The sequence below is a fragment of the Salipiger sp. ABF4_146 genome (genome assembly GCF_056161345.1).
Genome location: NZ_JBSWYX010000003.1, coordinates 165,358 through 223,028, shown reverse-complemented (window position 1 = coordinate 223,028; position 57,671 = coordinate 165,358). Strand labels below are relative to the sequence as shown.

The 57,671-nt window shown below is 67.5% G+C and carries 39 protein-coding genes, 1 tRNA gene and 1 pseudogene (2 of these 41 only partly in view); 20 read left to right on the top strand and 21 right to left on the bottom strand.

Annotated elements, in window-relative coordinates:
• Together ACXAJT_RS06365 and tsaD are read right to left on the bottom strand one after the other, a co-directional pair.
• Positions 1-916, bottom strand: partial view of an NAD(P)H-dependent glycerol-3-phosphate dehydrogenase gene (locus ACXAJT_RS06365; protein WP_475233933.1) — the 5' portion only. It extends 44 nt beyond the left edge of the window; only the first 916 of its 960 coding nucleotides appear in the window; the start codon lies at positions 914-916; its stop codon lies beyond the left edge, outside the window.
• Positions 913-1,992, bottom strand: coding sequence for a tRNA (adenosine(37)-N6)-threonylcarbamoyltransferase complex transferase subunit TsaD (gene tsaD / locus ACXAJT_RS06360; RefSeq protein ID WP_475233931.1), 1,080 nt, complete (start codon positions 1,990-1,992; stop codon positions 913-915). Before tsaD ends, ACXAJT_RS06365 begins: the two co-directional genes overlap by 4 nt.
• An 87-nt stretch (positions 1,993-2,079) precedes the next feature.
• On the opposite strand from tsaD, the gene ACXAJT_RS06355 reads away from it, so the two are divergent.
• The 6 genes from ACXAJT_RS06355 to ACXAJT_RS06330 all read left to right on the top strand — a co-directional run bounded on the left by ACXAJT_RS06355 (position 2,080) and on the right by ACXAJT_RS06330 (position 7,636).
• Entirely contained in the window at positions 2,080-2,880 is an 801-nt protein-coding gene (locus ACXAJT_RS06355) for a uroporphyrinogen-III synthase (RefSeq protein WP_475233929.1), read from the top strand.
• A 13-nt stretch (positions 2,881-2,893) separates the two neighbouring features.
• Entirely contained in the window at positions 2,894-4,471 is a 1,578-nt protein-coding gene (locus ACXAJT_RS06350) for a hypothetical protein (RefSeq protein ID WP_475233928.1), read from the top strand.
• Positions 4,472-4,489: 18 nt separating this feature from the next.
• Entirely contained in the window at positions 4,490-6,055 is a 1,566-nt protein-coding gene (locus ACXAJT_RS06345; protein ID WP_475233926.1) for a heme biosynthesis HemY N-terminal domain-containing protein, read from the top strand.
• Positions 6,056-6,100: 45 nt separating this feature from the next.
• Positions 6,101-6,176, top strand: a tRNA-Thr gene (locus tag ACXAJT_RS06340).
• 372 nt (positions 6,177-6,548) lie between these two features.
• Positions 6,549-6,923, top strand: a complete 375-nt coding sequence (locus ACXAJT_RS06335) for a CidA/LrgA family protein (protein WP_475233924.1) — start codon at positions 6,549-6,551, stop codon at positions 6,921-6,923.
• Positions 6,920-7,636: an LrgB family protein gene (locus ACXAJT_RS06330; RefSeq protein ID WP_475233921.1), complete on the top strand. Its 717-nt coding sequence runs from the start codon at positions 6,920-6,922 to the stop codon at positions 7,634-7,636. The genes ACXAJT_RS06335 and ACXAJT_RS06330 overlap by 4 nt, the downstream gene beginning before the upstream one ends.
• A gap of 45 nt (positions 7,637-7,681) precedes the next feature.
• On the opposite strand, the gene kdsA is transcribed toward ACXAJT_RS06330, so the two are convergent.
• The 3 genes from kdsA to ACXAJT_RS06315 are packed head-to-tail and all read right to left on the bottom strand — an operon-like array spanning position 7,682 to position 10,238.
• Positions 7,682-8,503, bottom strand: a complete 822-nt coding sequence (gene kdsA, locus ACXAJT_RS06325; protein WP_475233919.1) for a 3-deoxy-8-phosphooctulonate synthase — start codon at positions 8,501-8,503, stop codon at positions 7,682-7,684.
• The gene (locus ACXAJT_RS06320; protein WP_475233917.1) at positions 8,500-9,288 is read right to left on the bottom strand and encodes a 3-deoxy-manno-octulosonate cytidylyltransferase; all 789 of its coding nucleotides are present in this window, start codon (positions 9,286-9,288) and stop codon (positions 8,500-8,502) included. The genes kdsA and ACXAJT_RS06320 overlap by 4 nt, the downstream gene beginning before the upstream one ends.
• Positions 9,285-10,238 (bottom strand): KpsF/GutQ family sugar-phosphate isomerase, encoded by a 954-nt coding sequence (locus tag ACXAJT_RS06315; protein WP_475233915.1) that lies wholly within the window; start codon positions 10,236-10,238, stop codon positions 9,285-9,287. Before ACXAJT_RS06315 ends, ACXAJT_RS06320 begins: the two co-directional genes overlap by 4 nt.
• Positions 10,239-10,768: 530 nt before the next feature.
• Between ACXAJT_RS06315 and ACXAJT_RS06310 the strand changes: the two are divergent.
• Positions 10,769-11,637: pseudogene (locus ACXAJT_RS06310) on the top strand (Hint domain-containing protein).
• 33 nt (positions 11,638-11,670) lie between these two features.
• Here ACXAJT_RS06310 and ACXAJT_RS06305 read toward each other — a convergent pair.
• From ACXAJT_RS06305 to ACXAJT_RS06295, 3 genes are all read right to left on the bottom strand, one after another.
• Positions 11,671-12,657 carry a hypothetical protein gene (locus ACXAJT_RS06305; protein ID WP_475233913.1) on the bottom strand — a complete coding sequence of 329 codons (987 nt, stop codon included), beginning with the start codon at positions 12,655-12,657 and terminating at the stop codon, positions 11,671-11,673.
• 132 nt (positions 12,658-12,789) lie between these two features.
• Positions 12,790-13,650, bottom strand: coding sequence for a dTDP-4-dehydrorhamnose reductase (gene rfbD, locus ACXAJT_RS06300; RefSeq protein WP_475233911.1), 861 nt, complete (start codon positions 13,648-13,650; stop codon positions 12,790-12,792).
• 22 nt (positions 13,651-13,672) lie between these two features.
• On the bottom strand, positions 13,673-14,659 hold the full coding sequence (locus ACXAJT_RS06295) for a 2-hydroxyacid dehydrogenase (protein ID WP_475233909.1): 987 nt from the start codon (positions 14,657-14,659) through the stop codon (positions 13,673-13,675).
• A 106-nt stretch (positions 14,660-14,765) separates the two neighbouring features.
• Between ACXAJT_RS06295 and ACXAJT_RS06290 the strand changes: the two genes are divergently transcribed.
• Positions 14,766-15,266, top strand: a complete 501-nt coding sequence (locus tag ACXAJT_RS06290; RefSeq protein ID WP_475233908.1) for an SH3 domain-containing protein — start codon at positions 14,766-14,768, stop codon at positions 15,264-15,266.
• Positions 15,267-15,574: 308 nt separating this feature from the next.
• Here the strand turns inward: ACXAJT_RS06290 and ACXAJT_RS06285 are convergent, their stop codons facing one another.
• A complete protein-coding gene (locus ACXAJT_RS06285) occupies positions 15,575-17,140 on the bottom strand; it encodes a 2-isopropylmalate synthase (RefSeq protein ID WP_475233905.1) in 1,566 nt (521 codons plus the stop codon).
• Positions 17,141-17,475: 335 nt separating this feature from the next.
• Here ACXAJT_RS06285 and ACXAJT_RS06280 point away from each other — a divergent pair, with 335 nt between their 5' ends.
• Positions 17,476-20,457, top strand: a complete 2,982-nt coding sequence (locus ACXAJT_RS06280; RefSeq protein ID WP_475233903.1) for a calcium-binding protein — start codon at positions 17,476-17,478, stop codon at positions 20,455-20,457.
• Between the two features lie 19 nt (positions 20,458-20,476).
• On the opposite strand, the gene epsE is transcribed toward ACXAJT_RS06280, so the two are convergent.
• Positions 20,477-21,691, bottom strand: a complete 1,215-nt coding sequence (gene epsE / locus ACXAJT_RS06275) for an exopolysaccharide biosynthesis GT4 family glycosyltransferase EpsE (RefSeq protein ID WP_475233901.1) — start codon at positions 21,689-21,691, stop codon at positions 20,477-20,479.
• Between the two features lie 146 nt (positions 21,692-21,837).
• Between epsE and ACXAJT_RS06270 the strand changes: the two genes are divergently transcribed.
• From ACXAJT_RS06270 to ACXAJT_RS06240, 7 genes are all read left to right on the top strand, one after another.
• The gene (locus ACXAJT_RS06270) at positions 21,838-22,701 is read left to right on the top strand and encodes a glycosyltransferase (protein WP_475233900.1); all 864 of its coding nucleotides are present in this window, start codon (positions 21,838-21,840) and stop codon (positions 22,699-22,701) included.
• Positions 22,698-24,065: an oligosaccharide flippase family protein gene (locus ACXAJT_RS06265; RefSeq protein WP_475233898.1), complete on the top strand. Its 1,368-nt coding sequence runs from the start codon at positions 22,698-22,700 to the stop codon at positions 24,063-24,065. Before ACXAJT_RS06270 ends, ACXAJT_RS06265 begins: the two co-directional genes overlap by 4 nt.
• A gap of 259 nt (positions 24,066-24,324) precedes the next feature.
• A complete protein-coding gene (locus ACXAJT_RS06260) occupies positions 24,325-30,777 on the top strand; it encodes a type I polyketide synthase (RefSeq protein WP_475233896.1) in 6,453 nt (2,150 codons plus the stop codon).
• A gap of 4 nt (positions 30,778-30,781) precedes the next feature.
• A complete protein-coding gene (locus ACXAJT_RS06255) occupies positions 30,782-31,807 on the top strand; it encodes a glycosyltransferase family 2 protein (RefSeq protein ID WP_475233894.1) in 1,026 nt (341 codons plus the stop codon).
• Positions 31,804-36,525, top strand: a complete 4,722-nt coding sequence (locus ACXAJT_RS06250) for a MupA/Atu3671 family FMN-dependent luciferase-like monooxygenase (protein WP_475233893.1) — start codon at positions 31,804-31,806, stop codon at positions 36,523-36,525. Before ACXAJT_RS06255 ends, ACXAJT_RS06250 begins: the two co-directional genes overlap by 4 nt.
• Before the next feature lie 70 nt (positions 36,526-36,595).
• Entirely contained in the window at positions 36,596-37,183 is a 588-nt protein-coding gene (locus ACXAJT_RS06245; RefSeq protein WP_475233891.1) for a 4'-phosphopantetheinyl transferase family protein, read from the top strand.
• Positions 37,184-37,403: 220 nt separating this feature from the next.
• Positions 37,404-38,714: a GumC family protein gene (locus tag ACXAJT_RS06240; protein ID WP_475233889.1), complete on the top strand. Its 1,311-nt coding sequence runs from the start codon at positions 37,404-37,406 to the stop codon at positions 38,712-38,714.
• A gap of 78 nt (positions 38,715-38,792) precedes the next feature.
• On the opposite strand, the gene ACXAJT_RS06235 is transcribed toward ACXAJT_RS06240, so the two are convergent.
• The 6 genes from ACXAJT_RS06235 to ACXAJT_RS06210 form a co-directional block, all read right to left on the bottom strand.
• Positions 38,793-39,926, bottom strand: coding sequence for a nucleotide-binding protein (locus ACXAJT_RS06235; protein WP_475233888.1), 1,134 nt, complete (start codon positions 39,924-39,926; stop codon positions 38,793-38,795).
• Between the two features lie 257 nt (positions 39,927-40,183).
• Positions 40,184-42,307, bottom strand: coding sequence for an NAD-dependent epimerase/dehydratase family protein (locus ACXAJT_RS06230; protein ID WP_475233886.1), 2,124 nt, complete (start codon positions 42,305-42,307; stop codon positions 40,184-40,186).
• An 11-nt stretch (positions 42,308-42,318) separates the two neighbouring features.
• On the bottom strand, positions 42,319-43,278 hold the full coding sequence (locus ACXAJT_RS06225; RefSeq protein ID WP_475233884.1) for a glycosyltransferase family 2 protein: 960 nt from the start codon (positions 43,276-43,278) through the stop codon (positions 42,319-42,321).
• A complete protein-coding gene (locus ACXAJT_RS06220; protein ID WP_475233882.1) occupies positions 43,275-44,483 on the bottom strand; it encodes a glycosyltransferase in 1,209 nt (402 codons plus the stop codon). Before ACXAJT_RS06220 ends, ACXAJT_RS06225 begins: the two co-directional genes overlap by 4 nt.
• A complete protein-coding gene (locus ACXAJT_RS06215; RefSeq protein WP_475233880.1) occupies positions 44,480-45,460 on the bottom strand; it encodes an NAD-dependent epimerase/dehydratase family protein in 981 nt (326 codons plus the stop codon). The genes ACXAJT_RS06220 and ACXAJT_RS06215 overlap by 4 nt, the downstream gene beginning before the upstream one ends.
• A gap of 1 nt (position 45,461) precedes the next feature.
• Positions 45,462-46,589 (bottom strand): Gfo/Idh/MocA family protein, encoded by a 1,128-nt coding sequence (locus tag ACXAJT_RS06210; protein ID WP_475233879.1) that lies wholly within the window; start codon positions 46,587-46,589, stop codon positions 45,462-45,464.
• A gap of 313 nt (positions 46,590-46,902) precedes the next feature.
• On the opposite strand from ACXAJT_RS06210, the gene ACXAJT_RS06205 reads away from it, so the two are divergent.
• Positions 46,903-47,667: a WecB/TagA/CpsF family glycosyltransferase gene (locus ACXAJT_RS06205; RefSeq protein ID WP_475233877.1), complete on the top strand. Its 765-nt coding sequence runs from the start codon at positions 46,903-46,905 to the stop codon at positions 47,665-47,667.
• Here ACXAJT_RS06205 and ACXAJT_RS06200 read toward each other — a convergent pair.
• From ACXAJT_RS06200 to ACXAJT_RS06190, 3 genes are read right to left on the bottom strand one after another with little or no spacing between them, the layout of a single operon-like run.
• On the bottom strand, positions 47,664-48,437 hold the full coding sequence (locus ACXAJT_RS06200; RefSeq protein WP_475233875.1) for an SDR family oxidoreductase: 774 nt from the start codon (positions 48,435-48,437) through the stop codon (positions 47,664-47,666). The genes ACXAJT_RS06205 and ACXAJT_RS06200 overlap by 4 nt on opposite strands.
• Positions 48,434-50,002 (bottom strand): GMC oxidoreductase, encoded by a 1,569-nt coding sequence (locus ACXAJT_RS06195; RefSeq protein ID WP_475233873.1) that lies wholly within the window; start codon positions 50,000-50,002, stop codon positions 48,434-48,436. Before ACXAJT_RS06195 ends, ACXAJT_RS06200 begins: the two co-directional genes overlap by 4 nt.
• On the bottom strand, positions 49,999-52,083 hold the full coding sequence (locus tag ACXAJT_RS06190; RefSeq protein WP_475233870.1) for an acyltransferase family protein: 2,085 nt from the start codon (positions 52,081-52,083) through the stop codon (positions 49,999-50,001). The genes ACXAJT_RS06195 and ACXAJT_RS06190 overlap by 4 nt, the downstream gene beginning before the upstream one ends.
• Positions 52,084-52,288: 205 nt before the next feature.
• Here ACXAJT_RS06190 and ACXAJT_RS06185 point away from each other — a divergent pair, with 205 nt between their 5' ends.
• The gene (locus ACXAJT_RS06185) at positions 52,289-52,876 is read left to right on the top strand and encodes a serine O-acetyltransferase (RefSeq protein WP_475233868.1); all 588 of its coding nucleotides are present in this window, start codon (positions 52,289-52,291) and stop codon (positions 52,874-52,876) included.
• Here the strand turns inward: ACXAJT_RS06185 and ACXAJT_RS06180 are convergent.
• A complete protein-coding gene (locus tag ACXAJT_RS06180) occupies positions 52,788-54,083 on the bottom strand; it encodes a glycosyltransferase family 4 protein (protein ID WP_475233867.1) in 1,296 nt (431 codons plus the stop codon). The genes ACXAJT_RS06185 and ACXAJT_RS06180 overlap by 89 nt on opposite strands.
• A gap of 22 nt (positions 54,084-54,105) precedes the next feature.
• Positions 54,106-55,500, bottom strand: a complete 1,395-nt coding sequence (locus ACXAJT_RS06175) for a hypothetical protein (RefSeq protein ID WP_475233865.1) — start codon at positions 55,498-55,500, stop codon at positions 54,106-54,108.
• A gap of 305 nt (positions 55,501-55,805) precedes the next feature.
• Here ACXAJT_RS06175 and ACXAJT_RS06170 point away from each other — a divergent pair, with 305 nt between their 5' ends.
• Together ACXAJT_RS06170 and ACXAJT_RS06165 are read left to right on the top strand one after the other, a co-directional pair.
• On the top strand, positions 55,806-57,026 hold the full coding sequence (locus ACXAJT_RS06170) for a glycosyltransferase family 4 protein (RefSeq protein ID WP_475233863.1): 1,221 nt from the start codon (positions 55,806-55,808) through the stop codon (positions 57,024-57,026).
• Between the two features lie 132 nt (positions 57,027-57,158).
• On the top strand, positions 57,159-57,671 hold the beginning of the coding sequence (locus ACXAJT_RS06165; protein WP_475233862.1) for a molybdopterin-dependent oxidoreductase. The gene runs 2,274 nt beyond the window's last position; 513 of the gene's 2,787 nt are visible here — the first part of the coding sequence; the start codon lies at positions 57,159-57,161; its stop codon lies beyond the right edge, outside the window.

Genomic DNA, 57,671 nt, shown 5'->3' with positions numbered 1-57,671 from the left:
CGGCAATGGTAACGCGGCCTTCAGTCAGACCCGCGACAACCGCAGAGACCGGCATGGCGATCCCTTCGCGCGCGGCCAGGGCGGTGACCGCCCGTGCCGTGGCGGCACCTTCGACGGTGACAGAAGGGTCGAACCCTTCGGTGCGACCCAGCGACTGGCCGTAGCGATAGTTGCGCGACAGGTCCGAGGTGCAGGTCAGCGCCAGATCTCCAAGGCCAGAAAGCCCCGCAATCGTCTCTGGTTTCGCCCCAAGATGCACCGCGAGCCGAGTCATCTCGGCGAAGCCGCGGGTCATCAGCGCGGCGCGGGCGCTGTCGCCGAAGCCGGCGCCGATGCAGGCGCCGCAGGCGATGGCCATGACGTTCTTCAGCGCGCCGCCGATCTCGGCGCCGGTGACATCGGTGCTGCGATAGAGCCGCAGCGTCTTGGTCGACAGCACGTGCTGCAGCACCAGACCCGCCTCGGCATCCGCGCAGGCCAGCGTCAGCGCGGTGGGCAGGCCGCGCGCGATATCGGCGGCAAAGCTCGGGCCGGTGAGAATGGCGGGCAGGGCACCGGGCTTGGCATGGGCGATGACGTCGCTGGGGCCGGTGGTGGTGGCCAGATCAATACCTTTGCAGCAGGCGACCAGCTTTTGGCCCTCAAGAGGGCTGTCAATCGACCCCAACACGGCGGAAAGCGTCTGCATCGGCACCGACAGCAGCAGCGTTTCGGCTGCGGCCGCGCGCGGCAGGTCGGCGGTGATCTCGATGTTGTCCGGCAGGGTGACGCCGGGCAGGCGCGGGGTCTGCCGGGTGCGGGCCATCTCGGCCATGGTCTCGGCGTTGCGCCCCCAGAGCATCACTTGCCGCCCGTCGCTGGCCAGCGCCACGGCCAGCGCAGTGCCGAAGGCGCCGGCCCCCAGAACGCCGATCATGCTTTGGCGCCTTTCTTGCCGGAGCCCAGAAGCGGGGCCGCGGCCTTGTCGAGCGGCCAGCGCGGGCGTGCCGCAAGGCTCATGTCCGATCGCTCGCCCGCCGACAGCAGTTCGCCGCCCGCATAGGCGATCATCGCCGCGTTGTCTGTGCACAGCCGCAGCGGCGGCGCGGTGAAACTGCTGCCCATCTCGTCGCAGACCGTCTCGAGCGCGCCGCGCAGGGCCGTGTTGGCGGCCACGCCGCCGGCCACGGCCAGTGCTGGCTGAGCGGGGTTTTCGCCCAGATAGAGCCGCAAAGCGCGCCGGGTCTTCTCGACCAGCACATCGCGCACCGCCGCCTGAAACCCGGCGCAGAGATCGGCGCGGTCCTGCGCGTGCAGCCCGCCCTGTTCGTCGATCAGCTTGTCGCGCATGCGCAGCAAGGCGGTCTTCAGCCCCGAGAACGACAGGTCGCAGCCTTCACGGTCGAGCAGTGGGCGCGGAAAGCGGAAGCGCTTCTCGTCGCCGGTCTGCGCCTCGTCCTCAACCGACGGGCCGCCGGGCTGCGGCAGGCCAAGCAGGCGGGCGGTCTTGTCGAAAGCCTCGCCGGGGGCGTCGTCGATCGTGCCGCCAAGCCGGGTGAAATCCTGCGGCCCGCGCACCACGAGGAACTGACAGTGACCGCCCGAGACCAGCAGCATCAGATAGGGATAGGGCAGATCATCGGTCAGCCGCGGCGTCATCGCGTGGCCGGCAAGGTGGTTCACCCCGATCAGCGGTTTGCCGGTGGCCGCGGCGATGCCCTTGGCCATCATCACCCCCGACAGCACGCCGCCGATCAGGCCGGGGCCCGAGGTAACGGCGATGGCGTCAAGCTCGGCGACCGGAACGCCCGCCTGCACCAACGCCTGTTCCACTGCCAGATCGAGCTTTTCGGCATGGGCGCGGGCGGCAATCTCGGGCACCACGCCCCCGAAGGACGCATGCAGTTCTGCCTGCCCCAGCACCACCGAAGACAGGATCTCGCGCCCGCGCAGCACCGCTGCGGCGGTGTCGTCGCAGCTGCTTTCCAGCCCGAGGATCGTCAGTTCAGCCATCAGCCCGTCCGTTGCATCCCTTTGGTACTGCAGCTACCACCAGTGCACCGTCGCCACAATCCCGGCCCGCTGAATACAGGAGCACGGATGCCCGAGCCTCAGCCCCTCCTTCTGCTCACCCGCCCGCGGGCGGCGTCCGAGCGGTTCGTACAGGCTCTGGCCGAAGATGGCATCACCGGGTTCACGCCAATTCTCAGCCCGCTGATCGAGGTCGAGGTGACCGGGCCGCTGCCTGCGCTGGAGGGTGTCGCCGGTCTGATCTTCACCTCTGCCAACGGCGTGCGTGCCTATGCCGAGCTTGGCGGAGCGCCTGTGCCGCTGTGCTATGCGGTGGGCGCGGCGACGGCGCAGGCGGCGCGCGAGATCGGCATGGCGCCGCATGTGGCCGAGGGCGATGCCACCTCGCTGCTTTCGCTGATCCTTGCCGACGCACCGGGCGGTCCGTTGCTGCACGTTCGCGGCACCCATGCCCGCGGCGATCTGGCAGCACGGCTGAGTGCGGCGGGCCAGCCCTGCGCCGAGACGGTGATCTACGATCAGCCGAGTCGCCCGCTGACCGCAGAGGCGAAGGCGGCATTGCAGGGGCCGCTTCCGGTGGTAGTGCCGCTTTTTTCACCGCGCAGCGCCGCGATTTTCGTGGATGAGGCCCGGGAGGTTAGCGCAACCGCGCCGCTTTTCGCCGCATACATGAGCGCAGAGGTGGCCGCAGCATGCTCGGGCCACTATGTTCACGACTCAGAGATTGTTTTGCGACCCGATAGCCGGCTCATGCGTAAGTCGGTGGGAAAGCTCCTAGAATGCGCGCGACCGCTTGTGGAGCGCGGTGGGTCTGTGAAAAGTTATCAACGTGACGCCGGGTCCGGCAGGGACCCGCGCGCGACAGATTGAAAGGGTGGAACGCGTGGCGGACGAGAAGAAGCCAAAGACCGGCGTCGATGAAGATACGGAACGGGACGAGGGCAAGACACCTGAAACCGAGCCCACCCATGACGAGACCTCGGTAGGCGAGAGCTCGGACGGCGAGTCCCCCGAGGAGAGCGTGACCGCCTCCGAGGGCGAGGACACGCTGGCGGCGGAGGTGAAGAACGCCTCCACCAATGACACCGAAGATGCCGATGCGGATGACACCTTGCCGGGGGCCGACACGGACCGGGCCGAGGGGGATGACACGTTGAACGAGGCCGATACGGTTGGGGAAGGCGATCCGCTCTCCGGTGACGACACGCTGTCGACCTCGGATGGCGACGACACGCTTGCCAGCGATGCCGCGCCCGAGCCGGCGAATTCGATGGAATCGATCCACTCGGTGGGCGAAGCGGTCGAGCTTAACGCCGAGCATGGCGCGGATAAGGACACGCCCGCGCAGGCGGATGACACGCTGGGCGCGGCCGGTGCCGACACCGTTGTGGTCGAAGAAGACCGCACGGCCCCGACGCGCGAAAGCGCTGCCTCGGTGCCGCCGCAGGTCATCCAAGAGAAAGTGGTCGAGCGTAAGGGCGGCTTCGTGCCCATGGTCGTCGGTGGGATCATCGCCGCGGCGCTGGGTTGGGGCGCGTCGGCCTATCAGTCCGGCACGTTCCCCTTCGGCGATGCCGCGGGGGATTTCGAGGCAGAGACCCGCGCCGCGCTGGCCGATCAATCGCAGCAGATCGATGCGCTCGGCGCGACGCTGGACGACACCGCCGCGCAGGTGGGCGGGATCGATCTGACCGATCTGGAAAACTCTGCCGTGGATCTTGGCCAGCGCATGGACGCTGCCGAGGGCAGTGCCGCCTCGCTGAGCGAGCAGGTGGCGCAACTGCAGACGCAGATCGAGAACATGCAGAACCAGTGGCTGTCGGAATCCGTTTCGCCCGAGGCAATGGAGGCCTACGAACAGGCCCTCGCCGACGTGCGCACGGCGATCGAGACGCAGCGCGCCGAGGTCGAGCAGATGACGCAGGAGGCGATGCAGGCGCGCGAAGCGGCCTCGGATCAGGCGATGACCGCCGAGTCGCGCTCGGCGCTGGCGGATATCGAGACCGCGCTGCGCGACGGTGCGCCCTATGCCGAGGCGCTCGCCACGCTGCAGGAGAACGGCGTCGACGTGCCCGAGGGGCTGAGCGCCCCGGCGGGCGACGGCGTGCCGACGCTTTCGGCGCTCGAGGCGGACTTCCCGCCGGCGGCGCGTGATGCGCTCTCGGCCGCGCGCCGCGCCGAGTCGACCAACGAAGACACCACCAGCCGTGTCACCACGTTCTTCGCCAACCAGCTTGGCGCGCGCTCTGTCGAACCGCGCGAGGGCGATGATCCTGATGCGGTCCTGTCGCGCGCCGAAGCGGCGCTGCGTTCGGGTGACATCGGTGCCGCGCTGAGCGAGATCTCGGCGCTTCCGGAGCCGGCGCAGCAAGAGCTGTCGGCCTGGACCGCCCTTGCCGAAGCGCGCAAGGCTGCACTCGACGGGGCCGACTCCGTCGCACAAACTCTGAACCAGAACTGAGGGTAAGGGCTCGTTTTCATGCTTTGGTCACTTCTGAAAATCGTTCTCTTCGTCGCCGCCGTGGCGGCGCTGACCCTCGGGGCCGGGTACCTGATGGAAAGTCAGGGCGGGGTGCAAATCACTGCCGGCGGAATGGAATTTACCCTTGGGCCGCTCCAATCGGTGATCGCCGCCATCGTGCTGGTGGTCGTGCTGTGGGTGGTCTTCAAACTGGTGTCGCTGCTGATCGCGGTGCTGAAGTTCATCAATGGCGATGACACCGCGCTGTCGCGCTATTTCGACCGCAACCGAGAGCGCAAAGGCTATCAGGCCATGTCCGAGGGCCTGCTGGCGCTGGCCTCGGGCGAGGGCAAGCTTGCCATGGCCAAGGCGCAGAAGGCCGAGCGCTATCTGCACAAGCCCGAGGTCACGCATCTGCTGACCGCACAGGCCGCCGAGCTGACCGGCGACACCCGCAAGGCCGAAGAGGTCTACAAGAAGCTCATCACCAACGAGCAGACGCGCTTTGTCGGCATCCGCGGCATGCTCAAGCAAAAGCTGGCCAAGGGCGACACCGACACGGCGCTGAAGCTGGCCGAACGCGCCTTTGCGCTGAAGCCGAAGCACGAGGAAATCCAGGACGTGCTGCTGCAGCTTCAGGCCTCGAAGCATGACTGGCAGGGCGCCCGCAAGACGCTCTCGGCCAAGCTCAAGCACGGCGCGCTGCCGCGCGACATCTACCGGCGCCGCGATGCGGTGCTGGCGCTGTCGGAAGCCAAGGACATCATGGACGAGGACAAGCCGATCGAGGCCCGCGAGGCGGCGATTGCCGCCTCCAAAGGCTCGCCCGACCTGATCCCCGGTGCCTCGATGGCGGCGCGCTCCTACATCGCGCAGGAAAAACCCAAGCTGGCGACCCGCATTCTCAAGAAGGCGTGGTCGGTGCAGCCGCACCCCGACCTCGCCGCGGCCTTCGCCGAGATCGTCCCCGACGAAACGCCGCAGGCGCGAATGAAGCGCTTCGGCACGCTGACCTCGGTCAAGCCGGACCACCGCGAGACGCGCCTGCTGAAGGCCGAACTGGCGCTTGCCGCCGAGGATTTCCCCGAAGCGCGGCGCGCCGTGGGCAACCTTGCCGAGACCGAGCCGGATGCCCGTGTGCTGACCGTCATGGCAGCCATCGCCAAGGGCGAGGGGGCCGACGAGGCGGTGGTGCGCGGCTGGCTGGCCAAGGCGCTGGTGGCGCCGCGCGGTCCGCAGTGGGTGTGCGACAAGTGTCACCATGTGCACGCCGAATGGGTGCCGGTCTGCGAGAACTGCGAGGGCTTCGATACGCTCAGCTGGCGCAACCCGCCGCATTCCGACGTGGCGCCCGCCGGGGCCGAGATGCTGCCGCTGATCATCGGCGCGCTGGAGGACAAGAAGGCCGAGCCGACCGCCGAACCCGAGGCTGACGCGCCCGAAGTGCTGACGCCGACGCCGGAAACCCCGGCGTCCGAGGCTGCGGACAGCGACGGCGCGGAGACGTCGGAGCGCGCCGACGTGCAGGACGCCGAGACCGTCGAGGACCCGGCGGACACGCCCGAACCCGAGAAGGCAAAATAGGCCTTTTCCTAGGGCGGCCCTGGTGCTAAGAGGCCGCCCACCAGTGCCGCTGTAGCTCAGCTGGTAGAGCACGTCATTCGTAATGATGGGGTCGGGGGTTCGAGTCCCTTCAGCGGCACCACCGCCTCTTCGGAGGCTGGATCAGAAGGCCACCCAGCTGGGTGGCCTTTTGCTTTTTCGCATGATGCTTGGCCGCAGGGAGCCGGCTTGGGACGGTGACACCGTGCGGCGCGCAAGGCCTTTCGGTCGCTTGCCCCTCGTGCGCGGTGCGGGCGGTGCAGGCATGTGGGGGCTCTGCCCCCGTCCGCGGTGCGGACTCCCCCGGGATATTTTCCTCTAGACGAAGCGGCTGTGGCCGGAGAGTGATTATCGGGCGGTCATTCGGGCAATTTTTGACCGACTCCACATGCCGATGCCCGCTCTGCCCTCGACTTGCCCCAGCGTCAGTCGCAAATTGGTGACCGAGCCCAATTGCTGCACAAGGACAAGTCACGTGCCCGCCATCGTCACCGGTATCATTGCGCTGCTGCTGTTCCAGCTTGGCGGCGAAATCCTGTCCCGCATGTTTGCCTTGCCTGTCCCCGGTCCGGTGCTGGCCATGGTGGCGCTGGTCGTTGGCATGGTGCTGTCGGAGCGGTTGCTGGCGCTGGTCCGACCGGTGGCGAGCTTTCTGCTGCAGAACCTCTCGCTGCTCTTTGTGCCCGTGGGCGTCGGCGCGGTGGCGCGGCTGTCGGATCTGGCGTCGCACGCGCTGGCGCTGGGGGTGGCGCTGATCGGTTCGACCCTGCTGGCAATCTGCGTCGGCGCGCTGACTTTCGAGTGGGTGGCGCGGCTCACGGGAAATGTCGACGATGAGGAAGAGGCATGACCGACCCGCTGCTGATCTGGTCCTATCTCGAAAGCGGGCCGCTGCTGTGGCTCACTGCGACGCTGGTGGCCTATTGGATCGCCGACCGCATCTTTCGGCTGAGCCGTGGACGGCCTTGGTTCAACCCGGTGCTGCTGTCGGTGATCCTGCTGGGCACGCTGCTGATGGTCACCGGCACGCCCTATGAGACTTATTTCGAAGGCGCGCAGTTCGTCCACTTCATGCTTGGTCCGGCGACGGTGGCACTGGCGGTGCCGCTGCATGCCAACCTGCGCCGGGTGCGCAAGGCGGCGCTGCCGATGCTGCTGGCGCTGCTGGCGGGCTCGCTGACCGCCGTTGTCTCGGCGCTGGCCCTGGCCAAAGCTCTGGGAGCGGAGGGCGAGCTGCTGGCGTCTCTGGCGCCGAAGTCGGCGACCGCGCCGGTGGCGATCGGCATCTCGGAGAAGCTTGGCGGTGATCCGGCGATGACCGCGGTGCTGGTTCTGTTGACGGGAATGATCGGGGCGATTGCCGTGACGCCGATGCTCAATGCGCTGGGGCTGCGCGATTGGCGCGGGCGCGGCTTTGCCACCGGCGTCGCGGCGCATGGCGTGGGGACGGCGCGAGCGCTGCAGGTGAACCCGACGGCGGGGGCTTTTGCCGGCATCGGCATGGGGATGAACGCGGTGCTGACGGGCATCCTCGCGCCGCTGGTGCTGCATTTGTTTGATTGAAGCAGCGGCGAAATGGGCCGGAAAGACCCGGCCCATATGGTGAATTCAGCCCGCCTTCGCCACTTCGTCCAAGGCGCGGAGCTTGCTCAGAAGCGCGCCAAGCTGGTCGATCGGCACCATGTTGGGCCCGTCCGAGGGCGCGTTGTCCGGGTCTTCGTGGGTTTCGATGAACACTGCGGCGCAGCCGACGGCGACGGCGGCGCGAGCCAGCGTTGGCACATATTGCCGCTGGCCGCCCGACGAGCTGCCCTGTCCGCCCGGAAGCTGCACGGAATGGGTGGCGTCGAAGACCACCGGATAGCCCGTCTCGGCCATGATCGGCAGCGACCGCATGTCCGACACCAGCATGTTGTAGCCAAAGCTGGCACCGCGCTCGCAGAGCAGCAGCCGCTCGTTGCCGGTGCTGGCGATCTTGGCGGCGACATTGGCCATGTCCCACGGCGCGAGGAACTGGCCTTTCTTGACGTTGATCGCCGCACCGGTCTCGCCGGCGGCCAGCAGCAGGTCGGTCTGGCGCGACAGGAAGGCGGGGATTTGCAGGATGTCGACCGCCTCGGCCACCGTGGCGCATTGCTCGGCGGTGTGGATGTCGGTGAGCACCGGCACGCCGAACTCGGCGCCAATTTGCGACAGGATGTCGAGGCCCGCATCCACGCCGATGCCGCGCTTGCCCGACAGCGACGAGCGGTTGGCCTTGTCGAAGCTGCCCTTGAACACCCATGGGGTGCGCGCCGTCTCGGCGGCGGCGGCGATCTTCTCGGCCAGCATGCGCGCGTGCTCGAGGCTTTCGAGCTGGCAGGGGCCAGCGATCAGCGCCAGCGGCGCGTCATTGGCGAAGGTGACGTCCTTGACCGTAACGGGTTTCATGCGATGCCTTCCTTTTGCAGCACGGCCTCGATGCGGGCCACGTCGACTGGGTTGTTGAGCTCCCAGAACACCCGGCCGCGCGCCTCGACGGGCACGCAGGTGACCGGCGTGCCGTTTTCCAGAAAGCGTAGCTGTTCGAGTCCCTCGGCGCGCTCCAGCGGGCCCTCGGCCCAGCCTGCGTAGCGGGTCAGCGCGGCGGGGCGGTAGCCGTAGACGCCCACGTGATGCCAGACCTCGGGCGGGGATTCGAGATTGCCCACATAGGGCAGCACTTCTTTGGAGAAATAGAGCGCGGTGCCGTCGCCGCGCATCACCGCGGTGGTGCCGCCGACGCGACCGGCGTGGCGGTCGGAGACGAAGTTGGCCAGCGTTTCGGGGTCGGTCTTGAGCACCGGGGTGGCCATTTCGACGCTCGGATCCTGCATCGCGTCGATCAGCGCCTCGATGAACCACGGCGGGGTCAGCGGCGCGTCGCCCTGCAGGTTGATGATCATATCGGGGCTTTCGGGCAGTTGCGCCACGCCTTCAGCGCAGCGTTCGGTGCCGTTGCGGGCAGCCTCGGAGGTCATCAGCACATCGGCGCCAAAACCCTTCGCGGCCTCGGCGATGCGGCTGTCGTCGGTCAACACATAGACCGCCGAGACGCCTTTGACGCTGCGCGCCGCGTCCCACGCGCGCTGGATCAGCGATTTCTTCTCGCCGGTGGCGCCGGTCAGTTCGACCAGCGGCTTGCCGGGATAGCGCGTCGAGGCGTAGCGGGCGGGGATGAAGATGACCGCGCTCATGCGACACCTGCCCGCAGCGCGTCATGGATGTGCAGCAGGCCGACAAGGTGGTCTGCCTCGTCGAGGACCAGAAGGACCGTCCGTTTCTTTTCGTTCAGCACGCCAAGAGCCTCCGTAAGTAGCGTGTCGGGGCGGGTGGTCAGCGGGCCGGGCGTGGCCACATCGCCCGCGCGGCGGTCCAGCAGCCCGTCCATGTTGCGCCGCAGGTCGCCGTCGGTGATGATGCCCAGCAGCTTGCCGCCGTCGAGCACTGCCGCGACGCCAAAGCCCTTCTGCGACATGGTCACCAGCGCCTCGCTCATCGGCGTTTCGGGGGCGACCACGGGCAGTTCGTCGCCCTTGTGCATCACCGCCGAGACGCGCAGCAGCGCCGCGCCGAGCGATCCACCGGGGTGGAAATGCGCGTAGCTTTCGCGTCCGAAGCCCCGGTTGCGCATCAGCGCGACGGCCAGCGCGTCGCCAAGCGCCATGCAAAGGGTCGTCGACGTGGTCGGGGCCATGCCGATGGCGCAGGCCTCGGGCGCGTCGGGCAGCAGCAGCAGGTGTTGTGCGGCGCTGGCGAGCGTGCTGTTCACGCGCTTCGTCATGGCGATCATCGGGATCGAGAAACGCGCGCAATAGCCAATCATATCCGCCAGTTCGCGGGTTTCGCCGGAGTTGGAGATCAGGATCACCGCGTCCGCCGAGGTGATCATCCCCAGATCGCCGTGGCTGGCTTCGCCGGGGTGCACAAATTGCGCCGGCGTCCCGGTCGAGGCGAGGGTGGCGGCAATCTTTGCGGCCACATGGCCGGATTTGCCCATCCCCGAGACGATGACACGGCCGCGAATGCTTAGCAGCAACGCGACCACCGCGTCGAAATCGGCGGGAAGTTCGTCCGAGAGCCGGGTCAGCGCGTCGGTCTCGGTGGCCAGCACGGCGCGTGCGATGTCAGAGGGGGTTTCGGGCATGGTATTCCCTATTGTGACGTCCTCGCGTGTTAGCCCGCGAATGCGGACTTGTCCAATGTCTGGGGGGCATGGCGGCTGGCGAGCAGGCGCCTCGGCGCCGGTTGAGCGCTGGCGAAGCTGCGAGTCGCAGCGGCACAGCGCGCGAGGCCGGGGGCGTTGCGCGTCCCGCTGCGCTGCTGCTGTGAGTTATCCGAGTCCCAGCCACGTTCCTCGGGTGTAAGAAAATGACACAATTCGTGTCGGATTTAGATCTCTGCCGCTTGTGGGTGGGCTAGTTAGGCAAGCCCGTACTTGCTATTTTCAAACGCACAAGAACAAGCAAGAGCAGGACTACGGGACATGACAGCGGCCAATCACGGGCACGTTCGTCATCTCTTGGTCGCAGACGCGCATAGATGGCCTGAAGGCCGCGCCGCACTCGTCCCTGCAGGTTGGGGCCGTCTGGGCTTGGTGTGGTCGACTGGGCAGATGGGGACGCAGAGTTTCGAAAGCGCGCGGCGCAACGGGTGCGCCGTTTGGTGGCCGCAGCCATGACGGATCAATCCGCGCAGCGCCGGGCGGCAGTTGGCAGGACGAAAAGCAGCATGTCAGGCGCGAGAGAGGCCGAGAGGGCGGTCTCTGGCTTCGTCGTGACCGACGGTCTCAAGAGCTACACCGTGACGGAGATCGAGGTCGCCGCAAGCCCACGACCCTTGCTGATGTTCGTCGGAGAGGTCCCGCCGCGTGGAAAGGATATGTGGGTCGTGCACAGCACCCGGTCCCCAAACTTTCAGCAGAACCACCGGCACCCGGACGAGAGCGGCGTGATCTGCTTCGCAGCCGGGACGCGGATCCTCACGCCGCGAGGGCTCGTCGCAATCGAAGATCTGCGCGAGGGCGATTGTGTGCAGACGAAGGACGATGGGGCTCAGCCGGTGCACTGGATCGGCAGCCGCAGGATGAGCGGCGCGCGGCTGTATGCGATGCCCGATTTGCGCCCCGTGCGCTTTCGTGCAGGCGCCTTCGGGATCGATCGGCCCGATGATGAGCTTCTCGTCTCGCCTGAGCACCGGATGCTGATCCGTGGGCCCATTGCCCGGGCTCTGTTCAGCACCGATGAGGTGCTGGTGGCGGCCAAGCATCTGGTGAAGGCGATACGATCCTGCGCGACAAGGTGTTGCGGGAGGTGACCTACGTGCACCTGCTGTTGCCTCGGCACGGGATCGTTTTCGCCAATGGTGTCGAGGCCGAGAGTTTCCACCCCGCCAATACCGCGCTCTGGAGCCTCTGCGATGACGACCGTGCGCGCCTTCTGGGATTGCTTCCGGGGGTTGGCGCAAGGCCAGGCATTTACGGCGACCACGCGAGGCGGAACCTCAGCGCGCGAGAGGCGGCTCTGCTGATGCAGGAGGCCGCCTGACGCGGTTCTGAGGACGCGCCGCGCGGGGGCGCCTCAGGAGTAGCCGTGGTCATCGAGGGGATGCAGCCAAGTCCGCCATGTGGGGTCATCATGTCCGTGGAACTCCGCTGGCGGCTCCTTGTGCAGATGAACGTCCATCGGTGCGTCGCCATCGAACAATGCGCCGTGCAGCGCGGCATATTGGCTTTCGATGAAGTGCACTTCGGCCTCGGCGATCGCCGCCCCGGTCGCAGCGTCCGTGTGTGTCGCCGCCTGCGGGGCGTCATGGCTCAGAAACTCGAAGTTCTCAGCCTCTTCGGAGTCCTCGTCGAGCATGCGCGCAAGAAGTGCATGGGCATGCGGCGAGAGCCGGGGCAGAGCGGCATCGGTTTGCAACTCGGCGCCATTTCCGCCAGAACCGTGTCCGCCAGAGCTTTGTCCACTCGCGGCTTGCCCTCCGGCCGGGTCATGGGCCGATTTATCGGCGCTGCCGCCGATGGGGTCGGGCACAGGCGCGCGGGGCACATGTCCGCTTGCGTCGAGCCCCATATCTTCGAGCGGGCCGTCTACCGAAAGCTGCATGATCTCGGGCAGGCGCTCGGTCCAGCCGATGCGCCAGCTTTCGCCATAGCCGCCTTCGGCGTGGGCAAGATCCTCGGCACCGTCGCCGTCCTCTCGAGCTTCGCGATCCGGCAGGTAGCCGAGGCTGATTGCGGCGTTGCGCAGCCCCCTGACGCTGCCATCCGGTTCGCCCCGGAACAGGTTGAATTTCGACTTTCGGCTTGGCGTCAACTCGGCCCGTTCATGGGCGAGCGCATCATACGCCAGATCATACGTCTCTGGCGCTGTGTCCGGCACAATGTTGACCTGCCCGGCGTCGCGGGGATCGGCCATGCCGTAGCCGAAACTGCCAGCGGCGATGCCGGCATCAAGAAGCGCAAGATCGTGCGCGTCGGTGTCGTATGTGTTCAGGGGGTGGACGCCGTTGCCCAGTCCCCCGGCCCGCCAGTCGGACGGGACGATGTCATATGTCGGTTCCATGGTTCACTCTTCTTCCGCCACCCATGCGATGACGCCACAATCGCGCAGCGGGGCGGCAGAAGAGGTGCGGGAAGATGGCCCGAAAGCGGACATTCCTCCCGTTTTTACGTGAACTTGATGGGTCCTTGGGTGTCAGCCGTCCTGCGGTCTGGCGTCCAGTTCGCGCAGGATCTCGGCCAGCCCGATGCGCCAGTCGGGCCGCGCCAGGCCGAAGGCGGTTTCGGTGCTGCTGTTGTCCATGCGCGAATTTCCGGGCCGCTTGGCCGGGGTCGGAAACTCGGACGAGGGGATGTCGGCGACCTCGCAGGTGATCCCGGCTTGGGCAAAGATCTCGCGGGCGAAATCGGCCCAGCTGACATCCGGCGCGCCAGAGATGTGATAGGTGCCGGATTTCTCGGGGTCGGCGATCAACTGCTCGGCAGCGGCAAGGCAAAGCGCGGCGATATCCGCCGCTGGGGTGGGGCCGCCGATCTGGTCGGCGACGATGGTCAGCCGGTCGCGTTCGGCGCCAAGCCGCAGCATGGTCTTCACAAAGTTCTTGCCGTGCGCTGACACCACCCACGAGGTGCGGATGATCGCATGCGCCCCGCCCGCGGCGCGCACCGCCTCTTCGCCCGCCAGTTTGGTGCGCCCGTAGGCGCCAAGCGGAGCCGTCGGGGCGTCGGGCGCGAAGGGCTGATCGCCGGAGCCGTCAAAAACGTAGTCTGTCGAGATATGCACGAAGGGGATGCCGAGATCGGCGCAGGCCTGCGCCATCGCGCCGGGGGCCGCGCCATTGACCAAGGCGGCGGTCTGCTCGTCGCTCTCGGCCTGATCGACGGCGGTATAGGCGGCGGCGTTGATCACCACATCGGGCGCCTCTGCGCGCACCGCCTCGGCGCAATCGGCCGGGTCGGTCAGATCGACCTCATCGCGGGCCAGCGCCACCACCGGCGCGCGGCGTTGCAGTTCGCGGGCCACTTGCCCGGTACGTCCGAAGACCAAAACGCGCATCTGTCTTCCCTGTCTTTCTGCCTCAGAGCATCGCCGGAACGACCTGGTCCGGCGGGCGGTGCCCGTCGGCAAAGGTCTTGACGTTGATGATCACCTTTTCGCCCATCTCGATGCGGCCTTCCAGCGTCGCCGAGCCCATATGCGGCAGCATCACCACGTTGGGCATGTTCACCAGTTCTGGATTGCCCCTGATCTTGTGTTGGTAGACGTCGAGCCCGGCGCCGGCGATCTCGCCCGCCTTCAGCATCCGGGTCAGCGCGGCCTCGTCGATGACCTCGCCGCGCGAGGTGTTGACCAGCACCGCCGAGGGTTTCATCAGCCGCAGCCGCCGCGCATTCAGCAGGTGGAAGGTCGAGGGCGTGTGGGGGCAGTTGACCGAGACCACGTCCATCCGCGCCACCATTTGATCGAGGCTCTCCCAATAGGTTGCCTCCAGCGCCTCCTCGGTTTCCGGTCGCAGGCGGCGGCGGTTGTGGTAGTGGATCTGCATGCCAAAGGCCGAGGCGCGCCGCGCCACCGCCTGACCGATCCGGCCCATCCCGAGGATCCCTAGCCGCTTGCCGCCGAGCCGCGTGCCGAGAAAGGCGGTCGGCGCCCAGCCAGCCCAGTTGCCTTCTTGCATTGTGGCAAGGCCCTCCTGCATGCGGCGCATCACCGCCAGCATCAGACCCATCACCATATCGGCGGTGTCATCGGTCATCACGCCGGGGGTGTTCGACACCATGATGCCGCGCGTGCGGGCGGTTTCGACGTCGATGTGATCGACCCCGGCGCCGTAATTGGCGATCAGCTTGAGCCGCGGTCCGGCCTGCGCGATCAGCCCGGCGTCGATCTGATCGGTCAGCGTGGGCACCAGCACATCGGCTTCGGCCATGGCGGCGGTCAATTCTGCGCGAGTCATCGGGGTGTCCTCGGTTCGCAGTTTGACGTGAAAAAGCTCGCTCAGGCGGGTTTCGACCGCCTCTGGCAAACGTCGCGTGACGACAACAGTCAGGCGTTTCTGCGGCATGGCGGGTGGGGCCTCCCTTTCCTTACGCTCTGCGCTTTGGCACAGTGTCCCATGCATGCACGGGGCACAAGAACCCCGGCGGAAATTCTCGGGCAGGACAGACACGATGGTCAGGACTTCTGTGTTGGCGGGGCTGCTTGCCGCCCTGCTTTGCGGCACCGCCGCGCAGGCGGCCGAGGAACGCGGACCGGTCACCAACCTTCCGTTGCCGCGCTACGTTTCGCTGAAGACGAGCGAGGGCAACGCGCGCCGCGGCCCGTCGCTCACCCACCGCATCGACTGGGTCTACAAGCGGCGCGACATGCCGCTGGAGATCATCGCCGAATATGGCCACTGGCGCCGGGTGCGCGACAAGGACGGCGCGGGCGGCTGGATCCACTATGCGCTGCTGTCGGGCGTGCGCACGGTGCTGGTCGAGCAAGACATGCTGGAGCTGCACGCGCAGCCCGATTTCTCGGCGGCGGTGGAGGCGAAGCTGGCGCTTGGCGTCATCGCACATCTCGAGGCCTGCAACCCCGATTGGTGCCAGCTGTCTGCGGGCGGTTACGAAGGCTGGGCGCCCAAGAGTGCCATATGGGGCGTCGCGCCGGACGAGATCCGGGAGTAACGGGCGCCAAGTCGCCCGGAATCAAGGCGAAGCCGCCGGGCAAGCGCCTGCCCGTCGCACCGGAGGTGCGCAACTTTAGAACTGCACGCCCGTGGCGTGCGGGGCGGGCTGGCGCTTTTTCACCGTCGGTAAACGGCCAGATTTCGCGCGGACTTGGCCGGCATAAAGCGCAGACCTCAGAAGCCTTAGCGCCACCCCACGGGCAGGCGCTCGCCCGGCTCGCGCCCCCCAGAAAAGCGATGTCGCAAACAAAAAATCGCGCCGCAGGGGGCGGCGCGATCTTCGTGTCTTCAGAGATGCAGCGCGGCTCAGCCAACGTCCTTGTAGCTGATTTCCTTCTGGTCACCGCCGGTCTTGCCACGGCGCACATGCAGGCGGTTGAGCGCGTTCACATAGGCCTTGGCCGATGCGTAGACCGTGTCGGTGTCTGCCGACTGGCCGGTGGCGATCTTGCCTTCCTCTTCGAGACGTACCGACACGGTGGCCTGCGCGTCGGTGCCCTCGGTCACCGCGTGCACCTGATAAAGCTGCAGCCGGGCCGAGTTCGGATAGAGCGCGCGCACCGCCTTGAAGGTGGCGTCGACCGGGCCGTCGCCTTCCATCACGGTGGACTTCTCTTCGCCGCCGACTTCCATCTCGAGCGTCGCTTCCGCAGGGCCGCCGGTGCCGCAGACAACCTTCAGCGAGACGATCTCGAGGTGATCGGCGCCATCGGTCATCGCTGCCGTGACCAGCGCGAGGATGTCCTCGTCGAAGACCTCCTTCTTGCGGTCGGCGAGGTCTTTGAACCGCACGAAGATGTCCTTGAGCTGGTTGTCGCCCACATCGACGCCGAGGTCCTTGAGCTTGGCGCGCAGCGCGGCGCGGCCCGAGTGCTTGCCGAGCGGCAGCGAGGTGCCCGCAAGGCCCACGTCCTCGGGGCGCATGATCTCAAAGGTCTCTTTGTTCTTGAGCATGCCATCTTGGTGGATGCCGGACTCATGCGCAAAGGCGTTCTTGCCGACGATCGCCTTGTTGTACTGCACCGGGAAGCCCGAGACCGTCGCGACGCGGCGCGAGATATGCATGATCTTGCGGGTGTCGATGCCGGTCTGGAACGGCATGATGTCGCCGCGCACCTTGAGCGCCATGACGACTTCTTCGAGCGCGGTGTTACCCGCGCGCTCGCCAAGGCCGTTGATCGTGCATTCGATCTGCCGCGCACCGGCTTCAACGGCGGCAAGGCTGTTCGCCGTCGCCATGCCAAGGTCGTTGTGGCAGTGGGTGGCAAAGATGATCTCGTCGGCGCCCGGCACCTTCTCGATGAGCATGCGGATCAACTCGGCCGATTCCACCGGCGCGGTGTAGCCCACGGTGTCGGGGATGTTGATCGTGGTGGCGCCCGCCTTGATCGCGATCTCGACCACGCGGCACAGATAGTCATGCTCGGTGCGGGTGGCGTCCATCGGCGACCATTGCACGTTGTCGCAGAGGTTGCGCGCGTGGCTCACCGTCTGGTGGATGCGCTCGGCCATCTCGTCCTGCGTGAGATTGGGAATGGCGCGGTGCAGCGGCGAGGTGCCGATGAAAGTGTGGATGCGCGGGCGGTTCGCCTTCTTCACCGCTTCCCAGCAGCGGTCGATGTCGGGAAGCTGGGCGCGGGCGAGGCCGCAGATCACCGAGTTGTTCGAGCGTTCGGCGATCTCCGAGACGGCGCGGAAGTCGCCCTCGGAGGCGATCGGGAAGCCCGCCTCGATGATGTCGACACCCATCTCGTCGAGCAGCTCGGCAATTTCGAGCTTTTCGTCGTGGGTCATGGTCGCGCCGGGCGACTGCTCGCCGTCACGGAGGGTCGTGTCGAAGATGTACACGCGGTCTTTGGCTTGGTCAGTCATTTTTCGGATCTCTTGAGTCGTCGTCCTGGAAAGGGTTCGCCGGCGCGAAACGGTCCTCCTCTGAGCGGTCGCGCCGAGATGCGCGCTCAGAGGCGGATTAGGACTAGACGCAGGCCAAGCGCAAGAACCGCGCCAAGGGCACGTGCTGCTGCGGGGATATGGCCGAGGGTCATCATGGCCGCGACTATACGCAGCGAAATCGAAATGAAAACCGCAAAATTCCCGCTGTGTGGTGGAAAGTTACGCTGCGGCGCAGCGCAGGGGCGCTGGCCGCTTGAGTGGCGGGGCAGGCTGCCCATATGGTTGAGCAAAGGTATTTTGTTCGGGGGAGTTTGATGTTCCGGCGTTTGTTGAAGGCGGCCATTCTTGCCGCTGGCTGGCCACTCGCGGCGTTTGCGCAAGAGCGCGAAGTCTATGTGTTCGGCAATTCCCTCGTGCATTTTCTGGGCCAAGAGGCGCACAGCAACACACCCTACTGGCTGAGCCGTCTGGCCGAGGCGGGCGGCGGTGATCTGGCGCTGGACGGGCAATGGGGCTTTTTGCGCGATTTCTCGGGCGGGCTGCCCCCCGAACCGAACTGGAGCATCCCCGGCGTTGCCAACAACTGGGACCCGGGCCGCGGCAGTTTCGGTGACGCGGGCTATGACGCGGTGCTGATCACCCCCGCCAATTTCCTGCAATATCAGCCTGCCGACGCCGCCTATCCGGGCAACAACCCCGGAAACACCAGCCCGCTTGATGCGATTCTCACCGTGGCCGACTGGATCGAAAGCCACGCGCCGGGCACGCCGCTTTGGGTGTATGAGGGCTGGCCCGACATGGCCTCGGTGGCGGGCGATTACCCGCCCTCGGCGCGCGGGCTGCGCAAGTATCACGACTTCACCCGCGGTGCCTATGGCGTGTGGTACGACGATCTGCTCGATAAGCTGCGCTCCGCGCGGCCCGAGCAAGACATGCATCTGATCCCCGTGGCCCGGGTGATCGCCGGGCTGCTCTCTGAAGGCGGGCTGCTGCAGGACCTGCCGGTCGAGGCGCTCTATGTCGACGATGCGCCGCATGGCACGCCCTCGCTTTATTTCCTCGCGGCGATGGTCAGCTACAGCGCGCTCTACGGCGCGCCGCCGCCCGACAGCTACGTGCCGCCGCCGCAGATCGCGCCCGAGATCACCGCCGCCTATCCGCAGATCGCCGCGCAGGTCTGGCAGGCGGTCGATGATCTGGCCCCGCGCGAGGACGCCTCATCCGGGGCACCCGACACCGCGATAGAGACCGCCGCGACCGACCCGATCGACAGCGGCGAGGCAGACGTCGCTGCCGCCGAGGCGCCGCTGCCGCTGCGTGCCGAGCTTGCGCTCCCCGATCCCGGGGCCCGCCCCGAGGGCGCGCCGGCGCTGGCCATGGGGCTCAATGGTCTGTCGGACTGGTCTACCCAGATGCCCTTCGTCGATCTGATGAAATCCGCCCGCGAGTGGATCGGCCATCTGCCCGGCCAGTGGGGCGGGGTAGAGATCGCCGCTTTGCGGGCGCAGGGCGTGTTGGATCAAAACGGCTGGCCGCTGCGCATCCCTGAAGGGGTCGAGAGGCTCGAAGCGCTGCTGCTGACTGACCAGCCGGAAGAGGCAGTGTCGCTGCGTGGCACCTATGTGGTGTTGTGGCAGGGCAGGGGGGATCTGCAGATCACCGGCCGCGCCAGCCGGGTGCGCATGGAGGAAGGGCGGGCGTTCTTCGACTATGCGCCCGGAGACGGGTCGGTCGGCATCTCGATCTCGGCCACCGACCCGGATGATCCGATCCGCGACATCCATGTGGTGCGGCAGGATCAGATGCAGCTCTTCGAGGCGGGCGCGCTGTTCAACCCGCAGTGGTTGGCGCGCATCCACGACTTGCGCAGCCTGCGCTTCATGGACTGGATGATGACCAACGGCGCGCCGGTGATGAGTTGGGACGACCGCCCGCGCACCAGCGACTATACGTGGACCGCATGGGGCGTGCCGCCGGAGGTGATAATTGCGCTGGCCAACGAGGTCGGCGCCGATCCGTGGTTCACGCTTCCGCATATGGCCGAGGACGACTACGTGCGGCGTTTCGCGGAACTGGTGAAGGCGCGGCTCGATCCGCGGCTGAAGGCTTATGTGGAATATTCCAACGAGGTCTGGAACCACATCTTCCCGCAGGCCCGCTGGGCGGCGGCGCAGGCCGAGGCGCGCTGGGGCCGCTCGGAAACCGGCTGGATCCAGTTCTACGGGCTGCGCGCGGCGCAGGTGATGGACATCTGGTCGGATGTTTATGGCGGCGAGGCCGAAGACCGGCTCGTGCGCGTGATTTCCACCCACACCGGCTGGCCGGGGCTGGAAGAGCAGATCCTCACCGCGCCGCTGGCTTATCTCGCGCTTGGCCATCAGCCCGCCGAGAGCTTCGATGCCTACGCCGTGGCTGGTTACTTCGGCTACGAACTGGGCGGCGAGGAGATGGCGGGACAGGTCGATGACTGGCTGTCGCGCGCCGAGATGCAGGCGCAGGAGGATGGCGAGGCGCAGGGGCTGCGCCGGGTGGCCTTGCGCGAATACGTCAAGCGGCACCGGTTCGACGCCGCGATCCTGCCGGTGGCGATGGCGCTGCAGGAGGGCTCGCTGGCGGAACTGACCGGAGAGATTTTCCCGTATCATGCCGAGGTTGCCGAAAAGGCTGGCCTGCGGCTGGTGATGTATGAGGGCGCCACCCATGCGGCGGCGCAGGCCGAGCGGGTGCAGGACGCGCGGCTGACCGATTTCTTCGAGGCCTTCAGCTACACGCCCGAGATGGCCAAGCTCTACGAGCAATTGCTGAGCGGCTGGGTGAACGCCGGCGGCACGCTGTTCAACGCATTCGTCGACGTGGCGCCCGCCTCGCAATGGGGCAGTTGGGGCGCGCTGCGCCATCTCGACGACGACAATCCGCGCTGGGATATGCTGATGAGCTACAACGCCTCGGGGCCGACCGGCTGGGAAAGCCGCGCCACGGGCAGCTTTGACGATGCGCTGATGCTGCGCGCTAACGCCGCTGGCGCGCGGCTCGAAGGTTCGGAACGGCCCGACATCCTGCTTGGCGGTGCGGGCGACGATGTGCTGGTGTCCGGCGGTGGTGACGACAAGCTGCACGGCGGCGGCGGGCAGGACCGGGCGCTGCTGCCGGGCCTGCCCGACGACTACGCCTTCAGCCGCGACGCACTCGGGCGCCTGAAGGCCGCTGCGCCGCAGGGGCGGGTCACGCTCTATGCGATCGAGACAGTGTCGTTCGAGGACGCTCCGAACATCGAACTGCCAACCTCGGGGCTCTGAGGCACGCGCGCTTCGAAAGCTATTGCGCGCCCTGCGCGTGACGGATCTCGCGCACCAGCGTTTCCGCCCCGAGGCTGGCGCGGAAGTTTGCCTCGACATGCGCCCGGCCCGTCACGCTGAAGCGCGCGGCGGTCTCGGGGGTCTGCGCCAGTTCGCGGATCGCCCGTGCCAGCGCTGTCGGGTCCTTCGGCGGCACCAGCTTGCCGGTGTGGCCCGCTTCGATCAGCTCGCTCACGCCGCCCGCGTCGGTGCCGATCACCGGCACGCCGCAGGACATCGCCTCCATATAGGCCACGCCGAGCGGTTCGTGCCACGAGGCCAGAACAAACACATGCGCCGCCAGCAGCTTTTCCTTCACCGCCTCGGCATCGATCGCGCCCAGCAGTTTTACATGGTCCTGCAGCCGCAGCTTGCGCAGATGCGCCTCCAGGTCCTGACGATAGCCGCTGCCCCCGGCGTCATCTTCGCCAGCGATCTCCAGCCGCACGTCGACGCCCTGATCCAGAAGCTGACGAATTGCCGACATCAGATCCTGATGGCCCTTCACCACGTTCAGCCGCCCGCAGGAGAACAGGCGGATCGGACGGCCCTTCTGCGGCGGCTCATAGGGGGTGTCGCGGCGCAGGATGTCGGTATCGACCCCCATCGGACGAACATCGATGCGCGGCGGCAGATGACCCTGCAACTGCGCCTGAACCTCGTCCAGCAGCTTGCGGGTGATCACCGTGGCAAAGGCCGCGCCCCGCCATTTCATCCGCTGCCCATGGCCGTAGTCCGACAGCGGGCCGTGCAGGGTCAGCGAATAGGGCGGCGCGCCGAGCCGCCGTGCCAGCGCCGCGATCAGCGCGGCGCGGCCGCAGCTGTGCACATGCACATGATCGAGCGCATGGTCCTCGCAATAGGCACGCAGCGTCTCGGCGGCAGAGAGGGTGATTGCCACGTCAGGGGCAAATCGCGGGCCCTCGCGCAGCAGGTCGCTGGGCAGGCCCTTGCCCAGAAGTTTACCGAGGGCGGTGGCGGCGGCCAGCGGACGGACCTCACCCAGATAGGTGGTGCGCGCGATGGCATCCTGCGACCAGCTGTGCGCGATCAGCCCGGTCGGCGGCAGCCGCGACGACAGAAGATGCACCTCGTGGCCCATTGCCTCGAGCGCCTGCACTTCGCGCCAGTAGAAAATATGCGTCTGCCCCGGGAATTGAGGCACAAGATACCCGATCCGAAGTTTTTGCGGCACTCGCCCCCCACTCTCCCGGAGGTTCCGCGAATCCCCGGGGCAACACGTTACACTTGCTTCTGACCATTCTTTGGCCACAGTTGACTGGCAATGCCACCCTGCCTTGGTGCAGGAACTGTGGATGTGTGGCGTCGTTGGTACGGATCATGAGTGTTGACGAGTTTTCTTCTGCCGGATCGCCGGCTCTGTCGGTCATCTTGCCCGCGAGCAACGAGAGCGCGCTGATCGGGCGCTGCCTGCAGGCGCTGCTGGCCTCGGAGTGGACCGCCGAACCTTGTCCCGAGATCGTGGTGATCGCCAACGGCTGCCATGACGACACCGCCGCGCAGGCCCGCGCCATGACCGCCGAGGCCGAGGCCCGCGGCTGGCATCTGCGGGTGATCGAGGTGCAGCAGGGCGGCAAGCTGGGCGCGCTCAACGCCGGCGATGCGGCGGCGCAGGGGGCGCTGCGGGTTTATCTCGACGCCGATGTCACCGTCAGCCCGCCGCTCTTGGAGCAGCTTCACCACGCGCTGTCTGGGCCAGGGGCGCGCTATGCCAGCGGCACGCTGCGGATCACCGGCACGGGCTGGGCGGCGCGGGCCTATGCGCGCATCTGGCGGCAAGTGCCCTTCATGGCGCGCGGGGTGCCGGGCTGCGGTGTCTTTGCGGTCAACGCCGAGGGCCGCACGCGCTGGCAGAGCTTTCCCGACATTATCTCGGACGACACATTCGTGCGGCTGAGCTTCGCCCCCGAAGAGCGCATCGCCGTGCCCGCCACCTACGAGTGGCCGATCGCCGAGGGGCTTTCGGCCTTGGTGCGCGTTCGCCGCCGTCAGGATGCCGGCGTGGCGCAGGTCGGCAGGCTGTTTCCCCGGCTGATGGGCAATGACGATAAGCTGGCCTTCGGCCCGGGTGGCAAGGCGCGCATGGCGCTGCGCGACCCGCTGGGCTTTGCGGTCTACGCGGGGGTCGCGCTGATGGTGCGGCTGAGCCCGCAGCGTTCGCCGGACTGGAGCCGTGGCCGATGAGCACCGCGATCTGGCACAGATTCTCTGGCAGTTCGCTCTCGGCCCGCGCGCTGCGCTCGTCGATGCTGACCGTCGGCAGCTTTGGCTTCTCGCAGGCGCTGCGTCTCGGCGGCAATCTGATCCTGACCCGGCTGCTGTTCCCCGAGGCCTTCGGCCTGATGGCACTGCTTTCGGTGGTGCTCATGGGGCTGGTGCAATTCTCCGACGTCGGCGTCACCCCGGCGATCCTGCAGAGCAAGCGCGGCGACGATCGGGATTTCCTCGACACCGCGTGGACGCTGCAGGTGCTGCGCGGCATCGGCCTGTGGCTGACCGCCTGCGCCCTGGCATGGCCCATGGCGCAGATCTACGACGAGCCGCTGCTGCTGCAGTTCCTGCCGGTGGCCGGGCTGGCGCTGCTGATCTCGGGGTTTCGGCCCACGCGGATGGACACCGCCAACCGTCACCTGATGCTGGGGCGGGTCACGCTGCTGGAACTGGCCACGCAGGTTGTGGGTGTTGGCAGCGCGGTGCTGCTGGCGTGGGCCACAGGCTCGGTTTGGGCGCTGGTGCTGTCGGGCCTGCTCAGCACGCTGTTCGAACTTATCGCCAACTCGCTGCTGCTGGCGGGCGGGCGCAATCGCTTCCGCTGGGAACCCGAAGCCCGCGCCGAACTTGTGAATTTCGGCAAGTGGATCTTCCTGTCGACGGTCTGCGGTTTCTTCTTCAGTCAGGGCGACAAGCTGTTGATTGGCAAATACCTCAGCCTCGACCGCTTCGGCGTCTACAACATCGGCTATTTCCTCGCCTCCTTCCCGATGCTGCTGGGCGGTATGGTGACTCGCAAAATCCTGATCCCGATCTACCGCGAGACTCCGCCGCGCGAGAGCCGCGAGAATTTCCTGCGGCTGCGCAAGATGCGCTTCGCTGTCACCGGGCCTTTGCTGGTGCTGGTGGCGAGCTTTGCGGTCTGCGGGCACTGGCTGGTCGAACTGATGTATGACGAACGCTACCTCGCCGCTGGCGCGGTGACGGTGGTCATCGCCTGCATGCAGATGCCGCAGATCGTGGTGCAGACCTACGATCAGGCGGCGTTGGCCGCCGGTGACAGCCGCAGCTTCTTCGTGCTGGCGCTGGCGCGGGCGGTGCTGATGATCGGCAGCATCCTCGTCGGTCTGGAAACCTACGGGCTGCTTGGCGCGCTGCTCGGCTATGGCGCGGCCTTCCTGCTGGCCTATCCGGTTGTGGTCTGGCTGGCGCGGCGCATGGGCGTGTGGGATCCGCTGCACGATCTGTGCTTTGCGCTTCTAGCCGTGGCGCTGGCCGGCGTGGCGGCAGCGCTGAACTGGTCGGCGATCACCGCGCTGGTGGTTGCGGGCCCCTGAGACTCGGCTCTTCGCCAATGCGGGCGGCGGGATCAGCCTCGGGCGGTCGGGTTGCCCCCGGCTTGGCGCGGCCCGCACAGATGCGATACAACGGCAAAGACGGGACAGTGTCGCTTGGTGGATCGTATTGTTTCCGGAGGCGGGCGGGCGCACAAGGCAGCGCCCAATTTTCTCCGTATTCGCGATTTACCACGCGGGAGGTCGCGAGTTTGCGAGTGAGGTTTGGGTTTTGGACGTTCAGCACGACATTGCACGGAACTTGGCCAAAACCGGCTCTGACACCGACACCGACATCGCCATCGTGGGTATGGCTGCGCATCTGCCCGGCGCCGCCGACATCCACACCTATTGGGAAAACCTGCGCGACGGGCGCGGGGCGATCCGCCGGTTCACCGAAGACGAACTGCAAGCCGCGGGCGAAGACCCGGGCCTGCTGCGGCACCGCGATTACGTGCCCTTCGGAGCGCCGCTTGACGGGTTCGAAATGTTCGACGCCGAGTTCTTTGGTTTCGCCCCCAAGGACGCGGCGATCATGGACCCGCAGCACCGGCAGTTTCTCGAAACCGCGTGGGAGGCGCTGGAGAGCGCCGGTCACGTGCCCGAAGGTTTCGATGGCAGTATCGGTGTCTTCGGCGGCGTCGGCATGGGCAGCTATTTCTATTTCAACCTCTGCTCGAACCCCGATCTGGTGGACGACACCGGCATGTTCTTGCTGCGCCATACGGGCAACGACAAGGACTTCCTCACCACCCGCCTGAGCTACGTGCTCGACCTGCATGGCCCGTCGGTGAACGTGCAGACCGCCTGCTCGACCTCTCTGGTCGCCACGCATTTCGGCGTTCAGGCGCTGCTCAATGGCGAATGCGACATGGCGCTGGCAGGCGGCGTGACCATCGAGCTGCCGCAGATCCGTGGCTATCTCTACAAGGAAAACGAGATCCTTTCACCCGACGGCGCATGCCACGCCTTCGACCACCGCGCGCAGGGCACTGTCTTTGGGTCCGGCGCGGGCGTTGTTGTGCTGCGCCGCCTGAAGGATGCCATTGCCGACGGCGATCACATCTGGGCGGTGATCAAGGGTTCGGCGATCAACAACGACGGGGCAGGCAAGGCCGGGTATCTGGCCCCCTCTGTCGACGGGCAGGCGCAGGCGATCGCCGAAGCGCAGGCCATGGCCGGGATCAGTTCGGACACGGTGGACTACGTCGAATGCCACGGCACCGGCACCTATCTGGGCGATCCGATCGAGGTCGCAGCGCTGACGCAGGCCTTCGCAGAAAGCGGCTCTAACCAAGGGCATTGCCGCATTGGATCGGTGAAGACCAATATCGGCCATCTCGACACCGCCGCCGGGGCCGCGAGCCTGATTAAGACCTCGCTGGCGCTGCATCACGGGCAGATGCCGCCGACGCTGGGTTACGAGAAACCCAACCCCGCCATCGATTTCGAACACTCGCCCTTTGTGGTGAACGATAGCCTTACCCCTTGGGCACGCGGCGATCACCCCCGCCGCGCCGGGGTCAACTCGCTGGGCGTCGGCGGCACCAATGCACATGTGGTGCTGGAGGAAGCGCCGCAGCGCCGCGCATCCGAGGCCAGCGACTGGCCGTTCCAGATCCTCACCCTCTCGGGGCGCAGCAAGGCGGCGCTGGACGAGAATGCCGCGCGTCTCGCCGCGCATCTGCGCGTGCATCCCGAGCAGCCGCTGGCCGATGTCGCCTTCACGCTGAAAGAGGGGCGCCGGGCGTTTGAAAAGCGCCGCGTGGTGGTCGCGGAAAGCCACGAGGAGGCCGCGCGCCTGCTGGCGGAGGAGGCGCCGCGCCGGGTGCATACGCATAGCGCGCTCGACCGGCCCGACGTGGCCTTCATGTTTCCCGGCGGCGGCGCGCAATACGCTGGCATGGCGCGCAATCTGTACGAAACAGAGCCTGTTTTCGCCGATTGGATGGACCGCGGCCTGACCACGCTGGCCGAGATCACCGACGCCGACATCCGCGCGCTGTGGCTGCCCACGCCCGAGGCCAAGGCCGCTGCCGATCAGGCGCTGAAGACCCCCTCGCTGCAACTGCCGTTGATCCTCATCACCGAGGTGGCGCTGGCCAAACTCTGGATTAGCTGGGGCATCGAGCCCGCCGCGCTTGCGGGGCATTCCATGGGCGAAAACGCCGCAGCCTGCATCGCCGGCGTGATGAGCTTTGAGGATTGCATCGGTCTCGTGCATCTGCGCGGGCGGCTCTTCGATACGGTGCCCGCCGGCGGCATGCTGTCGGTCAACCTGCCCGCCGAGAGGCTGCGGGACCATCTGGGCTCTGACCTCGACCTCGGAGCGGTCAACGCGCCCGATCTGTCGGTGGCCTCGGGCCCGGAAAAGGCTCTGAATTCCCTTGAACAGAGACTGATTTCCGAGGGTGTCGACTGCCAGCGCGTCGCCATCGACATCGCCGCGCACAGCCGCATGCTCGCGCCGATCCTCGATCAGTTCCGCGCCTACCTGCGTTCCATCGACCTCAGCCCGCCGCAGATTCCGCTGACCTCGAACCGCACGGGCACGTGGATGACGCAAGAACAGGCCACCAGCCCCGACTATTGGGTCGAGCATCTGCGCGGCACCGTGCTTTTCGCCGACTGCGTGGCCACGATTGCCCAGCAACAGAGCCGCATTTTCCTCGAAGTCGGCCCGGGAAAGGCGCTGTCTTCGCTGGTCCGCCAGCACCCGGATGTTCCCGGCCAGCAGGTGCTGTCCTCGCTGCGCCACCCCGACGAAGAGATCGCCGACGACAAGTATATGTTCGAACTGCTGGGCCGCCTCTGGGCGCTGGGCGCCGAGATCGACTGGGAGCAGGTCTGGGGCGGTGCACGCCGCAACCGGGTGGTGCTGCCAAGCTACGCGTTCCAGCGCGCACCCTATTTCATCGAACCGGGCAAGGCGCAGACGGAAACCGCGCCGCAATACCTCATGCGCAACGACGATCTGAGCGCATGGGGCTGGAAGCCGGTCTGGCGTCCCCGCGCCGCCGAGGTTGAAGTGGACGTCGCCGAAGGTCTTTCCGAGGCCGCGCCGCAGGTCTGGCTGATGTTCATGGATGAGGCGGGGCTGGCTGATCGCTGCGCCGCGCGGCTCACCGCCGCCGGGCATGAGGTGATCGAAGTGCGCCCCGGCGACGCCTTCAGCCGCCTGTCGGACAGCGCCTATGTCCTGCCGCCCGAACGCGGTCGCGAGGGCTATGATCTGCTGCTGCAGGATCTGGCGATGCGTGGCCATGTCCCGACCCGCATCGCGCATTTCTGGCTGGTCACGGAGGGCGAGAGCCACCGGCCCGGATCCAGTTTCTTCCATCGCGTGCAGGAGCAGGGGTTCTATTCGCTGCTGTTCCTTGCGCAGGCCATGGCCGAGGAAAACCTGCCGCGCCCGCTGCACATGACGGTGCTGACCTCCGGCGCCGCGCAGGTCCGGAACGAGGCGCTGGCGCATCCGTCCAAGGCCACCGTCGCAGGCCCTGCACGGGTGATCCCGCGCGAAATGCCTGGGGTGAGCGTCGAGACGCTCGATCTGCAACTGCCCGAGCCTGCCGCCGGCACGCTCTTCACTCGCCGCAAGGCCGAAGCGGCCCGTGAGGCGGCGCTGGCGCAGCTCACCGATCAACTGCTCGAGGATCTGCTGGCCGAACCGAAAGACGCCACCGCCGCCCTGCGCAAAGGTCGCCGCTTCGAATGCGCGATGAAGCCGGTGACCTTGCCGGAGGCCGCGCCGCAGCCGGGGCAGGGGACCTACCTGCTCACCGGCGGCTTCGGCGGCATCGGCCTGTCGCTTGCCATGGGGTTTGCCAAGCATCGCTCCAAGCTCATTCTTGTCGCCCGCCGCGAACTGCCCGGGCGCGGCGACTGGCCCGACTACCTTGCCCGCCATGCGCCGCAGGACGCCATCGCCCGCCGCATTCGCGCGGTGCAGGCGCTGGAAGAGGCCGGGGCCGAGGTCGTGGTCGTCGCCGCCGATGTCTGCAACCGCGTCCAGCTTCAGGCGGTGCGCGACGCGGCAGAGGCTCGCTTCGGCCGCATCACCGGGGTCATCCACGGCGCCGGGGTGATCGATGACGCGCCCTTGCTGACCAAGACCCCGGCCTCGGTCGAGGATGTGTTCACGCCAAAAATCCACGGTACGCAGGTTCTGGGTGAGGTCTTCCCCGATGGCGCCTGTGACTGGATGGTGCTGTTCTCGTCGTCCTCCACCGTCACCGCGCCCGCGGGGCAGGTGGATTACGTCGCCGCCAACGAATATCTCAACGCCTTCGCCCGGTCGCGCGCTGGCGGGAAGACCAAGGTCACCGCGATCAACTGGGGCATCTGGAACGAGGTTGGCATGGCCGCCGAGGCCGTCGCCGCGCGCAGCGGCGCGCTGCCCGAACCGCCGGTCGAGCCCACCGGCCTGCCGCTGCTGGGTGAGGCCACCTTTGATCGCAGCGGCAACCGGCTCTTTCGCAGCACGCTCAGCAGCGACGACTGGATCATCGACGAGCACCGGACCAAGGCCGGCGACGCGTTGCTGCCCGGCACCGGCTATCTGACGCTTGCCGCCCACGCGCTGAAGGCGCAGCGCGAGGACCAGCCCTTCGAGATCCGCGACCTGTCGTTCCTGCGCCCGCTTCGGGTGGCAGAGGGGGCCCGCCGCGAGATGCGCCTGCGCCTGACCCGGCGCGATGAAGGTTATGGCTTTGACGTGCTGGCCGATCAGGCGCTCGGTGGGCGCCAAGGCTTTGCGCTTACCGCGCAGGCTACGCTGGCGCTGCTGCCGCTGCCGCGTCCGGCGGCGCTGGACCTCGCTGCGATCCGCGCCCGCTGCGCCGCCCCGCTGTGCGCGCCTCAGGGCGGCAAACTGGCCGCCGCGCAGGAGGTGCAACTGAAGTTCGGGCCGCGCTGGAAGGTTCTGGATACCCGCGCTTTGGGGCAGGGCGAGGGCATCGCCGATCTGTCGCTGCCCGCGGAGGCGGCGCAGGACGACTGCCTGCTGCATCCCGCGCTGCTTGATATCGCCACCGGCTGGGCGATGGAACTGATCGCGGGCTGGCAACCCACCCACCTGTGGGTGCCGGTGTCTTACGCGCGCGTGCGGGTCCATGCGCCGCTGCCGGGCCGCATCGTCTCTTGGGTTCGCAACGCCGCCGACAACCGGGCCGAGAGCGAGACCGCCAGCTTCGACATCACGCTCTGCGACCCGGAGGGCCGGGTGCTGGTCGAGGTCTCTGGCTTCACCATCCGCCGCCTTGCCTCGCCCGATCTGCTGCTGGCTCCGCCCCGGCTCAGCGCCGCCGAACTGGAGCTCGACGAGGCCGGAGCCGCGCAGCCGCTGTCCCCCGCCGAAGAGCGGCTCGCCCATAATCTCAGTCAGGGCATCCTGCCGTCCGAGGGGGTCGAGGCCTTTGCCCGCGCGCTGCAACTTGGTCTGCCGCAGGTCGTGGTCTCGTCGATGGACCTCGACCAACTCAGCCGCCAGACCGCCGCCTCGACCGCCGAGAAGACCGCGGGCCAGACCTTCGAGCGCCCGCAACTCGACGCCGACTATGTGGCGCCCGAGGGAGAGATCGAATGCGCGCTGGCCGGGTTCTGGCAGGATTTGCTGGGCGTGCAGAACGTCGGCGCCGAGGACAGCTTCTTTGATCTTGGTGGCCACAGCCTGATCGCCGTACGGCTGTTTGCCATGGTGAAGAAGGCCTTCCGGGTCGAGTTTCCGATCTCGGTGCTGTTCGAGGCACCGACGATCCGCAAATGCGCCGCGCTGATCGCCGCGCAGACCGGACACAGCCAAACGAAAGACGCGCAGGACGCCGCCCCGGCAGCCGCGCCCGAGCGCCGCTTCACCCATCTGGTGCCGATGCACGATGGCGAGGGTGGCCCGCGCACGCCGTTCTTCCTTGTCGCGGGTATGTTCGGCAACGTGCTGAATTTGCGCCATCTTGCGCATCTTCTCGGGGCCGATCGTCCGTTCTATGGCCTGCAGGCCAAGGGGCTCTACGGCGGCGAGCCGCCGCATGACAGCATCGAGGCCACCGCCCGCGACTACATCGCCGAGATGCGGCAGGTGCAGCCCGAGGGGCCTTATATGGTTGGCGGTTTCTCGGGGGGCGGGATCACCGCCTATGAGATTGCCCGCCAGCTTGAGGCGATGGGCGAGCAGGTCTCGCTCTGCGTGCTGCTCGACACGCCGCTGCCCACGCGCCGTCCATTGCAGCGCGGCGACCGGTTGCGCATCCAATGGCAGGAAGCCAAGGCCAAGGGGGCGCTCTATCCGCTGATCTGGGCGCGCAACCGGATCCGCTGGGAGATCGCAAAGCGCCGCGCCAGCGAAGAGACCGGCACCGAGCACGCCTTCCACAACGCCGAGATCGAGGCCGCCTTCCTTGCCGCCGTGGCGCGCTACGAGGTGCGGCCGTGGGAGGGCAACCTCGTGCTCTATCGCCCGCCGCTTGTCGGCAAATGGCAGGTCGGCGGCGGCCGCGTGGTGAACTCCGAACGGGCCTATGTGCTGGAGGACAACGACTGGCGGCAATACGTGCCGCATGTGGCGGTGCACGAGGTGCCGGGCGATCACGACTCGATGGTGCTGGAACCCAACGTCCGGGTGCTGGCGGCGCAGATGCGCGCGGCCATCAGGCAGGCCGAGGCGCAGCGTTTGGGCAGCGCGGTGCTGCCCTTCGCCAGCCCGCAGGCGGCGGAGTAAACGCATGTCTGACCGGCCCAGTCTGCTCATCGTCTCGCTCAATTACCGTACGCCGCAGATGACCCTGCGCTCGGTGCGCGCCGCGCTGCGGGCGATGGAGGGGCTGCGGGCCGAACTGGTGATCGTCGACAACGACAGCGGCGACGGGTCTTACGAGATCATGAAGCAGGCGCTCGATGCCGAGGATTGGGCGCAGGGCGCGGCGCTGCGGTTGATCCGTTCGAGCCACAACGGCGGCTTCGGTGCGGGCAACAACGTCGGGATCCGGGCCGGGCTGTCCGACGGCAGCCCGCCCGATTATGTCTATCTTTTGAACTCCGATGCCTTCCCCGCGCCGGGCGCGATCCGCGCGCTGCTGAACCATCTCGAGGCGCACCCGCAGGCAGGCTTTGCCGGCAGCTATATCCATGGCGAGGATGGCGCGGCGCATGTCACCGCCTTCCGGTTCCCCTCTGTCGCGTCCGAGTTCGAGGGGGCGATCCGCTTTGGCCCGGTGTCGCGGCTGCTGCGGAACAGCGCAGTGCCAATGCCCGTCCCCGCGGGGACGCGGGCGGTGGACTGGCTGGCCGGTGCCTCGATAATGATGCGGCGCGAGGTGCTGGACGAGATCGGCCTCTTCGACGAGACTTTTTTTCTGTATTTCGAGGAAACCGATCTGTGCCTGCGCGCCGCCCGCGCCGGGTATGAAACCCATTATGTGCGCGACAGCGAGGTCATGCACATCGGCTCGGTGTCCACCGGGATGAAACGCTGGTCGCGTATCCCCGGCTTCTGGCTCGACAGTCGCTGGCATTATTTTTCCAAGACCCACGGACGCGGCTACGCGGGGCTGGCGACGCTGAGCCACGCGTTTGGCGGTGTCCTGTGGCGGCTGCGGCGTCTGGTGCAGCGGCGCCCGGCCGCCGACCCCGATCATTTTCTGCGGGATCTGGTGGCGCATGACCTGCGCGCACTGACCCGGCCCCTGCCGGGCACATCCGTCCCCGCGGGGACGCCGGGCGCCGAGGCAAAAGTGGAGCAAGTGCAATGAGCGTGTTTTCCTCTGTGGTGATCGGCAATGAATCCCTGCTGGTGCAATGCAGCGAAAAGCTGTTGCAGGCCGGGCATCAGATCCGCGCGGTGGTCACGCGCAGTCCCGAGATCGCCGCATGGGCGTCGGGCAGGGGGCTGGCGGTGGTCCCGCCGGGGCCGGATCTTGCCGCGCGTCTGCCGCAGCCCTTCGAGTACCTGCTGTCGATTTCCAATCTCGACATCCTCCCCGCGGATGTTCTGACGCTGCCAACAAAAGGGGCGGTGAACTTTCACGACGGGCCGCTGCCGCGCCATGCCGGTCTGAACGCGCCGGTCTGGGCGCTGATCGAGGGGGAAACCCGCCACGGTATCACGTGGCACATGATCGAGGGCGGCGTCGACGAGGGCGACATCCTCGTGACCCGCGGTTTCGACATTTCGGCCAGCGACACGGCGCTGACGCTCAATGCCAAGGCCTTCGAGGCCGCCATCGACAGTTTCGACGCGGTGATCGATCAGCTTGCCAAGGGTCTGACGCGGGTGCCGCAGGACCTGTCGCAGCGCAGTTATCACGCGCTCGCCGACCGGCCCGAGGGACACGGCCTTCTGGATTTCACCAAGCCTGCGACCGATCTGGCGCGGCTGGTGCGGGCATTGGATCACGGCGGTTACGCCAATCCTTTGTCGACGCCCAAGGTCTTCGCGAACGGCCGGTTCTGGAACGTCGGTGCGGCGAAAGGGATCGAGGGGCGTGGTGCGCCAGGCGAGATCCTCGAGGCAACCGACGATCATCTGACCGTCGCCTGCGGCAGCGGTGCGCTGCGGCTGGCGCATTTCTCTTATCCCTGCGGGGCTCCGGCCCCGGTCGCGCTGGTCGGCGAGCCGGGCGGCATGCTCGATCCGGTCCCAGCCGAGGACCGCGCCCGCATCGACACGGCCATTCGCACCACCGCCCCACACGAGGCGCATTGGCGCGACAAGCTGGCGGCGCTGCGGCCTTTCGAAATGCCGGGGCTGGGCAGGGAAACGGGCGAGATCACCACCCGTGCCCTGTCGCTGGGCGAGGCCGATCTGGCCTCGGTCGTCGCCACCTTTGCCGCGCGCCATGACGCGCAGGGCGCCTGCGACATCGCCCTGTCCGGCATCGCGCTGAACAGCCTCGCGTTGAGCGGTATCGTCACGCCCTGGGTGCCGCTGCGGGCACAGGCCACGGGGGATGCCGATGCGCTGCAGGCGCATATGGCCGAGGCCATCGCCGAGGCGCGCAAGCGCAAGGGGTTTGCCTGCGACCTGCCAGCCCGCGCGCCGGACCTGACCGGCGCACCGCAGGTGCCGCATCTGGGGCTCAGCTTTGCCGCGGGCATGATCCCCGGCACCGTGCTGACCGTTGAGGATACCGCGGGAGGCCCGCTGCTGCACGCTGACACCGGACGGATCAGCGCGGCGCAGGCCGACCTGATCGCGGCCCGGCTTGAGCTGATCGCCGCGCATCTGGGGCAGGGCGCGCAGCCCGCCGTGCTGCCGGTGCTGCCCGAGACCGAGCGTGCCATGGTTGTCGATTTGTGGAACGCCACCGGGGTGGACCACGACCGCAGCCTGACCATGCAGGCGAGCTTCGAGGCGCAGGCCGCCAAGACGCCGGAGGCTGTGGCGCTGGTCTTCGAGGGGCAGAGCCTGAGCTATGCCGATCTTGATGCGCGCGCCAACCGCGCGGCGCATGTGCTGCAGGGTATGGGCGTCGCGCCGGGCGTCGTGGTGGGGCTTTGCACCCGGCGATCTGTTGATCTGGTTGTCGGGGCGCTGGCGATCCTCAAGGCGGGCGGGGCCTATCTGCCTCTGGACCCGGCCTATCCGGCGGACCGTCTGCAGCACTATATCTCGGACAGCCGCGCGCCGGTGATCGTGACGCAATCGGCGCTGGCGGACACGCTGCCGGAGCACGGCGCAGAGCTTCTGATGCTGGACGCCGATCCGCGGCTCACGCAGGCTGCGGCACTGCGCCCCGAGGTGACCAGCGCGCCGGAGGACATTGCCTATCTCATCTACACCAGCGGTTCGACCGGCACGCCAAAGGGGGTGATGGTCGAACAGCGCAACGTGGTGAACTTCTTTACCGGCATGGACGCGGTGGTGCCGCATGACCCCGCCGGGACATGGCTGGCGGTGACCTCGCTCAGCTTCGATATCTCGGTGCTGGAGCTGTTCTATACGCTGGCGCGCGGCTTCAAGGTGGTGCTGACCTCGGACGAGGACCGGGGGCTGATCTCGAACGGGCCGATGCCCCTGTCGGACCAGCGCATGGACTTCTCGCTCTACTACTGGGGCAATGACGACGGCATCGGGCGCGACAAATACCGGCTGCTGCTGGAGGGCGCGAAGTTCGCCGACAAGCACGGCTTCCGTGCGGTCTGGACGCCCGAGCGGCACTTCCATGCTTTCGGCGGGCCCTATCCGAACCCCTCGGTGACCGGCGCGGCAGTGGCAGCGGTGACCGAAAATCTGGCGGTGCGCTCGGGCTCTGTTGTCTCGCCGCTGCACCACCCGGCGCGGATCGCCGAGGAATGGGCGGTGATCGACAACCTCACCAATGGCCGGGCGGGGCTGGCACTGGCCTCGGGCTGGCAGCCGGACGATTTTGTGCTGCGGCCCGAGAACACGCCGCCGGACAACAAGAGGGCGGTGATCGAGAACATTTCCCAAATCCGGGATCTGTGGGCTGGCAAGCCGGTGCCCTTCCCACGCAAGGACGGGTCGATGTTCGACGTGGTCACACAGCCGCGGCCCGTGTCGAAGGACCTGCCGCTCTGGCTGACCGTCGCGGGCAATCCGCAGACGTGGAAGGACGCGGGCGCTCACGGCTGCAATGTGCTGACGCATCTGCTGGGCCAGAGCATCGACGACGTCGCCGAGATGATCCGCCTCTACCACGCGTCGCTGCGCGAGGCCGGGCGGGACCCGGCGGATTTCACCGTCACGCTGATGCTTCACAGCTATGTCGCCGAAACCCGCGAGGCGGCGCGAGAGACCGCGCGCGGGCCGATGCGCGAGTACCTGCGCTCGGCGGCGGGTCTGATCAAGCAATACGCCTGGGCCTTCCCGGCGTTCAAACGCCCGAAAGGAGTGAACAACGCCTTCGATCTGGACCTCGATATTCTCGAGCCCGACGACCTTGAGGCCATTCTCGATTTCGCCTTCGAGCGGTATTTCAACGAAAGCGGGCTCTTCGGCACGGTCGAGGACGCGCTGGAGCGGACCGAGCAGCTCAAACGCATCGGCGTGGGCGAGATCGCCTGTCTGATCGACTACGGCATTCCGGTGGATACGGTGCTGGAGGGGCTGGCGCCGCTGGCCGAGGTGGTGAAACGCGCCAATGTGGCGCCGGAACTGGCCGAGGACGACTTCTCGATCGCTGCGCAGATCCTGCGCCATGGGGTGACGCATATGCAGTGCACCCCGTCGATGGCACGGATGATCGCGATGAACGACGAGGCGCGGTTCGCGCTGTCGAAACTGGATCACCTGTTCCTTGGCGGTGAGCCGCTGCCCGGCGCGCTGGTTGCGGAGTTCGGGCGGATCACCGACGCTACGGTGACCAATATGTATGGGCCGACAGAGACGACGATCTGGTCTTCGACCGAAGATGCGCGCGCCGCCGACGGTGTGGTCAATATCGGCCTGCCGCTGGCCAACCAGCAGCTGTACGTGCTGGACGAGGATCAGCAGCCGGTGGGCGTGGGTGTGCCGGGCGAGCTGTGGATCGGCGGCGAGGGCGTGACGCGCGGCTACTGGGGGCGCGAGGAGCTGACTGCCGAGCGTTTCGTGGCGAACCCGTTCCACACGGGCCATATGTACCGCACCGGCGATCTGGTGCGGCGACGGATGGACGGGCGGATCGATTTCATTGGCCGTGTCGACACGCAGGTGAAGCTGCGCGGCTACCGCATCGAGCTTGGCGAGATCGAGGCGGTCATGGAAGCGCAGCCGGGGATCGCGCAGGCTGTGGTCGCGGCGCGCGAGGACACGCCGGGCGACCTGCGGCTGGTGGGCTATTACACCGCCGCGGCGGAGGTGAGCGAGAGCGCACTGCGCAGCGAGATGGGGCGGGGCTTGCCCGCCTTCATGGTGCCGGCGCATTTCATGCGGCTGGAGAGCTTTCCGCTGACGCCGAACAAGAAGGTGGACCGCAAGGCGCTGCCAGCACCGGTGGCGGCTCCGGCAGGATCGGTCTCGCCTTCGGTGGCGGCGGTTGCGCCAGCGGCTCCGCCAAGCGGCACCGCTGCGGCGTCCGACACGTCCAAGGCGCAGGCGGCGATCGCCGAGATCTGGCAGGCTGTGCTTGGCGTAAAGGGTGTCTCCGGGCGCGACAATTTCTTCGAGCTTGGCGGGCATTCGCTGCTGGCGGTGCAGGCGCACCGGGCGATCCGCGACGAGCTGGGCGTGCGCGGGTTGTCGATCACCGACATTTTCCGTTTCCCGGTTTTGGAAGACCTTGCCGGGCGGGTTGCCGGTCTGGCCTCCGGCCCGCTGCCCATGGCGCGGCCACGCATTGCGCCGCCCGCGCCTTCGCCCGCTGTCGCGGCGGTGTTGGCCCCCGCGCAGGGGGGCGATCCGCGGCCCGACCCCGGTGCCGAGATCACGTCTGATCCCGCCTCCGCACAGCCGATGAACCCACGCGCCCGCGCCCGTGCCGAGGCTATGGCCCGGCGGCGCGAAATGCGCGCCCGGCGCAGTGCCTGAGATGGGCGGGGCAGAAGGCCTTCGCGATCTTCTGAGCCGCTCGGCGCTGCCCGAGGGGGTGGTCTGGGCTGTGTCAGAACCGGTCGACGACCTGTCGGCGCTTTTTCCCATTGAGCGTGAGGCGATGGCCCGCGCGGTGCCCGTAAGACGCGCGGAGTTTGCCGGAGGGCGGGTCGCCGCGCGCACCGCGCTGCGACAACTGGGGGTGGCGGATCAGCCCATTGCCAAGGCCGAGGATCGGGCGCCGGTCTGGCCCGCCGGCGTGGTTGCCAGCATCACCCATGCCGGCGGCCTGTGCCTTGCGATGGCAGCGCACGCGCAGCGCTGGCGTGGGCTGGGCGTTGATCTTGCTGTCGATGCGCCGATGCAATCGCGAATGATCCCGGCGATCGCAACGGTGCCGGAGCTGTCCCGTTTCAGTCCGCAACCATTCGGCCGAGCTGCGATGCGGATCTTCAGCGCCAAGGAAGCGGCCTATAAGGCGCAATACCCGCTGACCGGCAGCTTGTTTGGTTTCGAGGCGATGGAATCGCTGCTGCCGGAGCCTCGGATGCGAATGGTGGCGGAAATGGGGCTTGGGCGCGGGGCCGAATTTCCAATGCAACAGATCGTGAAATCGGGCTTAATTCTGTCCATATGCGCAATTCCCCGCGTGTAGATGGCGGAAAACCCCTGCTTTGTGACCAAAATGTGTTACTGATCCCGGTTCCGGACACGCAGTGTTTCCCAAAACGGCCTCATTAAACATGGCGTAAAGGAGGCACATTCGGTAATTTGTGACATGAAAGAGGCGATTCCGCCGCTGGCATATGTGTGTATTTCCAGCGCGGGTGGCCGCTTTCCGAACGCAGCGGGGGCGCTTTGCGGGAGTGTAGTTTATGAACCAGTTCCAATCGTTTGACGAAGTGTTGTCCGCACTGCGCCGCCGCTTCGGTCTGATCTTTCTGGTGTTCGCATTGGGCACCGGGATTTCCGTGTTCTTCGCTCTGAGCCAGCCAAAGCTTTATGAAGCGACGGCGGTGGTTCAGATCGAGGATGCGCAGGTCGCCCCCAGCACCACCAGTCCGGCCACCGTCACCGAGGACGCCACGCGCCGGGTGACGCTGATCGAACAGCGGATCATGTCGCGCGACAATCTCGTGCGCATCATGAACGAGCATGATCTCTTTGCCAGCATCCCCGACATCCCGATGAACGAGCGGGTGTACCAGATGCGTCAGGCCGCCTCGATCGAAGCGATTCATTCGGGCAACCCGGCCTATGGAACGCCGCGGACTCCGTCGGGGCTGATGATCAACGTGCGTCTGCCCGACGCGCAGAAAGCGGCGGATGTGGCCAATGAGTTGATGCAGTCGGTGATCGACCAGTCGCGCACACGCAGCGAGACCCGCGCCCGCGACGCGCTGGATTTCTTCGCGACCGAGGAGGCCCGTGTCGAGACCCAGATCGAGGCGATGGATGCCCGTATCGCCGAGTTCAAGCAAAGCAATTCTGAGGCGCTGCCCTCGGGACTTGCCGCGATGCGCGACCAGTTGTCGACGCTGGAAGACAATAAGCTCGAGCTTGACCGAGACATCGTGGCGCTGGAAGGCAATTCGTCGCGTCAGCGCGAGGATGTGTTGAACCGGCAGCTGGCGCTGTTGGAGGAACAAAAGCAGCTGATCTCGGCGCGGATCGCGTCGATCGAAGAGACCATCCGCAAAGCCCCCGAGGTCGAGCGCACGCTGAACGGGCTGGAGCGCGAGCGCACCCAGCTTCAGGATCAGTACAGCGTGATCACCCGTCGCAAGGCAGACGCCGAAATGGGGCAGATGCTGGAGGACCGGCAGCAGTCGGATCGGTTCGAAGTGCTGGAAACGGCGCTGGTGCCCGAGGTCGCGACCTCGCAAAGCCGTCGCAAGCTGGTGGCCGTCGGGGCCGTGGCGAGCCTGCTCGCAGGTCTGATCACCGCTTTCGTCGCCGAGATGATGAACCCGGTGCTGCGCAGTGCCAGCCAGATGGAGCGCATGCTTGGCGTGCAGCCCGTGGTCGCGATCCCGCCGGTGAAGACCCGCCGCGACCGGCGCCGCAAAGGGCTGGGCATCGCGGCGCTGGTGATGGCCGTGGCCGGGCTGGTCTACGCGGGGCTGCGCTTGCTGGGCGACCGGCTGCCGATGCTCGAACGCTTTCTGCCGCGCGTCGGCGCCTGACGCGATCATCAGACACCGCACAAAAGAGCCGGGCGTTGAAATGCCCGGCTCTTTGCGTTCTGGCAGCGGTGACCGTGCCTAGTACTGGTATTTCTTGAGTTCGGTGCCTTCGGCCTTGTTGAGCACCATGCCAAGCAGCGGCGTCGACGTGCCGAGACGCCGCTCGACTTCGCGGATTTCGCGTTCGGTGGTCAGCCCGCCGCCGACCACCAGCAGCACGCCGTCGATCTGTGGGCGGAATGCCAGAACGTCGTCGTAATAAAGCGCGGGCGGCAGATCGAACAGCATCACATCGGGCTGCAGCCGCGCCTCGACCGAGGTCAGCACCTCGGCGGTGGCCGGGGCGTTCAGAAGTTCGGCGGCATAGGGTTCGATCACCTCGTTGAAACCGAAGGCGATGTCGTGACCGGCGTGGATGTGGTTTTCGCCCATTCGCATGAGATGCGCCTCGGGCGAGATCGCACCGCGCAGCAGCGCGCCCATGCAGCCCGGTGCGCGCACGCCCATCGCCTTGTGCAGGGACGGGTTGCGCAGGTCGAGATCCATCAGCATCGCCCGCAGCCCCTCCTGCCGCGACAGGCTGATCGCGAGGTTGGCGGCGGTGAAGGTCTTGCCGCAGCCTTTGCTGGGCGAGGTGATGCCAACACGGGTCCAGCCGTTTTCCGCAAGCACCTGCGTCAGCCGGGTGCGCAGCACGTCAAAAGCCGTATGCGCCGGATCCTCGCGGCTGGCTGTGATGATGCGGTTGCGCTCCAGATGGTCGCTGTCGATCTCGAATACCGGAAGGTGGTCCCACAGCAGCTTTGCCTGAGGTGCCGGGCGCTGGGTGACGGCGCGGCGCGGCAGGCGGGCGGGCGCCTCCGCCGCGGGCTGGGCCCGTGGCCCGGACAGGGGGTCGGCGGGGGTACGGTCAACGGCGGGCGCAGGCGCGCTTTCGGCGGCTGGCGCGGTCGCAGTGGTGGTGGCGGCGGCAGTGGCGGCGGCGCGGACGCTGGCAAGCTCGCGCCGCGCGGCGTCCATTTCCGCGCGCTCGGCCTGCTTACGGGCTTGCTGCTGCGCGGTGGCGCGGGCGCCTTCGGCCTGTCGGTCGGCTTGTCGGTCGGCATGGCGTCGGGCGAGCCGCTCTTCGCGGCGTTCCAGCGGCAGGATCGGGGGATCCTCCGGTGTCTCTTCGGTCCGCTTTCGACGGCGGAATCTCCGGCGTTCTTCCATACTCGTCTCTCCGCACCGCACGGGCAGGGGCGTTGCCGGTACCGTCCCGGCGATGCCTTTCGGGCCCGCCGCGGAACCATACCGCGTGTGAACCTGCCTTGTCTCGCTGGGACGGCAAAGCCCCGGCGCGCGCACTCGATATTTACCTTCGTCCGCAGAACACCATTCGATTCGGTCAAGAATGAGGTGAAAATGCGGGGATTGTTCACGATCGGAGCAACCTGCCGCGAGCGACAAAGCCGCCCTGACCTGTTGCTCTAGAAGCCAAAGAGATTGGCCTGCGTGATCGCCTTTTCAAGGAAGCTCGCGCGGTCCGCTTCGGGCTGCCAGCCCAGCACGCGCTTGGGCTTGTCGTTGACGAACGGCGAGAAATGCGCCCGGCTCCGCCAGTCGGCCCGCGAGGGGCGCACCAGTCCGGTCTTGCGCAGCGCGTATTTCTTCAGACCGTATTTCACCGCATCGCTGGCGTAGAAGACGGTGAGGTTGCCCGAGCTGACCCGGATGCGTGCGCCAAGCGTCTTGTGGATCGCGTCGAAATAGTCGCGCGCGCTCAGCATTGGCTCGCCCACGAGGTTGAAGCCTTCGCCCACCGCATCAGGATGCGCGCCCATGCGCAGCAGACCCTCGGCGACATCGTCGATCAGCACGAAGGGCAGGAGGTTCTTGCCCGGCCCCCAAATGCGCACCGCTCCGGCGCCGTGCCAACGCCCGATGCCCCAGTGCTGCAGCGGTCCGCCATGGCCCACCACGATCCCGGGCCGCGCGATGGTGACCGGCAGGCCACGCTCGCGGTGCAGCTTCATCAGCTGTCTTTCGCATTCCGCCTTGGACCGGGCGTAGAGGTTGCGGTCGGTCATATCGGCGGGAAAGCGGGTGTCCTCGGTGATCTGCGCGCCCGGATCGGACATGTCGTAGCTGGCGATGGTGCCGGTGTAGACAAGGCGCTTCACCCCGGCGGCCTCGCAGGCCATGGCGATGCGGGTGGAGACGCCGACGTCGTTGACCAGCGCGTCAGCCCACGTCTTTTCCAGCGAACGGGCGAGGTTGTAGACCACGTCGATGCCCTGCATCGCCTCGGTCAGCGCGTCGAGGTCGTGCAGCGATACGCCCATGGTCTCCACCTGATCGGGCAGGTCGGGGAAGGGGCCATGACGCCCGCGCGACAGCACCCGCACGTCCTGCCCGCCGGCCACCAGCCGCCGGGTCAGGGCGCGCCCGATGAAGCCGGTGCCGCCGATCACCATGGCGGTGGGCGTCGGCTTGCGGGTCTGCACGGCGGGGGTGGCCACCTCCAGCGACTCGGGCGGCAGCTTGGCGATGGCAGCCTCGACCGCCTCCATCACCATAATCGCGCTTTGCGCCGAGAAGCGCTCGTCCTGCGGCTTGCCCTGCGCCAGCGGGCCGTAGACCGCCGAACACATGCCGCGGAAGCTTTGCGCATAGGGGCCTTTCTGGTTCAGCGACAGCGTCTGGAGCGCCGCGTTGCGCAGACCTTCGCGCAGGTGTTGCCAGCCAAGGTCGAACTGCCGCCGCGCCGGGTTCACGATGAGGTCCGAGGCGTTCTCGCGGTCCACCACCAGCGTGTCGGCGGCATAGTCGAGCCGCGCCCGCCCCGACGAGCCGCGCAGCGTGACCGACCGATCGTCGACGGTTTCCACCATGGACAAGTTGAAGGTGATCTCGACATCGCCCGCCCGCGCGAGAATGCGGAACCCCTGCGGGCGCCTGTCGTGTCCGGGCAGCGGCACCGGTTTCGTGGCCTCGGCGTAGAGGATGTCCAGCGGGCCAAAAAGATCGACAGCGAAGGCAAAGGGATGCGGGCCAAGCTCCAGCAACAGGTTCTTGGGCTCGCGCAGCAGCCACAAGTTGAAAGGCCCCGAGCGCAGCGGCGCCAGCGGCAGCGCCCATGTGATCTCGGCCTGCGAGACGCGGCCATAGTCGCCCGCAAGCAGCGCCTCTTTCATCCGGATGTAAGACGGCAGGCCAAGGAAATTATGGCCGGCGTGAAAGCGTTTGCCAGCCGCCTCGGCGGCCTCGGCGATGGCGCGGGTCTCGGATAGGCTCACCGCCACCGGCTTTTCCACCACCACGTGCAACCCGGCGCTCAGGCATTGCTGCGCCAGCGCGGCATGCAGATGCGGCGGGGTCAGGATATGCACCGCGTCGCAGGTGCCGCTCTCGATCATCGCCTCGACCGAGGTGAAGGCTTGCGCACCATGCGGCAGCGCCAGCCCCTCGGCGGCGGGCTGCGACAGGTCGCATACGGCGGCCACAACGGCCGTGTCGGTCGCGGCGAGCGCATCGGCGTGCCAGCTTGCGATATAGCCCGCGCCGATAAGGCCGACGCGCAGGGGCTGGGGTTTGGACCGGGACTGGGACATGACGGAGGTCCTTACTTGTACTCGATCAGGCGCATCGGTGCCTGCCGCAGGCGCCGCCAGTGGTAGGTGGCCATGCCGATGAGATTGGGGAACTTCGAAAGGGTGAGCAGTAGCGCGTGGCGCCGCGCTTCGGGGGCGGTCAGCCCTTCGCGCCGCAGGCCACGGGCCGTGCGCGCCCAGTTGAGCGGATAGGCGACGAGCGCCAGCAGCGCCAGCGGCCAGAACGCCAGACAGCCGAGCACGATCAGCAGCGGCAGGGCGAGCGCATAGACCAGCGCGCGGTGGCGTTCGGTGGTGAAATACTCGGGGTGCAGATCGCCGACTTGCGCAAAGCCGTGGCCGGTGCGCACCGCGCGGCGCCACCATTGCGAAAAGTGGCGCATCGATGCGTCGTGCCGGGTCATTTCGTGCGGGATGCGTTCGAGCAGCCATCCGGCCTTGCGCAGCCGGGTGCAGAACTCGTCATCCTCGGCGGCGATCACCTCGGGGTCGAACCCGCCGACCTCTCGAAACGCTTCGGCGCGCACCATCATGTCGCCGCCGCAGGCGCGGATCTCGCCCGCCGGACGGCGCCATTCGAAATCGCACAGCTGGTTGTAGAGGCTGTCGTCGCGGTGCACCTCCGAGCGCCAGCCGGTGACCAAGGCGGTCTGCGGGTTGGCCTGAAGATGCGCGCGGGCGGCCTGCAGGTAGCCGGGCACCAGCGCGCAGTCGCCATCGATGAATTGCACCAGTTGCGGAACGTCCAGCGCGGCGAAACCGGCGTTGCGGGCGCGGGCGGCGGTGAAGGGCGTGGAGAGGTCCAGCAGCACGACATGCGCCCCGGCGGTGCGCGCGGCCTCGACGCTGCCATCGCTTGAGCCACTGTCCACATAGACCAGCTGTCGCGCCTGTCCCTGCACCGAGGCCAGCGCCGCCACCAGCCGCGTGCCCTCATTGCGGCCAATGAGAACCACGTCGATCTCACTCATGGTGCGACCTCGCTGAAGAGCGCCGAGAGCTTGGCGGCTTCGGTATCGATGTCGAACTCGGCCATCACCTTGGCACGCCCGGCGGCGCCCATGCTGCGGCGCGTGTCCGGGTCGGACAGCAGGCTGTCCAGCGCGGCGGCCAGTGCGGCGGCCTCGCCCGGCGGCACCAGCAGGCCGCTGGCGCCATGGTCGACCAGTTCCGGCACCCCGGCGATGCGCGAGGCGATCACCGGCACTTGCGCCGCCATCGCCTCCATCAGCACAACTGGCACGCCCTCGGCGAAGCTGGGCAGCACAAAGATGTCGGCCGCGCTGAGCGCCTCGGCCACTTCGGCCTGCGAGCGGTAGCCGAGGAAGTCGATGCGCTCCGAAAGCCCCAGTTCGGCGGCCTTCGCTTCGAGTGCGGCGCGCTCCGGCCCGTCGCCGATCAGCCGCAGGCGCAGGTTGGGGTGGCGGGGCGCCAGATCGGCCATCGCGCGCAGCAGCACCGGCACGCCCTTCACCGCAGCGAGGCGACCAACGAACAGCAAGGTCTGGCCGTCCTGCGCCGCTGGCGCATAGCGCGCCGGCTCGATGCCGCAGTGAATAATGTGCAGCTTGGGCCAGTCGGCGCGGTCGGCGAAGCACATCAGTTGCGACCGGCAGAAGGCACTGATGCAGGCGACAAAGCGGGCGCGGCGGGTCTTTTTGTCGATCCGCCAGTGCTGCGGTTCGAAGAAGATGTCAGGGCCGTGGATGGTGAAGCTGTAGGGAATGCCCGACAGTTCGGAGGCGAGCATCGCAACGGTACAGGAGGCTTTGGCGATGTGGTTGTGCAGATGCTGCACGCCGGACTCGGCCAGATGGTCGGCCAGCACGGCGGCTTCGGCGAAGTAGATCAGATTGTAGGCGCGGCCCCTGAGCCCCTTCGGTGCCGTCCGCCACGCCAGCGCCAGCGCGCGCAGATAACGCGCCGGGTGGCGCAGCCAGCGCGCGTGCGCGCGCAGCAGCCGCAGCGGTGCCTTGCAGGCGTCCAGAACTTTGAAGGTGGCGGCGTGTTCGGCGCGTTGCTCGGGGCCGACCAGATGCTCGGCGCCGGTGGTGCGGATCGAGCAGGTCAGCACCTCGTGACCCATGCTGCGCAGCGCCGCCACTTCGCGTTGGATGAAGGTGTCCGAGGCGCGCGGGTATTCGCCGGTGAGATAGGCCAGTTTGGGAAGACTCATTCGCGATCCTCCTGCAGCGCGCGGGCCATCAGCGTCTCGAACCGGGGCTGCGGCAGCGGGCCGAGCGCCGAGATCAGGGTGCGATCGGGGTAGCGCAGGGGCATCATCCGCGCCTTTAGCGGGGCAACGCGCAGCAGCCCCGGCAGATGTGTTCCCAGCGGAGAAAGCCCCCGTGCCGCCGCCAGCCAGAGTGGCCAAGGCAGGGGCAGCGTCAGCTTCGGCCAGCCCGCACCCGCATGGGCCCGCAGAAAGCGGGTGCGGTCGGGACGATCGGGATCGACGAGGTTCAGCAGCTGCACCTGATCGGGCGCGCGGCGCGCCGCCTGCAGCAGCCGCTTGGCCACATGGCCGACGTGGGCCAGCGGCAGCTCGCCCTTGGTGCCGACGCGGATTAGCAGCGGCCCGAGCGCCGGGCCGAGATGGGCGTTCCACGTCCGACCCGCGCCGAAGATCGCGCCGGGGCGCAGGATCCACAGCGGCAGGGCAGATGCACGGCAGAGCGCCTCCTGCGCCAGCTTGCCGGTGACATAGGCATCGCGGGCGGAGCCGGGCGTTTCAAGCGCAGTGGCTTCGGTCACCGCATCGCCGGGAGAGAGCCGCGCGGTGTCGTAGACGGCGATCGAACTCACCAGCACCAGATGCAGCGGCAGCCCGTCCAGCGCCTGCAGCAGATGCCGGGTGCCGTCGATGGTGGCCGTCTCTACCGCGTCGGTATCGCCGCCAAGATGCGCGGCGGCATGGATCACCGCGCTGCAACCTTCGGCGGCGGCGCGCAGCTTGGGCACGCAGGCGGGGTCCGACAGATCGGCCCGGCACGGCGTGACGCCCTTCATCTGCGCCCAGTCCTCTGGCGGGTCGGCGCGCAGAACCGCGACCACCTCAAGGCCCTGCGCGCGGGCCTCGGCCAGCACCGCGCGCCCAACGAAGCCGGTGGCGCCGGTCAGCAGGATGCGGGGGACGGTGGGCGTCTCGGTCATCTCATTTTGCCCATGGCATCGGGTCCAGCGGCGCGCAGCGCGTGGTCATGTGCTGCACGCCTGCGTCTTCGCCGGCGTTCTGGATGGCCAGCGTCACCTCGGTCAGATGCAGCGCGAAATCGGCAGAGAGGCGGCAGGGGCGGTCTTCGTGCAGCGCCTCCAGCATCTCGGCCGGGCCGAGCATGAAGTTCATCGCCGCCGCGCCCCAGCGTTTCACCTTGGGGTGGGTCGGCTGCTTCAGCCGGATGCGGCGTGGAAACGGGTTCTCCACCAGCCGCCGACGCAGCACGCTGCGTTTGGCGAATTTCACCTTCGCGGCATTGTCCCAAGAGGCACCGCAGCTCAGCACGCCGCGGTCGCCAAAGATGCGGATGCCGTGGTCATGGCTGGCGACGATCGAGCAGGTCAGGCGGGTGACCGGGCCATTGTCGAAGAACAGCGTGGCCACCGAAAGATCGGGCGCGCTGGCGCCAAGACCCTGCTTGTCGGGCAGCACTTCGGCAGAGGCGGCGACAACCTTGCGGACCGAACCGAACCAGCCGATCAGCCACGTCAGGTAGTAGCCCGCGTGTTCAAGCGTGCAGCCGGTGCGGAATTCATCTTCGGCGGGCCAAGGCGCACCGCTTTCACTGGTCCAGCCCTTGTAGGGCGCCTGCGGGATAAAGCCGTCGTCCAGTTCAGCATAGATGGCGCGGGGTGTGCCCGCCGTGCCTTTGCGCAGCGCGTGGCCCAATGTTTGCGCGGCTTCGCCCAGCACCGAGCAGGGAGCCGAGGCCAGCATCACGCCGCGCTCTGCCGCCAGCGCATGCAGCGCTCGCGCCTGATCCATCTGCAGAGCGAGGGGCTTTTCGCAATAAACGTGATGCCCGGCCTCCAGCAGCCTGCGGTTCAGCGCGTAATGTTCTGACGGGTTGGCCAGGTTGAGCACGATACAGCCGGTCGGCAAGGCACCGATGAAGCGGTCGAGATCGGGCTCTGCAGTCAGTGTCCAATGTCCGCAGAACTGCGTCAGGCGGGCGGCGTCGCGGTCGTGCACGGAATGCACGGTGATGCCGGTCATCGCCTGCAACGAGCGCATGTAGAGGTCGGCCACGAAGCCACAGCCAAGAAGCGCGATCTGTCCCGTCATCTGCACCCTGCCAAGCGGCGGGGCGCACCGGCGCATTGCGCGGGGCGCGGCATGGGAAACAGCATCATTCGGCAACCTGGTTACGGATCATCAAAGCGACCTATGGGGCATTGATCAGAGAAATTTGACCGAAATTCGGCGTGTTGCAGGTGTCTTCGCTGGTTTGTGTGGATTTGTCTGCAATTGATCGACGGGTGCGGCAAGAGCGCCACGGTTATGCTCAAATCGCCGCGCATAACTAGGATCATCTGCGCCGTTGCGGCAGGGTTCGCGCCGGGGCCAAAGGGGATGTGACGCGCCGATGGATCCGCGCATGGACTTCAAGATTGCCGGATACCGGGTGGCGGTCAACGTGCCGACCTGGGCCGCGCTTCAGGCGCGGGTGACCGAAAGGCTCGCCCAGCGTCAGGGGTTCGCATTGGCCACGATCAATCTCGACCACTTGGTGAAACTGCGCGCTTCGGCGCCGTTTCGTGCTGCCTATGCGGCGCAGGATTTTGTTGTGGCCGATGGCCATCCGATCGTCTGGATGTCGCGGCTGGCGGGGCGCCCGGTCGAGCTTATACCCGGCTCCGACGCGATCCTGCCGCTGGCGCGGATCGCCGCGCGCATGGGGGTCGGCGTGGCGCTTGTGGGCAGCACGCCCGCGGCGCTGTCGCGGGCCAAAAGCTACCTCGAGCGCGAGGTGCGCGATCTTAGCGTGGTCGCGACAATCTCGCCGTCCATGGGCTTCGATCCCGAGGGGCCGGAGGCTGAGGCGCTGTTCCAAGAGATCACCAACTCGGGCGCCGGACTGTGCTTTGTCGCATTGGGGGCGCCGAAGCAGGAAATCTTTGGCGCTGCCGGGCGGCGGCTGGCACCGCGCGTGGGCTTTGCCGGGATCGGTGCGGGCTTGGATTTCTTTGCCGGAACCCAGCCAAGGGCGCCGGAATGGACCCGGCAACTGGCGCTGGAATGGCTGTGGCGCGCGGTGAACAATCCGCGGCGGTTGGGCCTGCGGTACCTGCGCTGCCTTGCCATCGTACCGGGGCAGACGCTGCGCTCGCTGCTCTTGCGGCTGTTCTCCAAGCAGGCCTAGGCCGAGATCCGCCGCGGGCGGCGGCGGCGCAGGCGCAGCGCGTCTTTAAGTTTGCCCTTCATGCCGCGCGGCGGCAGCACTTCGCGGTCCATCTCGAACACGGCGCCGGTGAGCGTCGGGTCGGCGTCCAGCGCCAGTGCCACCCCCCAGCGTGCCGCCTGCTCCGGTGCAAGACCGTCCTCAATCCCCATCGCCGTGTTCAGCATGCCGGGCATCCAGTCGCCGATAACGATGTCGGGAAAGCGATCGGCAAGATCGGCGATCAGCGCGCGGGTGAAGATGCGCGCGGCCCCTTTGGAGACGGAATAGGCCGAGGCCGCGGGCAGGGGCGCCAGATCGGCGAAGGTGGCCACGTTGAGGATGCGCCCGCGTCCGCGATCGACCATATCTTGCAGCGCGGCGTGGCTGCAGGCCACGGTGCCGCCGAGGTTGACCCCGACGGTCTCCATGAAGCTGGCCGCGCTTTCGTCGAGGAAATCGCGTCGCGGATAGCTGGCGGCGTTGTTGATCAGCAGCGCGACCGGGCCCAGTTCGGCGCGGATGCGGACAAAGCTGTCGGCGACCTGCGCCGGGTCCGCAACGTCGCAGGCGAAGAGGAGGAAGCGTCCGGTCTCGGCGCGGGCGCGGGTTTCCTCGAGCGCGGCGCGGCGGCGGCCAAGTCCCGCGACGGTGAAGCCGCGGCGGGTCAGTTCGATAGCCATGGCGCGGCCGAGCCCGGAGCCGGCACCGGTCACCACGGCGATCCCGTCGGAGGGGCGAAGCTGGGTCATCTGCGGTCTTCCTTGAGGATCGAGTCGGCCACCCGCAGGGCGTTGGCGGCGATGGTCAGAGAGGGGTTCACCCCCATCGAACTGGGCATGAAGGAGGCATCGGCCACCCTTAGATTGCGCAGCCCGTGGGCGCGGCACTCGGGGTTCAGCACCGCATGGGCCGGGTCGGTGCCAAAGCGCAGGGTGCCCGAGGGGTGGCCATAGTTCAGCTCGGGTGACAGCCCGAGAAAGGCGCGGCGTTGGCCTTTGAGGGCACGCCAGAGGGCGCGGCGAAAGGCCCGGCGGCGCCGGAGCAGTTCGGGATGCAGCTGGTATTCCACCGACAGGCGCTGCGGCTGCGCCGGATCAAAGGTGACGCGGTTTTCTTCGTAGGGCAGGTCTTCGAGCAGACCGACGAAGATCTGCGCGTGTCCGAAAACCTTGGCCGCCACGGCGGCGGGCAGCCGGGTCAGCTGCGCCGCGCCGGGCAGGTGCCGGAGCTTCGAGCGGGCCAGCATCCGGTTGAGGTAAAAGGCGATCTCGCCATAAGAGGCGCGGATGCCCATGGCCTGCACGGTGCCCATGCGTGTGCCCTCGGCGTGGTAGAGATCGCGCAGCGAGATGGCCTTTGTGGCGCCCGCATCCGGGGTGCCGCGCGGCGGCCAGAGCGCGAACATCTCGTTGAGGTGGAACATCAGATTACGCCCCACGAGGCCCGAGCCATTGGCCGCGCCGTCGGGCCATGCCTCGGAGGCCGAGGCGAGCAGCAGCCGCGGCGAGTTGAGCGCCCCGGCGGCCAGCACGTAGGTGTGGGCGCGGAACACATGCGTCTCGCCATCCCGGCGGACTTCGATGCCCGAGATCAGCTCGCCCGATCCCAGCAGCCGGGTCACCTCGGCGCGGTCCAGCAGCGTTGCATTGCCGGTCGCAAGCGCTGGTTCTACCCCGGCCGAGCGGCCATCCATTTTGCATAGGCGCGGGCACTTGCTGCCAAGGCAGTTGAGGCAACCGGCGGTGCGCGCGATGGCGGTGTGTGCGTGGTAGGGGTGCAGCCCGGCGCCCTGCAGCGCCTGCATCAGCGCCGTTTCCGTGGCGGTGAACGGCGGTGGGGCCTGCAGCGGCAAGGGCGGTTCCGTAGACAGCGGGTCGGGGGTGCCATGCAGGTGATAAAGCGCGGCGGCCCGATCGTACCACGGGCGCATCGCATCGAAGCCGACAGGCCAGCCGCCCGCCGGGTGGGGCAGGCCGGGTGTATCGTCCAGATCGTGGCGTTCGGGTCGTTCCAGTGTTGCCGCGTAGAACACCGAACTGCCCCCGGGCCCGGCGCCGAGTGGCGCGTAGAAGCAGCTTTCCACGCCGTCCACCGTGGCGTGCAGCGGGTCCGGCCAGAGCCCGCGCGCCAGCCGCGCCTCGGGCACAAAGACCTCGGACAGCCCGTTGCGGGCGCTGCGCTGCCCGGCGGGGCCGCGTTCGACAAACAGCACCTTCTGGCCCGCCTCGGCCAGCGCGCGGCCCAGCGTGCCGCCACCCATGCCGGTGCCGATGACGATGGCGTCCCAGGTGGTTTCGGTCAGCGGATGGCTCACAGCCCGGCCACCTTGGTGCCGAAGATCGGACCGTAGAGATCGCGCAGGGCGCGGGCGGCGGTGTTGGTCAGGTGGTTGTTGTCGAAATACCAGCCCTGCCGACCGCCCTGCCCATTGTGGAGCGCGTGGCAGGCCTCGGCGTCGCAGAACCGCGGCCATGTGTCGATCCATTGGATCGCGCCGCTGCCCGCCAAGGCGCGCCACGGCGCCTCGGCCTCGGCGGTGCGCTGCGCCAGCGCGCCGCGCGCCACATCGGGCGAGGTGACCGGAGCCTTGGCCAGCGGCCAGCCTGCATGCGCGGCCTCGCGCGCGGCAAGGCGACTGTCGTAGGCCGGGATTTCGGGCGGCTGGCGCAGCGCCACCACCTCGGGCACATGTCGGCGCAGTTCGGCCACGCTTGCGCTGACCGCATCGGCAAGGATGCTGGCCTGCGGCACCTGCGCCGGGGTGGGCGCGTCGGTCGGGGCGAGCAGGACGCTGTTGCCGGCGTCGAGTCCGATCCCCGTGCCATGCGCGTAATAGGTCCAGCGCCCGATCAGTGTGATGCGCTGCAGGCTGTCGAGCGCGGGCAGGGCCTGACGGATCTGTAGGTTGGCTTGGGTGCAGGCATGGTCCTGCGAGGGTGGCGCGGAGCTCTCGCTTTTGCGCAGGTCGAAGAGTGGCGGGCAGCCGGCGCGCCAGATGATCATTCCGGGCACCCCGGCCTCATGTGCGGCGAGGTCGAGCCCCTCTTTGAAGGCGCGGACATGGCTGTCGCCCCAAACCAGCACCTGCGGCGCGCCTTCGGGGCCGATCGGGCAGGTTTCGATGCCCATCAGCGGGCCGCTGTCGGGCGTGGTGCAGCGGCTCCAGTCCTGCAGGAAATCAGCCGAGGCAGAGATATGCGTGCGCACAGAGGGGCCGAAGCGCCCGGCGAGCCCATCGCCGAGGTAGAGCCAGCCGCCGACCGCGAGCGTTGCTGCCGAGGCCAGCGCGGTGCCGCCGAAGAGCTGGAGCGCCGAGAACCGGGCGCGGCGGAAGGGGGTTTCGATGAACCGCCACGACAGCCACGCCAGCAGAACCGACAACGCCATCCATGCCGCCGCCTCGAGCGGGCCGCTGTAGGTGCCGCGCAGATAGAGCGAAAGCGTGACCACCGGCCAGTGCCAGAGATAGAGCGAATAGGAGATGCGCCCGAAGAACAGCGCCAGCGGGTGCGACAGCGCCCGGTTGACGGGGTTTGCGCCGGTGCCATTGGCGATCAGCAGCACCGTGCCCAGCACCGGAGGCAGGGCGAGCAGCCCCGGAAACAATGGCCCCGCCGGGGTTAGGGTGATACTCGCCAGGATCAGCACCAGCCCGGCCCAGCTGAGCACCGGACGGCCGCGCCAGACGCGCCCGGTCTCCAGCCCCCAAATCGCCAGCAGCACACCCGACAAAAGCTCCCACGCGCGGAATGGAAACAGGTAGAAGGTCGCGCCGGGCTGGCTGGGGGTGGCAAGGATCGACGAGACCAAAGACGCGCCCCAGATCGCCACCAGCGCCATCAGCAGCATCTGGCGGTGGCGCGCAAGCAGCGCGATCAGCAACGGCAGGAAGAGGTAGAACTGCTCTTCGACCGCCAGCGACCACGTGTGCAGCAGCGGCTTCATCTCGGCGGCGATGTCGAAATAGCCCGCCTGTTTGTAGAACAGCACATTCGACAGATAGGCCGTGGCGGCGATCAGCGACTTGCCGAACTCGCGGAACTCGAAAGGCAGAAGCAGCGCGGCGCCGAACGCTGCGGTGGTCAGCACCATGGCGAAGAACGCCGGGGCGAGGCGGCGGAAGCGGCGCAGATAGAACGCACCGAGGCGGATGTGCCCCTCGGCGTCGTATTGGCGCCAGAGGATGCCGCCGATCAGGAAGCCGGAGATCACGAAGAAGACGTCGACGCCAGTGAAGCCTCCGCCGAGCCATGGCATGCCGAAATGATAGAGCACCACCGCCAGCACCGCGACGGCGCGCAGGCCGTCGATATCGGGGCGGTAGGGCATCGGGGAGTGCAGCGGCGCGCCCTTGCGGGACGGCGGGGCATTGCTAGGAGGGGCGGGTTTGGGCATGAGAAAACCGGGTCTCGACAATGACATACTCGCCTCACACCCCCGCATGGGCACAGCGCCGACTATAGCGGCGGCACCGTCCGGGCTACAAAGGAAAAGGCTGCTCGGGGCATCCTAGCCTCATAAGTGTTGCGAAACTACGAGGCGAGGGCAAGAATATCGGCTGGCCGCAAGGGCCGGTGCGGTATGCGTGGAGACGGTGGTTATGGCAGACGAAACGGTATCGGCGCGGGTGCCGGACTGGAGGCGCGAAGCGTGTCGCGGCATCTGGGATCCGGGCCCCAGACTGCTGCGCGCCATCCGGCGCTATGCCGCTGCGCGGGACCGCGGCGGGGTTCTTGGCAGTTTGGCATCGAAATACTGGGTGCTGGTGCATCGGCTCTGGTCGGTGGTGACGCAATGCGAGATTCATCTGGGCACGCATATCGGCGGCGGTCTGAGGATGCCGCACCCGCAGGGCATCGTGGTGCATTCCGACGCGGTGATCGGGGTCAATTGCCTGCTGTTCCATCAGGTCACGTTGGCCGGACGGGTCACGCTGGGCGGGCATGTGGATGTGGGCGCAGGGGCCAAGCTCATCGGGCCACTGATGGTGGGCGATCACGCGGTGATCGGGGCCAATGCGGTGGTCACCCGCGATGTGCCGGCTGGCGCGGTGGTCGCCGGGGTTCCGGCGCGGATCATCTCTTGGCAGCCGGAGGCCATCACAGCAGGTCCGGCGGGGTCCCCGGAGAGCCGCGCAGAACCCAATCGTAAACCTGAGAGATCTGCCGTGCCTTCTGGCTCCATGTGAAGGTTTGCGCCACACGCGCCTGTGCCGCCGAGGCCATGGCGGGCAGCCCCGAGGGGTCATCGGCCAGCCGCTGCAAGGCCGCCGCGAAGCCAGAGATGATCCCGGCCCGATCCTCGCAGGGCAGCTTGATGCCGGTGCCGGGCGTGACCAACTCGCCGGGCCCGGCATAGTCGACCACCATCGGCACCACCCCCAGCGCCATCGCCTCAAGCACCACACCGCCGCCGAACTCGCGGATCGACGGGAACGGCAGCAGGTGGCAGCGGCAGAGCACGTCCTGCACCGCGTGATGATCGAGCCAGCCGTGGAAGCTGACCGCATGGGCGATGCCCAGTTTTGCCGCCTGTGCCTCGAGCGCCGCGCGCATCGGCCCGTCGCCGATCATCTCCAGCACCATACGCCCATCGCGCAGCAGCGGCGCGGCGGCGTCGAGCAGCATGTCTGGCCCCTTGTAAGGCACCAGCCGCCCGACGAAGGCGGCGCGCAGCGGGCCCGGCGCAGGCGCGGCGCGCTTGTTGAAGCGGTGCGGGTCTATGGCGTTTTCCGGCAAGTAGACCAGTTTGCCGGCGTGGCGCGCAGGCACCTCCGAGGCGGTGTGGCGCGATCCGGCGAGGATCGCGCTGGCATGGCGCAGCGTGGCGCCGCGCCCGGGCATCAGCTTGTAGGCGCCGCGCAGGTAGCTGAGCCATTCGCGCTCGCGCCGCCGCTCGGCGTCGAAGCCCTTGGGCCACGGCACGCCGCCGTTGAGTGGACCGAGCACAAAGGGCACGCCCGCCCCGGCACAGCGCCCGGCCAGCGGCGAGGCGGTGGTGGGGCTGAGCGGGGTGATGCGGTGCACGATGTCCCAGTCGCCCGCCGTGATCTCGGCGCCGAAGCGCTGCCAGACCAGCCGCTCGAACCACGGATAGCTCAGGGCGTTGATCGCCTGCACCATGGTCCAGCCCTTGCCCTCGCCCATGCGCAGCGCCTCGGCCAGTTTCCACATCGGGCGGGCGAAAGCCTCGGAATCGATCGCGGTGAACTGCGCGCCCTCGGTTAGCCCGGCGCGCAGCAACGCGCCGCGGTTGCGCACTTGGGTGACCAGATGAACCTCGGCGACCTCGCGCAGCGCATCGGCCAGCGACCAGCCAACCAACGGCACGCTGACCCATTCGGGGTTCGCGGCCTCGGCGATGGCGAGGACACGGGGTTTTCGAGAGGTGGGCATCGAAGCGGTCCGCGGCATCAGGTCAGAGGATGGATTGCCAGCGCAGCGATTTCGCGCCTGCGGCGGCGCTGCGTTTCAGCCGCCCCTCGCGCAGTGCCTCGGCATATCCGGTGAGCGCGCCGGCGACGAGCCATGTCAGCGGGGTGAGCGTGGCGTTGGGCACCATGTCCGACAGGTTGATCGCCAGCAGCAGCGACAGCGGCGCGATGAACGGCGAGATGACGTCTTTATTGGCGGCGGTGCTTTCGCGCCAGAGCAGGATCAGCGGTAGCAGGATCAGGCCGAACTCGGCCAGGAAACCGACCCAGCCATAAACCCCGATGACGATGATCCAGCGCCCGTCGGTCACTGTCAGGATGTTGCCGCTGACCGGATCAAGGATATGGTTGCGCCCCCAGCTCCCCCAGCCGAACACCGGTTTTTCGTAGGCCCGGTCGAGCAGCGTGTTCTCGTTTTCGAAGCGGAAGTGAAGCGAGTAGGCGCGCTCCTGATCGATCTTGGCGATCTGTTCCAGCAATTGCTGTTCGGGGATCAGATGGGTGCCCTTCATCACCGGGTAGGTGATCGCCACCATACCGATCAGGATGGCCACACGAATCTGCCCCATGCGGCTGAGCAACAGAACCGCGGGGATCAGCACCACGGCAAAGATCAGCGCGCCCAGAGATTTCGCCAGCACGAGGATCAGCGTCAGCCACAGGGCGACGATCAGCATCCGGCCCTTGCGCTCTGTCCGCCACAGCGCCCAGGCCGAGACGGTGGCGGTCATCAGGAAAAAGGCGACCCAGAGGCCATGATACAGAAACACCACCGGGCGGTAGCCATCGGCGCGCACCGACTGCGAAAACAGGTGCTGGTAGTAGCCGTAAATCCAGTTGTTGAGCTGCGGCGACATGCGCATCTCGATCAGCATCGGCAGCGTATAGGCCAGTCCGCCCCAGATCAGCGCCACCAGCAGCCGCCGTTGTGAGCCGCCCTGCGCCAGAAATTGTCGCGCCAGCAGGAAGGGCAGCACGATCATCGTCTGCTGCAGCACCAGCGCCACCGCGTCCTTGATCCCAAGGCCGGGCAGGCCGATCTGACCGAAGTACACCGGCTCGGCGTTGGTCATCACGGTCATCAGCGGTGAGAGAACATAGGTGACCAGCAGGATCTTTCCCGGCAGCGAGTGCGGCAGCAGTCCGCCGGGCATGCCATAGCGCCAGAGGCAGTAGGCAAAGGCCGCCAGCGCCGGGACGTTGTGCTTGGTCAGTGGCGGGAACATCGGTAGATCGAAGATCGCGGGCGGTTCGGGCAGGATCAGATAGCCCGCCAGCAATGCGACGATCAGCGCCCGGTCGGGGGCCATGCGGCGGAACAGCACGATCGTCACGATCGGCCAGAGCGCCAGCATCAGAAAGGCAAAAGGGTTGGGCATACCGGGGTGCGATGCTCGTGAAACGCTTACTCTGAACAGAACCGGCCAGCCCCTCACGCCGCCGGACCGTCGAAGGATAATAGCAGCCGCGCGCAGGGCTGTCGCCTGCCGCCGGGCCTGTCCCCTGTCTAGCTGGCAGAATTGGCACAATCATGGCGCAGCGTGGGCGGGCAGAGGTGTTTTGCGGTGTCTTAGCGTGCTTAATTCCCCGAAACGCCACCGCATTGTTCGCATCGGGCCACGGCAGCGCCCGATTGTCCGCACAGGAATGGGGGGAGTTCCGGTTGAAGAGTAGAACGTGACCCATGGCCCAACGCGCTCTCAAAATCGCCTATCTGAGTGACTTCTCGCCGCTGGACCGGAACCTCTATTCCGGGGGCAACGCGCGCATTTACGATGCCTTGTGCAAACACGCGGGCGAGGTCACCATCCTGCCGACCGGCTGGGGCACTGCCGAGCCGCTGCGCCGGGCCATCCTGCGCACGCCCGACGCGCTGAGCCTGCGGCTGCGCTGGCGGGCGCAGATGGCGCTGGCGCGGGTGGTGGCGCGCAACCTCGAGGCGGCGCTGCGGCGTGAGCGGTTCGATGTGCTTTTCGGGGCCTATGCCTTTCAGACGCTGATGGGGCTGCGGCTGCCTTATCCGCTCACCGTCGCCTATACATCGGATGCCACGCACAGCGTCTATCGCGCCTCGGAAATCGGGCAGGCCCACCCGGGGCTGATCCCCGGCGGGCGCCTCTTCGACACCTGGGTCGAGCGCGCCGAGGCCGAGGTGTTCCGCCGCGCCGACCTGCTGCTGTGGCCGTCGCAATGGCTGATGGACGCGGCGCAGGCGCGCTATGATCTGCCCGCGGAGAAGGCGCAGCTTGTGCCGTGGGGGGCCAATATCGCGCCGCCGCCGCCACCTGCTCCGCGCGCGATTTCTCCCTCGAAACCGGTGCATCTGCTGCTGGTCGGACGCAACTGGTGGGCCAAGGGCGGCCCGCTGGCGCTGGAAGTGACGGCGCTGCTGCGGGCCCGCGGGATTGATGCGCGGCTGACGGTGATCGGCTGCGTGCCGCCCGAGGGCAGCGCCCCGCCGCATGTGGAGGTGCACCCGCAGCTCGACAAGTCGGTGCCCGAGCAGGCTTCGCTGTTCCAAACGCTCTATGCGCGCGCGCATTTCGTGGTGATGCCGAGCTTTGAAAGCTACGGCTTCGCCTTTTGCGAGGCCTCGGCGCATGGCGTGCCCTCGCTGTGCCTACGCATCGGTGGCGTGCCGGTGCGCGACGGGATCAACGGCTTTGCCCTGGCGCCGGGCAGCGGGTCGGAGGCTTTCGCCGCGCAGGTCCTCGCCTGCCTTGATGCACCGGGCCGCTACGCCGATCTCGTCCGCACCACCCGCGCCGAGTATGAAGAGCGTTTGAACTGGGATGCGTGGGGGGCGCGGGTCGCAGGGCTGTTGCAGGCGCATGTGGCGCGCCGGCAGGGCGCTGCGCAGATCGCGTCCTCGCAGGAGCGCGAGACGCCGCTGGCCATAGGCTGAAGGCGTGGGGTCGAGATGGCGGGCGCCGCCCCGCCGGTTGCGGATCGGTGATCGGGAAAGTTCTGGTCAGGACAGGGGCCCGTGCCCTAGCGTCGGGTCATACATTGCATCGCACCCGCAGCTTGGACCCGCATGGCGCAGACGGCACCGCAGCTCGACACCTCGCCGCAGATCTCCGACGAGATCCGCAAGACGACCTGCTATATGTGCGCCTGCCGCTGCGGGATTGACGTACACCTCAAGAACGGCGCGCCGGTCTACATCGAAGGCAACCGCGACCATCCGCTGAACCGAGGTGTGCTTTGCGCCAAGGGCGCGGCGGGGCTGAAGCAGGTCACCTCACCCGCCCGGCTGCGCGCGCCGCTGCGCCGCACCGGTCCGCGCGGCTCGGGCACGTTCAAAGAGATCACCTGGGAAGAGGCGCTGACCACCGCGGTTGGCTGGCTGAAGCCATTGCGTGAGACCGCCCCCGAAAAGCTTGCCTTCTTCACCGGGCGCGACCAGTCGCAGAGCCTCACCAGTTGGTGGGCGCAGCAGTTCGGCACGCCCAACTACGCCGCCCATGGGGGCTTTTGCTCGGTCAATATGGCGGCGGCGGGCATTTACACCCTCGGTGGCAGCTTCTGGGAATTCGGCAGCCCCGAT

Excerpts from the sequence above, each read along its gene's own strand:
- ACXAJT_RS06290 (WP_475233908.1), top strand. The coding sequence starts at position 14,766 with ATGGTCAGGACTTCTGTGTTGGCGGGGCTGCTTGCCGCCCTGCTTTGC.
- ACXAJT_RS06270 (WP_475233900.1), top strand. The coding sequence starts at position 21,838 with ATGAGTGTTGACGAGTTTTCTTCTGCCGGATCGCCGGCTCTGTCGGTC.
- ACXAJT_RS06235 (WP_475233888.1), bottom strand. The coding sequence starts at position 39,926 with ATGGAAGAACGCCGGAGATTCCGCCGTCGAAAGCGGACCGAAGAGACA.
- ACXAJT_RS06180 (WP_475233867.1), bottom strand. The coding sequence starts at position 54,083 with ATGCCCACCTCTCGAAAACCCCGTGTCCTCGCCATCGCCGAGGCCGCG.
- ACXAJT_RS06185 (WP_475233868.1), top strand. The coding sequence starts at position 52,289 with ATGGCAGACGAAACGGTATCGGCGCGGGTGCCGGACTGGAGGCGCGAA.
- tsaD (WP_475233931.1), bottom strand. The coding sequence starts at position 1,992 with ATGGCTGAACTGACGATCCTCGGGCTGGAAAGCAGCTGCGACGACACC.
- ACXAJT_RS06240 (WP_475233889.1), top strand. The coding sequence starts at position 37,404 with ATGAACCAGTTCCAATCGTTTGACGAAGTGTTGTCCGCACTGCGCCGC.
- rfbD (WP_475233911.1), bottom strand. The coding sequence starts at position 13,650 with ATGCGCGTTTTGGTCTTCGGACGTACCGGGCAAGTGGCCCGCGAACTG.
- ACXAJT_RS06255 (WP_475233894.1), top strand. The coding sequence starts at position 30,782 with ATGTCTGACCGGCCCAGTCTGCTCATCGTCTCGCTCAATTACCGTACG.
- kdsA (WP_475233919.1), bottom strand. The coding sequence starts at position 8,503 with ATGAAACCCGTTACGGTCAAGGACGTCACCTTCGCCAATGACGCGCCG.
- ACXAJT_RS06320 (WP_475233917.1), bottom strand. The coding sequence starts at position 9,288 with ATGAGCGCGGTCATCTTCATCCCCGCCCGCTACGCCTCGACGCGCTAT.
- ACXAJT_RS06215 (WP_475233880.1), bottom strand. The coding sequence starts at position 45,460 with ATGACCGAGACGCCCACCGTCCCCCGCATCCTGCTGACCGGCGCCACC.
- ACXAJT_RS06330 (WP_475233921.1), top strand. The coding sequence starts at position 6,920 with ATGACCGACCCGCTGCTGATCTGGTCCTATCTCGAAAGCGGGCCGCTG.
- ACXAJT_RS06220 (WP_475233882.1), bottom strand. The coding sequence starts at position 44,483 with ATGAGTCTTCCCAAACTGGCCTATCTCACCGGCGAATACCCGCGCGCC.
- ACXAJT_RS06170 (WP_475233863.1), top strand. The coding sequence starts at position 55,806 with ATGGCCCAACGCGCTCTCAAAATCGCCTATCTGAGTGACTTCTCGCCG.
- ACXAJT_RS06265 (WP_475233898.1), top strand. The coding sequence starts at position 22,698 with ATGAGCACCGCGATCTGGCACAGATTCTCTGGCAGTTCGCTCTCGGCC.
- ACXAJT_RS06250 (WP_475233893.1), top strand. The coding sequence starts at position 31,804 with ATGAGCGTGTTTTCCTCTGTGGTGATCGGCAATGAATCCCTGCTGGTG.
- ACXAJT_RS06305 (WP_475233913.1), bottom strand. The coding sequence starts at position 12,657 with ATGGAACCGACATATGACATCGTCCCGTCCGACTGGCGGGCCGGGGGA.
- ACXAJT_RS06200 (WP_475233875.1), bottom strand. The coding sequence starts at position 48,437 with ATGACCCAGCTTCGCCCCTCCGACGGGATCGCCGTGGTGACCGGTGCC.
- ACXAJT_RS06285 (WP_475233905.1), bottom strand. The coding sequence starts at position 17,140 with ATGACTGACCAAGCCAAAGACCGCGTGTACATCTTCGACACGACCCTC.
- ACXAJT_RS06295 (WP_475233909.1), bottom strand. The coding sequence starts at position 14,659 with ATGCCGCAGAAACGCCTGACTGTTGTCGTCACGCGACGTTTGCCAGAG.
- ACXAJT_RS06345 (WP_475233926.1), top strand. The coding sequence starts at position 4,490 with ATGCTTTGGTCACTTCTGAAAATCGTTCTCTTCGTCGCCGCCGTGGCG.
- ACXAJT_RS06280 (WP_475233903.1), top strand. The coding sequence starts at position 17,476 with ATGTTCCGGCGTTTGTTGAAGGCGGCCATTCTTGCCGCTGGCTGGCCA.
- ACXAJT_RS06225 (WP_475233884.1), bottom strand. The coding sequence starts at position 43,278 with ATGAGTGAGATCGACGTGGTTCTCATTGGCCGCAATGAGGGCACGCGG.
- ACXAJT_RS06230 (WP_475233886.1), bottom strand. The coding sequence starts at position 42,307 with ATGTCCCAGTCCCGGTCCAAACCCCAGCCCCTGCGCGTCGGCCTTATC.
- ACXAJT_RS06210 (WP_475233879.1), bottom strand. The coding sequence starts at position 46,589 with ATGACGGGACAGATCGCGCTTCTTGGCTGTGGCTTCGTGGCCGACCTC.
- ACXAJT_RS06190 (WP_475233870.1), bottom strand. The coding sequence starts at position 52,083 with ATGCCCAAACCCGCCCCTCCTAGCAATGCCCCGCCGTCCCGCAAGGGC.
- ACXAJT_RS06355 (WP_475233929.1), top strand. The coding sequence starts at position 2,080 with ATGCCCGAGCCTCAGCCCCTCCTTCTGCTCACCCGCCCGCGGGCGGCG.
- ACXAJT_RS06315 (WP_475233915.1), bottom strand. The coding sequence starts at position 10,238 with ATGCCCGAAACCCCCTCTGACATCGCACGCGCCGTGCTGGCCACCGAG.
- ACXAJT_RS06175 (WP_475233865.1), bottom strand. The coding sequence starts at position 55,500 with ATGCCCAACCCTTTTGCCTTTCTGATGCTGGCGCTCTGGCCGATCGTG.
- ACXAJT_RS06205 (WP_475233877.1), top strand. The coding sequence starts at position 46,903 with ATGGACTTCAAGATTGCCGGATACCGGGTGGCGGTCAACGTGCCGACC.